This is a genomic window from Paraburkholderia sp. UCT31, assembly GCF_014397655.1.
Taxonomy (GTDB): domain Bacteria; phylum Pseudomonadota; class Gammaproteobacteria; order Burkholderiales; family Burkholderiaceae; genus Paraburkholderia; species Paraburkholderia tuberum.
Map to the genome: position 1 here is coordinate 1 of NZ_VZQP01000001.1, position 55837 is coordinate 55837.

The following is a 55837-nucleotide window of genomic DNA, read 5'->3' on the forward strand; positions in this document are numbered from 1 at the left end:
AAGAGACAGGCGGTGGGGGCGGCGCCGGTGCCGGTTGGTGCTTCCGGCGGCGCGGCGGCTTCGCTGGCTGCGGCTTCCGGCTCTGCGGCCGGAGCCGCATCGGTTTCAGCGCAGCAGCAGGTGGCGAAGCGCTGAATTCCTAAGCCTGTTGGCAAGCGCTTCATCGACCTCATCAACGACGCTTGGCATTCTCGGCGCGACGGGGATGCCGCATAACCTGTATCTGCACTCGTCGATCGTCCGGACCCGCGCGGTGAAGCGCGATCCGGCCAGCATCCGCTCGGCGATCGGCATGTCACGCATCGACACGATCGCATCGCTCGTGATCGCGGCGCTGATCAACATGGCGATCCTGATTCTCGCGGCCGCCGCATTTTACGCGACGGGCCACGACCAGGTCACGCAGATCGAGGACGCCTACCGGCTGCTAGCGCCGATCGTCGGCACCGGCTTCGCCGCCTTCCTGTTCGCGATCACGCTGCTCGCGTCGGGACAAAGCTCGACGTTTACCGGCACGGTGGCGGGGCAGGTCATCATGGAAGGCTTCCTGAAAATGAAGATTCCGTGCTGGCAGCGGCGCTTCATCACGCGAGCGCTCGCGCTGTATCCGCTGATCCGCATGACGAGCGACCGCTCGCTGATGGGCGAATTCGCCAACACGCTGCCGACGCACCTGCTCGTGTGGACGCTGTTTGTTGCGATCAGTGCGGCGAATCTGTGGCTCGTTGCCCAGACGGTGGGGCTGGCCGGTTGATCTGAACGACCGGTATTCGGCACGCCGGTCTGCCCGGCGCGAAGGCGAAAAAAATCCGCGCAGTTCAATCACTGCGCGGAATCATGTGAGCTTCGGTTTGAATCGGGTCGAGCGCGTCCCGCGACGGCGAACCGATCGGTCAAGCGGCCTGCGCAACCTGCGCCGCGTCGAGCGCTTCCCGGCGCGCGGCTGCTGCCTTCTTCGTCTTGCCGGCCCGCGACGGCGGCTGGCAGGCGCCGCACACGACGTTGTGCTGCAGGTCGTGCTTGTGCGCGACGAACTTGCCGGTACAGCGGCAGCATCTGGTCAACTGCAGGATGTCGGCGTCGAAGAAACGCACGAGCGTCCACGCGCGCGTCAGATCGAGCACCGGCTCGGTTTCGCTGTGCTGACAGTGTTCGAGATACAGCCGATAGCCCTTGGTCAGCGCATCCAGATGCGAGCAGCGCGCTTCGTTCTTGAGGAACAGGTACGTGTTGTAGAACAGCGACGCGTGAATGTTCGCGAGCCACGTCATGTACCAGTCCGCCGAGAACGGCAGCATGCCCTTGGGCGGCGATACGCCCTTGACCTCGCGATACAGGCGGATCATACGGTCGCGCGACAGCGTCAACTCGCTCTCGAGCACCTGCATGCGGGCGCCGAGTTCGATCAGTGCGATCGCGCGAAATACTTCCTGTGCATCTTCGGTCAGGCTTCGCTTGAGCATTGCAGTCACCTCGATCAGGCAAATTGCTCGGCGGGCTGGCCTGCAAGCAGGATCGCCGTGTGGGTCGGTGCAACTGCGGTGTGCTTCGTCGTTTGCGTCAACGCCGACAGCATCGCGTGGTCGTTGAAGCGGAAGAAGCACAAAAGCTGGTCGGAAGCGGCCAGCTTGACGATTTGCGCGAGCGACAGCCCGGCAAGCAAGTCAGCCAGTTCCGACGACAGTCCCAGCCGGAACATTCCGACCGGCTTGTCCTCGCGCAACATGCGTTGCGCGAGCATGATGTAAGACAAGTTGATCTCGCGGATTGAATCCAGCGTCTCGCTGCTACGGTCCATTTTGTCTGTTTCCGAAGCCCCGAATTACTATGTCGGCTTTGCGCCGTTATGTCTTTTCTGCCTCGCCGGCAACGCGGCCTCCGGCTACATGTTGCTACTTGCTACAGACAGCGAACATTTGATACAAGACGTTACATTTCGTAACAGCTCGGGACGAATTGTATGAAGGCTAAAACCAGAAATCAATCCTTTCTCAAAAAAATATCTCAAAAAACTACATCATTTTTCGGTAAGTTTTTCACGCCATTGTAATGAATGATGCCAAGTGAATTTATAGCCTTTCGACACTGGCCTCTATTCCATGAAAACCCTTGCTGGATGGGCATCCTACGCGACTGTCCGAGACGTGCGTGCGCACCGCGCGGCGATCGGTAAATTTGTTTTGGATTAGAAAGCAACAGAAAGCGATGGAATTGACGGTAATAAATACTCGTGCTGGGTGGCGCGTGAGGGGCGGATGGAGCCTGTAACCGTATGAAGCGTCCCCCGTTACAAACTACGCAAACGAGGGCCGGATTTGTAACGGCTCGATGAGGATGGGCAGCCGGTCTGGCGCACGCGTGCGACCCCGAGACCGAACCGCGGTGGCAGACGCGTACCGATCACGTTGCGGACGGAGGCTGCGAGAAGCCAGTGCCGTGCAGGCTGCCTGACATGATATCGGTGCAATAGGACGGCATTACAACGTTGACGAGGCGCCGGGAATGGCCGCAAGGAGGCGTTGTCAATGATTCCCGGGGGCGCTACGCGAGGAATCGCGCCATCAGATCCTCGTCATGAAACACCCCGTCGACGTTCAAGGCGCCGACTTCGCACCCATATTTGCGAAAGCCGAGCGATTCATACAGCATGCGCGCCGCGTCGTTGCGGCTACCCACGGTCAGCTGCACCTGTCGCAAACCGTCGACGCGCGCCGCGCGCGTCAGCAACTCGCCGAGCAGCGCGCGCCCGACCCCACGACCAGCCGCTTCCTGTGCGACATACATGCCGACCACGTTCGCCTTGTGCCGCTCCTTGAGGGCTTTATTACGCAGCAGACCGACGACGCCGATCAGCGGAGCGTCGGCCGACGCATACGCGCCAAGCAGAAACGTGCCTTCCGTCTCCGAGCCCTGCAGTGTCGCGTCATGCTGCCCGGCGCCTTTCGCCAGCGCTTCGTCGTGGCTTTGTCCGAACGAAGCGGGGTGCGCCTTCAGCCCGCGCAGACGAAGCTGGAAATAGGCGTCCCGGTCGGCGGGTCCGAGTTGGCGGATCAGCAGGGTGTCGACGTTGACGGACATTTCACTTATTCGTGGTGAGTGGAGTGGAGGTACGCGAGCGGCTAGCCGCGCTGGTGTTCGGCAAATTCGCGCAGCGCCGACGCGGTTTGCTGATCCGCCGGAAAGAACGCCTCGATGGCGAGTTCCGACAGCGTAACGTCCACGGGCGTGCCGAACACCGTGGTGGTGCTGAAAAACGACAGCACGCCAAGCGGCGTACGCAGCCGCAATGGCACGGCGATCTGGTTGAGGACTGCATCGTCCAGCGTCGAGGCGTCTGCATCCGGCGGCGCGGGGTAGCCGGCCAGTTCGTCGCGTAGTGCGCTCAGCGTGTCGTCGCCGCTGACGTCGATCTGCCGTTGCAGGCGGCCCAGCACATGCTCGCGCCACGCATGCCAGTTGACGATCGACGCCGCAATGCCTTGCGGATGCAGACTCAGGCGCAGTGCGTTGACCGGTGGCTTCAACAGTTCGGGACTCGCGCCGCTCAACAACGGCGCAATCGCATTGTTGGTCGCGACGATGGTCCAGTGCCGGTCGATCGCGAGGGCCGGGTAGGGCTCATGTCCTTTGAGCACCAGTTCGACGGCTTCGCGTGCGGCGGCGAGCTGCGGGTCGGAGAGGGGACGTTCGCGAAACAGCGGCGCGTAACCGGCCGCGACGAGCAGAGCATTGCGCGCGCGCAACGGCACGTCGAGGCGCTCGGCGAGATGCATGACCATTTCCCGGCTTGGTAGCGCGCGCCCCGATTCGACAAAGCTCAGATGGCGGGTCGAAATGTCAGCCTCCGTGGCGAGCAGCAACTGACTCATGCGCCGCCGCTGCCGCCATTCGCGGAGAAGTTCGCCGACCGCCCGAGTGCCGATCGGCGCGGATGATGGAGCCGCTTGTGCAATAGAGAGTGTGTTCATGCCACCGATCATAGTCAAAGCGTGCAAGCAATCGATTACCTGAGAGGTAATGCCCCGCCAATTTCAGTCAACGAGACGCGTGCCCGGCTCAGGCGGCAGCCAGGCGCAACGGCACGGCGGTGAATTTGACGCCGATCGCACTCGCCAGTTTGAGGACCGTGTCCATGCGTGGCTTGGAGCCGGGCGCGAGTGTCTTGTAGAGGCTTTCGCGGCCCAGGCCCGCTGCCGCGGCGATCTTCGTGATGCCACGTGCCTTGGCGATATCCGCGATGGCGGCGAGCAGCAGATCGGAGTCGCCTTCGTCGAGGGCGGCGTTCAGATAGGCCGCGACCATTTCGTCGTTGTCGAGGTACTTCGATGCATCGAAGCGTGCCGTTTTGATCTTGCTCATGACCGTTCCTTTCTGATGGTTGTCCACATTGCTCCGGCATGCCTGATATCCGCCTGCTGCGTGGACTTGTTACCCCCGCAGAGCAGCAGATACATCATGCGTTCCTCGCGCGCGTAGTAGACCCGGTAACCCGGCCCGCAATCGATGCGCATCTCGAACACGCCGTTTTCCAGCAACTTCGCGTCACCGAAAAGCCCGCGTTCCGCGCGGCGGATCCGCACGAGAATTTGCGCCTTCGCCTTGAGGTCGGTGAGGCCGTGAAGCCAACGGTCGAACTCTTCGGTGCAGTTGATCGTGTACACGCGCGGTGTTTCGATCTGCGGATGATTGTATCTCCGGGGATACGGTCGTGCAAGCGAGAAAAGCGTCTCGATAAAGCGGTCCAAGCGGTCCTCCTGGTCATTGCATTGCCCGCCTCGAGATGTCGTCGGTGGGCTTCGATGAGTCACTTGAGGTTAGCGGTGCGAAGGTTTTTTGACGACTCGGCCGAATGACCTATTTGGCGAGAAAAACAGTGAAAAGCGCTGCGTGACAGCGAAGGCTGCATCCGCTTGATTACCTCTCACGTAATCGACGCAATGCACGCGAGCCGTCAATCTTCATTCCGAGCCCGCCGCATGCGATGCGTATGCCGCGCGAAGTGCTCCGTCCTGTCAATCGAGGAGTTTGAGATGAATGCGCATACCGATTTGATCGACCGTTATTTCGATACCTGGAACGAGACCGATGGCGCGCGTCGTCGCGAGTTGATCGCGGCAACGTGGAGCGCCGATGCCGACTATCGCGACCCGCTGCTGGCGGGCGCGGGCCACGATGGCATCGACGCCATGATCCGCGCGGTGCATGAGCGATTTCCGCATCACACGTTTCGCCGTACGACCGACGTCGACGGCTTCGCGAATCGCCTGCGCTTCTCGTGGGCACTGACGACCCCCGCGGGCGAGGCGATCGTGAAGGGCTCGGACTTCGGCGTGGTGGACGCGCATGGGCGTCTGCAAGCGGTCACCGGTTTTCTCGACGAAACCCCCGGCGCCGCCTGAGGCGTCTTTCACGGAGACGGTCATGCATGAGCCCGCCGCTGCCAAGCCCGCACAAGTCCATCTCGCGTTGCTGCGCGTCGCGGCCGCGCTCGATGCGTTATCGAGTGCGATCGCCGGTTTCGCGCTGCTCGGCGGCGCGCGGGCGTTCATGTTCATCGCACTGCTCGGTTGGCGCGAGCCGGTGCTCGGCGGCGCGGGGCTCGTGCTGCTCGCTCTGGTCGGATGGCTGCGCTGGCAATGCGGTGTGTGCGCAGCGCCGCAAGACGTCCGGCGCGCTTGCTACAATCGATCGTCGTGCGGATGAAGCGTGACACCCCCGCAGCATGTTCCCAACCGAACGACCTGGAGACCCCGTGCTGAAAGATCTGGACCCGCTACTGAACGCCGATATCCTGCACGCGCTGCGCTCGATGGGCCACGGCGACGAACTCGTGATCTGCGACGCCAACTTCCCGGCCGACGCCGTCGCGCGCGATACCGTGCTCGGCAAGCCGCTGCGTCTCGACGGCGTCAGTTCGCCGCGCGCGATCCGCGCGGTGTTGTCGGTGCTGCCGCTCGACACCTTTATCGAGCATCCCGCGTCGCGCATGGAAGTGGTTGGCGAGCCGCACACGATTCCCGCGGTGCAGCGCGAAGCGCAAGCCGAGGTCAACGCGGGCGAGGGGCGCGAGGTGCCCTTCGTGTCGATCGAGCGGTTCGCGTTTTACGAGCGTGCGCGCCAGGCATACTGTGTGATCGCGACGGGCGAGGAGCGCGGCTACGGCTGCTTCGTATTCACGAAGGGCGTGTTGCTCGCGCCGGACGCGCCACGCGTATAGTCGCTACCACCTTTCTCGATTCATCACGACAAACCCATGAGCTTCCAGCTAGCCAGTCTCGATCATCTCGTTCTGAACGTCGCCGACGTCGAAGTGAGCGCGGCGTGGTACGCGCGGATGCTCGGCATGCGACGCACCGAGTTCGCGTCGCGCACCGGCACGCGCGTGGCGATGAACTACGGTAATCAGAAGATCAATCTGCGTCCCGCGTCGGCCGATACCGTCGCCTGGTTCACGTCGCGCGAGGCGGTGCCGGGCACGGCGGACCTGTGCTTCGTGACCACCGCAAGCCCGGACGACGTCAAGGCGCATTGGCTCGCGCAAGGCGTCGCTATCGAGGCGGGGCCGGTGGAGCGCGACGGCGCGCGCGGCAAGATGACCTCGGTGTATTGCCGCGACCCCGACGGCAACCTGATCGAGGTCGCCACGTATCCGTCAGCTTGAGCGGGCTTGGAAATCGCGGCCATTGCTCATATGCTCAGGGGCGAGGCGGGGAACTGAGCCCGTCCATTCGGGTCTGCTGCTTATTCATTACAGGAGTCCCCCCCATGTCGCGTCCCGTCGATTTCGGCATCATTTTCATCGCCCGTCTTGCGCTTTCCGTGCTGTTCCTGTGGAGCGGGGTGATGAAACTGCTGGGCTATGCGGGCTTCGTCGGCTACCTGCATTCGAAAGGTGTGCCGTTCGTGCAGATCGCCGCGCCGATCGCAACCGCGGTCGAGGTGCTCGGCGGCCTGCTGCTCGTGGTCGGCTTCAAGGTACGGCCGCTCGCGCTGGTCATGGCGGCGTATACGGTCGCGACGGCGGTGCTCGGCCACGACTTCTGGAATATCACCGACCCGGCCTTGCAGCACGACATGGTGATTCATTTCTGGAAGAACATCGGAATCGCGGGCGGTTTCCTGCTGCTGTTCGTTACCGGCGCGGGGCGTCTGAGCATCGACAACGCGCGCGCGCCGCGCGGCGGACTCGGCGGCCTGTAAAGCGGGCTGTCAAGCGCGAGCGCGCGCAGTCGGCGCGGCCCGCATCCTGCTACACAGCAGGATTTCCAATCCGCGCCAATCATGGGAGCAGATGATGATTCAGAACTTCGAGCAAATGATCGGCGGCAAGCTCACGCAACTGTGCGCGAGTCTCGGCGAAGGGCCGACGCCGCATCGTGTGATCATCAGCCTCGCCGAGTCGGCGAAGACGCTGGTGGTTCTGGATGCGTCCGGATTCATCGGCACGCTGAAGGCGGACATCGAGGACCCGGAAAAGCTGGTCGCGGATGCGATCGCCAAAGCGCGCAACGAAGGCCTGATCGAGCGCGCAATCGCTACCGGCACGATTCAGGAGACGTCGCTGTAGGCGCCTGCATTACACACCGCTTACTTGCTCGCGGCGCTCGCGCCGCGCGCAGACGATGCCGCCGCGTGCGGCTCCGGATGCACGAAACACGCGAGCACGAGACCCAGCACCAGCAGTCCCACCGAAATAGCCGTCGCCGCTTGCATCCCCGGCACGATCTGCGTCGCGGCCGCACCGCCCGCGAGCGCGCCGAAGGCCGCCACACCCACCGCGCCGCCGGCCTGGCGCGCCGTGTTCAATACCGCCGACGCCGTGCCCGCGCGTCGCGCTTCGGTCGATGCGAGCACCGCCGTGGTCATCGCCGGCACTGCGAGTCCCATGCCCGACGGAATCAGCAAAAACGGCAGCAGCAGGCCAATCAGCGGCGTCTCGGCGTCGACGAGACGCAGCAGGCCATAGCCGAGACCAGCCGTGATCGCGCCGAGGATCATCGGCACGCGCACTCCCAGGCGGCCGATCACCCAGCCGCTCGCGACGTTCGAGATCAGGAAGCCGCCCGTCAGCGGCAGGAACGCGAGGCCCGCCTGCAACGGCGTGTAGCCGCGCACGCGCTGCAGGTAAAGGCTCAGCACGAACACCATGCCGTAATACGTCAGATTCACGCAGATGCCGAACAGCACCGCCGCGCTGAACGTGCGCGTGCCGAACAGCGACAGCGGCAGCATCGGGCGCGCGATGCGCGCTTCGACGAACACGAACGCACCCGCCGCCAGCAGCGCCAGCACGAAGCCGCCGGCGACCAGCGGATGCGCGAGCCCGAGCGGCCGCCATTCGATCACCGCGGCGACGAACGCGGTTAGCGCGACGATCGCGAGACACTGGCCGCCGAGATCGATGCCGCGTGGCGTCGCGCCGGTGTTGCCGCGAGCGGCGGCCGGCACGCCGGGTTGCGAGGTTTGCGGACGCGGAATCCACAGCAGTGTCGCGAGCAGGCCGGCCGCGCAGATCGGTAGATTGACGAGAAAGATGCTGCGCCAGCCGAACGCGGCGATCAGCAGGCCGCCAGCCACCGGCCCGGCCGCGATCGAAATCGCGCCGGAGGCGGTCCACAGGCCGACCGCGCGTGCCCGCAGCTTCGGTTCGTGGCCGAACGACTGGTTGAGCAGCGCGAGCGAATTCGGCAGCATCGCGGCCGCGCCGATGCCCTGCACCGCGCGCGCGGCGATCAGCATCGGGGCGTCGAGCGCTAGCCCGCAGGCCAGCGACGCGAGCGCGAACAGCACGATTCCGCACGCATACATGCGCCGCGCGCCGAAGCGGTCGCCGAGCGCGCCGGCCGACAGCATCAGCACCGCAAACGCGAGCGTGTACGCATCGACGACCCATTGCAGGCCCGCGACGTTCGCGTGCAGGTCCGCGCCGATTCGTGGCAACGCGATGTTGACGATGGTCACGTCGAGTTGCGTGACTACGAAGCCGACGCTGACGGTCGCGAGAACGCGACCGAGGGCGGGCGAAAAGGAGGGAGTGGATGAGTTCATGACTGCATCGTAAGCCCGATGCAGCGCGCCACGTTTCGGCGTGGCGTGAAGTATGGATGTCGCCGGATCAACGCCCCCGCGGCGCATCCTTGATGAACAGCGTGGTCAGCGCGCCCAGCACGCAGATCGCCGCGACGTACAGCGGCGCGGCCAGCGGGTTCGACTTCATCATCAGCGATACGGCGATCGGCGTCAGACCGCCGAACACCGCATACGCGACGTTGTACGAGAACGAGATACCCGAGAAGCGCACCACCGGCGGGAATCCGCGGACCATCACGAGCGGAATCGCGCCGATCACGCCGACGAAAAGTCCGGCCAGTGCATACAGCGGCACGAGCAGGGACGTATCGACGGCCAACTGGCGAAACATCACGTAGTACGTGATCGCAAGCGCAATGCCGCCGACGAAAATCGTGCGACCCGCGCCAATGCGTCCGGCGATCGAACCCGCCACCACGCAGCCGATCGTCAGGCACAGCGTCGCGACACAGTTCGCGAGCAGCGCGGTGGCCGGCTCGATGTGAAATTGCTTTTGCAGCAGCGTCGGCGTCATCAGGATCACGACGACGATCGCCGCCGACAGCATCCAGGTGAGCAGCATCGACACGATCACCGCGCGGCCGTGATCGCGCAGTACGGCCTTCAGCGGCACTTCCGCGGCGATCGCCTTGCGTTGCTTCAGTTCGGCGAACACCGGCGTCTCGTGCAGCCAGCGGCGCAGATAGACCGAGAACATACCGAACACGCCGCCGATGAGGAACGGAACACGCCACGCATATTCGGAAATATCGGCCGGCGTGAAATGGCGATTGACCGCCGACGCAATCAGCGAGCCGAGCAGAATGCCCGCCGTGAGGCCGGCCGTCAGCGTGCCGCACGCATAGCCGACGTGCCGCCCGGGCACATGCTCCGAGACGAACACCCATGCGCCCGGGACTTCGCCGCCGACCGCCGCGCCCTGCATTACGCGGAACAGCAATAGCAGCACCGGCGCGAGCACGCCGATGCTCGCGTAGGTGGGCATCAGGCCCATCAGCAGCGTCGGCACCGACATCAGCAGCACGCTCAGCGTGAACATACGCTTGCGGCCGAACAGGTCGCCGAAGTGCGCCATGATGATGCCGCCGAGCGGCCGCGCCAGATAACCGGCCGCGAAAATGCCGAAGGTCTGCACCTGACGCAGCCAGTCCGGCATCGCCGCCGGGAAAAACAGCTGGCCGATCGCCGGCGCGAAGAAAACGAAGATGATGAAGTCGTAGAACTCGAGCGCTCCGCCGAGCGCGGCGAGACCGAGTGTCTTGTAATCGCTGTGCCCAAGCGGGCGGGGGGTGACAGCCTGCGCTCCACCCAGATTTGTCGCTTGCATTGCCATGTCTTTTGATGAATTGTGAGCCACGCGGGAGACGCGTGGACATACGGCGGTTGTCGGGCGAGAAGTGTGGCAGGCGCTGGGTAGAGCACGGGACACGGGCGCGCTGTCCGGATAGGGCGGGCGCGCTGACGACGGAGGCCGGCGCGGATTTTACAGGATGAAAGCGGAAGTCCTGCGGAAGCGCCCAGTTGGGCGAAGAAAGCGGCGGAAAATCGGAATGCTCCGAAGGGAGGGACCGGGGTGCGGCTCGGAGAATGGCCTGCATGTTCCTTGTCGAGAGTCCATCCCATGCGCGTTGCAGTCCTTCAGCGTGACCCGGTCATGCGTCAGTCCATTGAATCAAGTCTGGTGAGAGCCGGCCATTTCTGCGCGGCCTATGACGACGGCGTTGCGATGTCGAGGTCGCTCGTGCGCTCCACGATGGATCTGCTGGTGCTCGACTGGCAGGATATGCGGCCCGCCGGCGCGGACCTGTTGCACTCGGTGCGCCGCGTGGCAGGCGAGCACGTGCCGATCATGTTCGTGTCGAACGACGGCTCGGAGGAAAGCATGGTGCGCGCGCTCGCCGGCGGTGCCGACGATTACCTCGCGTTGCCGCTGCGGGACGCCGAGTTTCGCGCGCGAGTCGCGGCGCTTCTGCGGCGCGCGTATCCGGAGCGTTTCAGCGCCGCGACCTGTTTCGAGATCGGCCCCTATTGCTTCGACACGATCCGCCGGGCGGTCACGCTGCGCGGCGAGCCGGTGCCGCTGTCGCCCACCCAGTACCGGATCGCGGCGCTGTTCTTTTCCAACGTCGATCGCGTGATGTCGCGCGACCATATCTTCGCGGCGGTGTGGGGCCGCGAACTGCGCGAGTTCACGCGGACCATCGACAGTCACGTGTCACGGCTGCGTGTGCTGCTCGCGATCGAGCCGCACAATGGTTTCCGGCTGCAGCCGGTATACAGAAGCGGCTACCGGTTGCTGCGGCTTCACGACCATGTGCTCAGGGAGTGAAGATTGGCAGTTGGCGCGCACGGCATGAGGTCGCCACGGCCAGGTATATGCTGAAATCCGCGTTGCAGCCCGTCGCGCTCGCCAGCGGTGTTCATTCTCCTTACGTGTCCGTATCGGTTAGCCGGGTTGCCGCGTTTGCGCCGATGGTCATCGACGCCGATACCGAATAGCGGGACGTTTCGCGCGCTGCGCGCGCGGCGGCTCACGCATCGCGCCGCTATGCCGAAATCGTCTCAATCCGCGCGTACGCGCACCAAGACCCACCGGCCCGCGATTCCTACCATGGGCGACATGAAAACCCTCAACATTATCGACTCGCACACCGGCGGTGAGCCCACCCGCCTCGTGGTGTCGGGTGGCCCGGATCTGGGCGGCGGCACGCTCGCGCAACGGCTCGAGGTTTTCCGCACCCGCTTCGACGACTGGCGCGCCGGCATCGTCACCGAACCGCGGGGCTCGGACGTGGTGGTCGGCGCGTTGCTCTGCGAGCCCGACGATCCGACTTGCGCGGCCGGCGTGATCTTCTTCAACAACGTCGGCTATCTCGGCATGTGCGGGCACGGCACCATTGGGCTCGTCGTGTCGCTCGCGCACATGGGGCGCATCGGGCCGGGACGACACCGCATCGAAACGCCGGTCGGCATGGTGGAGGCGACGCTGAACGAAGACGGCGGCGTCGCGGTGCGCAACGTGCCCGCGTATCGCCACCGTAAGGCGGTGCAGGTCGACGTGCCAGGCTATGGCGCACTGACCGGCGACATCGGCTGGGGCGGCAACTGGTTTTTCCTCGTCGCCGAGCATGGGCACGTGCTCGAAGCCGCGAACATCGCGAGCCTGACGGCTTTCAGCTCGGCGATTCGCGACGCGCTGATCGCACAGAACATCACCGGCGCGAACGGCGCGCTGATCGACCATATCGAGCTGTTCGGACCGGGCTCGCGCGAGGGCCTCGACAGCCGCAGCTTCGTGCTGTGTCCCGGCAATGCGTACGACCGCTCGCCGTGTGGCACCGGCACGAGCGCGAAGGTCGCGTGTCTCGCGGCCGACGGCAAGCTCGCCGAAGGCGCGGTGTGGTGCCAGGAGAGCATCATCGGCAGCGTGTTCGAGGCGAGCTATCGCACGGCGGGCGACGGCGTCCACGTGATTCCGACCATCACCGGTCACGCGCACATCATGGCCGAAGGGTGTCTGTGTTTCGACGAGCGCGATCCGTTCGCGTGGGGTATCCGGACCGCATGAGACCGGACGCGCTGATTATCGGAGCGGGTATCGTCGGTGCCGCGTGCGCGGCGGAACTGGCCGCGCTCGGCATGCGCGTCGACGTGCTCGATGCGCAGCGCATCGGCGGCGGCGCGACGGCGGCCGGCATGGGCCATATCGTCGTGATGAACGACTCGCCCGCCGAATTCGCGCTGAGCCGCTATTCGCGCGAGCTATGGCTCGAACTCGCGCCGCAGCTGCGCGCGCGCGACGCGTTCGCGCGCTGCGGCACGCTGTGGGTCGCAGCCGACGACGAAGAACGGCAAGCCGCCCGCGCAATGCAGGCGGCGTTTGAGAGCCAAGGCGTCGCCGCGCAATTGCTGGACTCGGCCGAACTGCGCGCCTGCGAACCGGCGCTCGCACCATCGATGGCGGGTGGCTTGCGCATCGAGCACGACAGCATCGTGTATGCGCCGACCGCCGCCGAATGGCTGCTCACGCAGTCGCCGCATGCGGCGAATATCAGCGTGCGACCTGGAGCGCCGGTCGCGTCGCTCGGTGCGGGTGGCGTGACCCTGGCGTGCGGCGAGCGCACCAGCGCGGCGCACGTGGTCGTCGCGAACGGCCTCGGGGCGGCGCAATTGTTGCCGCGGCTGCCGTTGCAGCCGAAGAAAGGCCATCTGCTGATCACCGACCGCTACCCGGGGCTGATCCGTCATCAACTGCTCGAACTTGGCTATATCAAGAGCGCGCATCACGCGACCGGCACGTCGGTCGCGTTCAACGTACAGCCGCGTCCGACCGGGCAACTGCTGATCGGCTCGTCGCGCCAGTTCGAAACAACCGATCCGGCCGTCGAGATGCCGGTGCTCGCCCGGATGCTGCAACGCGCCGCGCAGTATCTGCCGGGGTTGCCGGCGCTCAGCGGCATCCGCGCGTGGACGGGGTTTCGCGCGGCGTCGCCGGACGGCCTGCCGCTGATCGGACCGGCCGGCGAGTTCGCGCCCGACGTCGGCTCTGGCTCCGCATCCCGCCTATGGCTCGCGGTCGGCCACGAAGGGCTTGGCGTGACGACCTCGCTCGCGAGCGCGAAACTACTCGCGGCGCAGATCGCGGGCCATGCCGCGCCGATTCCGTGCGAACCTTATCTACCGGTGCGTTTTGCAGAGCAGGCGGCCCATGACCGACACTGACGCGGCCCGCATCCGTTTGAGCGTCGACGGCCGCAGCATCGAAGTGAAACCAGGCACGACCATCGCCGCGGCGCTCGCGATCGCGGGTGTGTGCGGCTCGCGGCTGTCGGTCAAGGGCGAGCCGCGCGAAGCCTTGTGCGGGATGGGCGTGTGCCAGGAGTGCCGCGTCACGATCGACGGTCGCGCGCACGCGCTCGCGTGCCAGACGCTATGCCGCGACGGCCAGCGCGTGCAGACACGAAACGGGACAGTACACGCATGACGCAGCACTTCGACATCGTGGTGATCGGCGGTGGTCCGGCCGGGCTCAATGCCGCGCGAGCGGCGGCGCAGGCGGGCGCGACGGTCGCGCAGATCGATGACAATCCGCGCGCCGGCGGCCAGGTCTGGCGCCAGGGGTCCGCCTATCCGCCTCAAGCAGCGTTGCATGCGTTGCTCGCGGCGTTGCAATCGCAGCAAAACTTCACTTACTGGCCATCGACGCGCGTGATCGCGCCGCTCGGCGCGCAAGGCTTGCTGCTCGAATCCGCCGAACACGGCGGCGTGTCGATCACCTATGACAGACTGATTCTTGCGACCGGCGCGCGTGAGCGTCTTCTGCCGTTTCCTGGCTGGACCTTGCCCGGTGTGACCGGCGCGGGCGCATTGCAGGCGCTGATCAAAGGCGGCATGCCGGTGCGCGACGAACGAATCGTGATCGCCGGCAGCGGCCCGCTGCTGATGGCCGCGCTCGCCACCGCGCGAGAGGCCGGCGCGCGCGTGATCGCGGTGGTCGAGCAGGCATCGGCGGCCGAGGTCGCGCGTTTCGGCGTGTCGCTGCTGCGCGAGCCCGCGAAGCTGCGTCAGGCGATCAGCCTCACGCGCGGCTTCGCGGGACTGCGCTACTGGACCGGCAGCATCGTGAGCGAAGCCCGTGGCGCGCAGCGCGTGCAACAGGTGACGATCCGGCGCGGTGAACGCGAGGTGACGCTCGATTGCGACCGCGTCGCGTGCGGCTACGGACTGCTGCCGAACGTCACGCTTGCCCAGGCGCTCGGCTGCGCGATCAACGACGCGGGCGAAATCGTCATCGACGACGGACAGCGCACCTCGCTCGAACGCGTTTATGCAGCGGGCGAGTGCACGGGCGTCGGCGGCGCTGAGCTCGCTGGCGCGGAAGGCGAGATCGCCGGTCTCGTGGCGAGCGGCGCGGCGAACACGCAACGCGCCGTGCTGGCGGCGCTGGTCGCGCAACGCGCTCGCTGGCGGGGCTTTGGCGCGCGCGTCGCGGCGTCGTTCGCATTGGGCGAGGCCGCGCGCACGCCGCCCGCCGACGCGACGCTGTTGTGCCGTTGCGAGGACGTGAGCGTCGGCGAGGTGCGCCGCTGCGCCGACTGGCGTGACGCGAAACTGCAGACGCGCTGCGGTATGGGCCCTTGCCAGGGGCGCATCTGCGGGGCGGCCGCGAGCCTGTACTTCGGCTGGCCGACCGCCGCGGCGCGTCCGCCGTTCAGTCCGGCGCAAATCGGCACGCTGATGAGCGCCGCCGAACCGCCGACTGCGGCGCCATGACGGCTCCGCGCTTACCCTCGGTAGATATTGGCGGGCGACGCGCGGCTCTATAATCGACCGCAATCAACCGCACGAGCGGGCTGCCCGGCCGCACCGGCGCAGCGATCCGCGAACGCAACCTAACGCAATCAATCAGGCACGCACCCACGGAACCGCACGATGAACACGCTGGCTCATCCGCTCGAACCCGACGATACGACGCTGCCCGGCATGCTGTCGCATTTCAGGTTGCTCGAGCCGGTATTCGATGCAATGCCGGACGTCGTGTTCTTCGTCAAGGACGCCGACGCGCGGTATGCGCTCGTCAATCGCACGCTCGCTTCGCGTTGCGGCTTCAAGGAAAAGGCCGCGCTGCTCGGCAAGACCGCGGAAGACGTGTTTCCGCGCCGCTTCGGGCGCATCTATACCGCGCAGGACAAGGCGATCATCGGCGTCGGCAACCAGATGCTCGATCAGCTCGAACTGCATCTGTATCCGGGCCGTCAACCGGGCTGGTGCCTGACCTGCAAACAGCCGTTGCGCGATGCGACCGGCAAGGTGGTCGGCCTCGCCGGCATCTCCCGCGATCTGAAAGCCGACGAAAGCAGCCATCCGGCCTACAGCCGGCTTGCCGCCGTCGTGCAGTCGATCCAGCAGAATTACGTGCAGCCGCTGAACCTGAAGCAGCTTGCGGCGATGGCGGACATGTCGGTCGCGCAGTTGGAGCGGTACTTTCACAAGGTGTTTCATCTGACGCCGCGCCAGGTGCTCCTGAAAACGCGACTCGATGCAGCGACCGCGCTGCTGGTGTCGCACGACAAGGTCACCGACGTCGCCGCGCGTTGCGGCTACACCGATCACAGCGCGTTCACACGGCAATTCAAGGCGACCGTCGGCGTCACACCGACCGAATACCGGATGTTGCTGCACGGTACGCTGCGCGGCTGAACGGCGTCGCACGTGTCATGGCGGGTCGCGCGCATCACTACTACGTGTACGTCGTCGCGCTCGACGACAAGGTGTGGAACGAGGCGCGCTTTCGTCGCGCGAATCCCGGTTACCGTTTCGACAAGCCGTGCGTGTACGTCGGCATGACGGGGCTCGACCCGGACTTGCGCTTCGATCGGCACAAGGCGGGCATTCAGGCGAATCGCTATGTGCGCGACTACGGCCTGCGTCTGATGCCCGAACTGTACGACGTGTTCAACCCGATGCCTTACCGCGGCGCGCAGGACATGGAAGTGGAATTGGCGATCGGGCTGCGCGAGGCGGGGTATGGGGTATGGCAGGCTTGAAAGGCTTGACGCGGCCGAATTCCATTGTGACGAGCGTGCTCAATGTGCTCGCCGCCATGCGATGACGCTTGCCGGCACTACCAATGCGATGGCGACGATATATCCCGAAACGATCAGCACAAAGTTGCCCCAAGCCTCGACATCGTAGGCGTCGGGCTCCCAAAGCGATTCGTGGCGCTTTTTAATGAGATCGAGAGACGCGTTACGAATTGGATGTTTCCTGGTTTCTAAGGCATCTGGCTTATCGGATTATTCGAGCCGATATGGGTGCACAGTTTCTATGTGGTTTGCCAGCGATCATCTTGATCTTTCGTGCTTGCTTAAAACGCTTTAGACATTACAGCATGTTCTGTCAGAATCATCCGTCGCCCATAGCCAGATGGTGAATCGACCTGTTAGCGTGAAGATCCGATAGTAATAAGAGGATTTTTTGCATGTCACAGGCGAATGAATCAGACGGCGTCCGCATTGTACTGAGCGCCCCGCAACTGGCAGCTGTACTGGCCCGTCAGTCAATTAGTCCGACTGAGATGCTTGCCAACCGACTATGGGGCGGTTGGCAGGTTCTCGGCGGTGTACTGGAAATGCTCGGCGCGGGTGCATTATGCGTGCTGCCAGAGCCGACGATGGCAAGCAAGGTCGGTTGCGTCGTGTTTGGCGTGCATGGCTCGGACACGGCGGTGGCGGGTCTGCGACAGGTCTGGACTGCGCAGGATACCAGCACGCTCACCCAACGCGGTGCCGCAAAGCTTGCCGAGGCGATGAAAGCCAGTCCTGACATGGCGAACAATATCGGTCTGTCGCTTGAGATGATCGTGCCCTTCGGCTTCGCTGGCTCAATCAAAGCAGCACGCGCGGCGAGCGTTACGATGGGCCGGATCGATCTGGAAATGCACGAGGCGAAAGCGCTCCATCCAAGGATTGGTGGGCATACACTCGAAAAGCATGTGGGGCGCACTGAAGTGCAGTTGCGCGAGCGACTAGTACGTGAACCAAAGCGGCAAACGGTTTCGTCGTTTAGGAATTTGCAGTGTGCGCAATGGGCAATTTCAGAGGTTATGCGGTACGACGCGTCTCGCATCAAAATATGGGCGCAGTCTGCATCTCGGAACAAGCCACTCGAATTGGAAAAAGATGTGGGGAGGAAGGTCGGTTACGGAATATCCAGAAAAACAGGTGTTTTGACAGAAATGAGTATCGTGCACGTGGTTCTGAAATATTAAACCTACAACGGCATGCCATACTACGTTCTGACGGCGTATCTATACTGAGGTCGGATAAATGCGACATTCTGAGTATCCTGAACTGAGCCAACTATTTGGTGTTTATCTGAATCAGGATTTCGATATATGGGGTGATACCATTCCTGCTATTGTTGCATGCTACAAAAGAGATAGTCCGGTGGCTGACCATAAATCAATGCTTGCTGAAATAGACAGGTTTGAGAAAAGGCACCCACATGATCTCGATGTTGCATTCGAACAGATGTATGGGCACGAGTTCGCTCCAGAGCCGTGGGGTCACACGACCGCCTCATTTCTTCAGGAGTTGAAGCGACTCCTAAGCGAGTAGTCCCCGATCGCACCATCTGACGGCGCGTCTACAACCTATGTGCGGGACTACGGCTTACGGCTGATGCCCGAACTGAACTATACGAAGTGTTCAACCCGATGCCTTACCGCGGTGCGCAGGAGATGGAAGTGAAGTTGGCGATCTCCGAAAAGGAAACAGCCCGATCAGCGTAAGCCGATCGGGCTGTTTTGGTCGGGCTGACCATCTCATTAAAGCCGCGTCAACGCAAAGCGCTGACGCGGCCTCGGATGACCGGGTCGCGAGCCGATCTGCTTACTTCACCCCAAGCCCTCGCAACACCGCATTACCCTCGGACGTCAGACGGATATGCGGCGTGCCCGCATCGTTCGAAACGGTCTCGACGAGACCTGCTTCGTAAAGCTGCGGAATTTCGGGTTTTGCGGATGCATCGATCGGCGCGTGCAGCAGCAGCAGCAGCGTCGCGAGCTCGTGATGGCTCAACAGACGGCGCAGGATAGTAGGCCGTTTGGCCGGTGTTTCGTTGGTGTTGATTTCGGGCTGATTCATGGAGCGCACCTCGTGCGGGGACATGTCCGGGGATCTTGCGGACGAAGTCTTAAACGATTCTTAAGACTGCATTGTCCTGTAACACCGTGACATGAACGTTGCAATGGATCAGATTCCGGCGCCCGCAACTTCGCCTTTATGCGCCACAAAGCCTTATGGCGCGCAGGTTTTGCTTGCCGATTCGATCCACAGGTTGCTTACATGACGCTTGCCCGCATAGAAACGGTAAGTTGTCGCGCCGTTGTCGCTGCGTACCTTGACGACGTTCGAGTCGCCGAAGTCGAGCATCTGACCCTGCGGGATCCCGGTCGACTTGAACGCGGCGTTGTGATGATTGGCCATCTGCGTCAGACAGGCGACCACGTCGTCGACGGAACGCTGTGTCGTCGTGTCCGTGACGGGTTCGCCGGAATCCGGGTCTTTCTGGAAATACGCGCAAGCGCTGAGCAGTAGCGAAAGGGACAGGACTGCAGCGAACTTCTTCATATCTCTCCTGGCGTTGATTCGGCGATTCGGCTGAGCAGGCGCCATTATATCGAGACGGCGAGCCTGCCCCGATCGGGGACGCAGGTCGCGTGCCTGAAAAGACGAAATCCGTATCGACGCGGCGACTTCCAATGACGAAGCCGCCGTCGTGCCTCCGGTGTCCGCCCGTTACTTGCGCCGCTGCGCCTGCGCCGCGAGCCGCACCGCTGCATTGGCCGCGCCGTAGCCGTCATAGCCGCCGCGCCGCTCGACGATCTCGAGGAAGAAGCGCTGGTCCAGTTGCTCCGTATAAGCGTGGAAAAACTCGCCGCCGCGTTCGTCGCGGTCGTACAGGATATTGTTCGCGCGCATCGCTTCGAGCAGCGTGTCGGACAGCGCGTAGCGGGCCGCGAGGTCGTCGTAGTAATTGCGCGGAATGCGCAGGATCGGCACGCCGTCGGCGACGAACTCGGGGAGAGCGCTGAAGATGTCGCCGGTACTGAACGCGACGTGGTTCAGTCCGGAGCCGTGATACGTGTGCAGCGCCTCGGCCACCGCCGTATGGCGATCCACCGATGCATTCAGCGCGATCCGCACCGAGCCGTCGGGGCTGCGCAGCGCGCGGCTGCGCACGAGGCCGTACGGATCGGGAACGAGCACCCCCGGCTCGGCCAGGAAGCCGAACGCGGTGCGCAGAAACAGCACCCACGTATCGAGCGCATTCGCCGGCACCGACAGACACACGTGATCGATGCGCTCGAGCGGTCCCACCTCGGTCGGGCCGTTGACGTCGGTCAGCACGAAATCGGCCTCGAACAGCGTGGGCTGATCGGGCGTTTCGTCGACGAAATAGTTGAGACTGCCGTCCGGCGCCTGCACGGCCGGCAGCACGCGCTCGTTCGGCCCGATCTGGCCGGAGAACGGCGCGTAGCCAAAGCCGGCCGCGCGCTCGAATGCGTGGCTCGCGTCATCGACACGAAACGCCGATGCGCACAGCGACAAACCATGCTGCTGAAAAAACGCGTTCGCGAACGAATCGGGCTCGGCGTTCAGCACGATCGAGGCCGCGCCGTGCTGATACAGCGTGACGTCCTTCGAGCGATGCTGGCCGGCCTGGCGAAAGCGCAGCTTGCCGAGCCAGTCGGCGAGCTGCGTGCGCGTGGTGTGATCGACCGCGAATTCGAGGAACTGATAGCCGACGTGCGCGGGCGCGGCGGGCGAGCGGTACAGGCCGCCTGTCGTTTTGCGCGGCTGCTGTTGCTCTTCGAGCAGCGCGCGAGTTTGCTCTTCGAGGAACAGCAACGAGCGATGGCCATCGGCGGCCGTGATCGTGGTGGGGGCGGCGCGAAAGCCGTCGTTGAAGATTTCCAGCGAAAGCGGGCCCTTGTAGCCAGCTTTGACGACCTGCGCGGTGAAGTTCGCGAGATCGAAGTCGCCCTGGCCGGGGAAGCAGCGGTAGTGGCGGCTCCATTCGAGCACGTCCATCGCAAGCTTCGGCGCGTCCGCGATCTGCACGAACGCGATGCGCTCGCCAGGAATGTCGGCGATCGCGTCGGGCGTGTCGTTCAGCGACAGCGTATGAAAGCTGTCGAGCACGAGCCCGAGATTCGGATGATTCACGGCGTCGACAAGCTTCCACGCGTGGCGATAGGTCTTTACGTGCCTGCCCCAGGCGAGCGCTTCGTAACCGGCGACCACGCCAGCCGCTTCGGCCGCGCGGGCGAGCGCGCCCAACTGGTCGATCATCAGCGAGTCGTCGCAGATCGTGTCCGGCGACACGTTGCTGCACACGAGGATGCGGTCCGTGCCTAGCTCGTGCATTACGTCGAACTTGCGCTTCGCGCGGTCGAGATTACGCTCGAGCCGTTCGGGACTGACACCCTCGAAATCGCGAAACGGCTGGAACAGCATGATCTTCAGGCCGAGGTCGTCGGCGATGCGGCGCACGTCGGCGGGCGAGCCGTCGAAATACAGCAGGTCGTTCTCGAAGATTTCGACACCTTCGAAACCCGCCGCGCGGATCGCGCTCAGCTTCTCGACGAGGGTGCCGCTAATCGACACGGTGGCAATCGAACGTTGCATGAACGGCTCCTGCAAAAACGGACAAACGAGGGGGAAACTCAGAGAAAAACCGCGGCGGCGCGCCTGGAGGCGCGGCCTGCCGGGCTTGCTGCAATGCGCAAAAATGAGCGAGTTCGTTACGCACTGAAGCAAGACGCAGGCCGGAATACTCCACACTACCCGGGAGTTTCGATAGTCTATACAAACTAACTAGATGGTACAAATTCGTAGAAACCCCGAATGACGACGACGGCCGATGCGCGCACACTTCGCCATGCGTCGAAGAACCGCCGCGGGTGCCGCGGTTCGAGTCGCGCCTTATTTTGCGGGAGTCGTTGTCATGAGCTTTGCCTCCGTACTGGTCCTGAACGGACCGAACCTCAATCTGCTCGGCACGCGCGAGCCGGCCATCTATGGCGCGCAAACGCTCGACGACGTCGCGAAGCTGTGCCGCGACGCGGGCGAGCGCCTCGACCTCGCGATCGACTTCTGCCAGTCGAACGCCGAGCATCAGCTGATCGACTGGCTGCACGCGGCGCGCACCAAGGTCGACGGCATCGTGATCAATCCGGCCGCTTACACCCATACGTCGGTCGCGATCGCCGACGCATTGAGCGCGATCGAAAAGCCTGTCATCGAGGTGCATATCTCGAACGTGCATCGGCGCGAAGCGTTCCGGCATCACTCGTACGTGTCGGCGGTGGCGGACGCGATCATCGTCGGCTGTGGCACGCAGGGCTATGTGCTCGCGCTGGAACGGATGGCGACGATTCTTAAGAATAGGGCGGCGAAATGAACACTCAAGCGAACACCCGGGGAAATTCCCGGACCGACGCGCAGATCGCCGCGTTGGCCAATGCGCAGGCGAGCTTGCGGGCCACTCCCCACTCCTTTCTGGTCGGCCTGATCGGCTCGGGCATCAGCGGTTCGCTCACGCCCGCGATGCACGAGGAAGAGGGCAGCAAGCTCGGACTGCACTATGTCTATCGACGCATCGATCTCGATGCGCAGAAGCTCGACACCGCCGCGCTGCCGGAGCTGCTGACGGCGGCCGAACGGATGGGTTACAACGGCCTGAACATCACGTATCCGTGCAAGCAGGCGGTGATTCCGCTGCTCGACGAACTGTCGGACGACGCCCGCGCGCTCGGCGCGGTCAACACCGTGCTGTTCAAGGACGGCAAGCGCATCGGTCACAACACCGACTGGTCCGGCTTCGCGCGTGCGTTCCAGCGCGGCTTGCCGGACGTGTCGCTGGAACGCGTCGTGCAGCTTGGCGCCGGCGGCGCCGGCGCGGCGGTCGCGCATGCGGCGCTGAACATGGGCGCGCAGTCGCTGACGCTGTTCGACGTCGATGCCGCCCGCGCGCAGTCGCTCGCCGACGAGTTGCAGGCGCGTTTCCCGAAAGCCAAGGTCAGCGCGGGCACGTCGCTCGAAGAATCGCTCGGCGCCGCGCAAGGGCTGATTCACGCTACCCCGACCGGTATGGCTAAAATGCCGGGCCTGCCGCTGCCGGCCGAATTGCTGCACCGCGACCTGTGGGTCGCCGACATCGTCTATTTCCCGATTCGCACCGCGCTGCTGCAGGCGGCCGAGGCGCTTGGCTGCCGCACGCTGAGTGGCGGCGGCATGGCGGTCTACCAGGCGGTCGACGCCATGCGTATTTTCACGGGCCTCGAGCCGGACGCCGAGCGCGTCTACACCCACTTTCAATCGTTGTTGCAACGCTAACCGGCCGCGTAGAGACCGGCACCCAAGCTGATCGAGGAGACAAGCACGCCATGACGCAATCGTTCCAATCCAGCTCCGCGGGCTCGCCCGCGCAGAACAAGGCGGCGAGCCCCGCGCGCCGTTCGAAAGCCCGTTACAAGATCCTCGCGCTGCTCGCGGTCGGCACGATGATCAACTATCTCGACCGCACCGTGCTCGGCATCGCGGCACCGCAGCTGACGAAGGAGCTTGGCATCAACGCCGCGCTGATGGGCCTGCTGTTCTCCGTGTTTTCGTGGAGCTACGTGGCCTCGCAGATTCCGGGCGGTCTGTTTCTCGACCGCTTCGGCAGCAAGCTCACATACTTCCTGTCGATGACGTTCTGGTCGCTCTGCACGCTCGCGCAAGGGCTCGTGGGGAGCATCGGCGGGCTGTTCGCCTTCCGTCTCGGCCTTGGCGTTTCGGAGGCGCCATGCTTTCCGACCAATAGCCGCGTGGTCGCCACGTGGTTTCCGCAAAGCGAGCGCGCGATGGCGACCGGCACCTACACGGTCGGCGAATATATCGGCCTCGCGTTTTTCAGCCCGTTCCTGTTCATGCTGATGGGCGCATTCGGCTGGCGCTCGCTGTTCCTCGTGGTCGGCGGCGTCGGTATCGCGTTCGGCGTGGTGTGGTGGCTGCTGTATCGCGAGCCGCGCGATCATCCGTCGGCGAATCAGGAAGAGCTCGACTATATCGAGGCGGGCGGCGGTCTCACGCAACGCAACAAGGATGTAGCGGGTGCGGCCGCGGGTACACCTGATGCGGCGGCATCGAAGAAGAGCGGCTTCCAATGGGGCACGATCGGCCAGCTGCTCAAGCATCGCCAGTTGACCGGCATCTGCCTCGGCCAGTTCGCGGGCAATTCGACGCTGGTGTTCTTCCTCACGTGGTTCCCGACGTATCTCGCCACCGAACGTCATATGGCCTGGCTGAAGATCGGCTTCTTCGCGATCATGCCGTTCATCGCGGCTTCGATCGGCGTGATGTTCGGCGGCATATTCTCCGACTGGCTGCTGCGCCGTGGCAAATCGCCGAACGTCGCGCGCAAGCTGCCGATCATCGCGGGTCTGCTGCTCGCGTCGACGATCATTCTCGCCAACTATGTCGAGAGCAACGTCGTGGTGATCGCGATTCTGTCGGTGGCGTTCTTCGCGCAGGGCATGGCCGCGCTCGGCTGGACGCTGGTGTCGGATATCGCGCCCGAGGGCTTGCTCGGCGTGACCGGCGGCATCTTCAACTTCGCCGCGAACCTGGCGGGTATCGTGACGCCGCTCGTGGTGGGCCTGATCGTCGCGGCGACCGGTTCGTTCGTGGGCGCGCTGGTGTTTATCGGTGTCATCGCGTTGATCGGCGCGCTGTCGTATATCTTCGTCGTCGGCGATATCAAGCGGATCGTGCTGGTGGATTGAGTCTTCCCGCTGAACGCGCTGCGTTTCTCGAAGCGACAAAAAACGGGATGTGGCTTTCACCACATCCCGTTTCCATTTCAGCCGGTCGCCGCGCAACCGGCGTCAATCGTCCTTCTTCACGAACCGCAAGATCGCATCGACGATCATCGCCCGATGCCGCGCCCGCAGCCGCGGATGCGACGGATCGCGCCCAAACGCGGTGCCGAACGTATGCCGGTTGCCCACGCGATGGAAACACAGCGAGCTGATCATCAGATGCAGATCGATCGGATCGATGTCGCTGCGGAACTGACCCGCCGCGATGCCGCGCGCGAGCAGATCCTCGATCGTGTGAATCACGGTGACGTTGCGTCCTTTGAACGTCTTGACCTGCTCGACGTACTTCGCGCCGTGAATGTTTTCGATCGTCACGAGGCGCACGAAATCGCGCTGGCGGTCGTGGTAGTCGAACGTGAATTCGACCAGCGCGCGCATGCCTTCGACCGGATCGAGTTCGCTGATGTGCAGGTCCTGTTCGAGCGCGCGAATGTCTCCATACACCTTTTCCAGCACCGCCTGGTACAACCCTTCCTTGCTGCCGAAGTAGTAGTACAGCATGCGCTTGGTGGTGTTCGTGCGTTCCGCGATCGCGTCGACGCGGGCACCCGTCAGCCCCATCGCGGAGAACTCCTGGGTCGCGACGTCGAGGATGTTGCGCTTAGTCTGCTCGGGATCGTATTTGCGTGGGGCGTCCACACGCGGGGCGTCGGTACGCCTGGCGCCGGTACGTCGCGCGTCGGCGTGCGGCGTGCCAGACACGATGCCGTTGGTATCAGGCTCGGCGGCCTTGCTTCCCTTTTTCATTGTGGTTTCGAGCGGCAGTGACGGCGCATTCTAGCATGGCGAAACGGGCCTCTGGCGTGGGTCCCGGGCATCGACGAAGGCATCTCGAAGGAGCTTGCGTGGCGCTTACGCGACCGGGCGCGTGGGCCGGCGGCGCGCGGCGAGTGCGTCGCGTGTTTGCATCGCGGTGTACGTGAGCTGCGCGGCCGCGAGGCCGAGCGCGCCGTACGTGCGCGCGAGGCCGAAGGTCGCGAACGCGTCGGGCACCGGCCGTTCACCGGAGATAGCCGCGGCCAGCAGTTCGCCCGACACCGTGGTCGGCGCCATGCCGTGTCCGCCGAAACCGACCGCGTACCAGACGCCGTCCGTGCTTTGGCCGATCTGCGGCATCTTGTGTCGCGCGTAGCTCATCAGGCCGCCCCATGCGTGCTCGATGCGCACGTCGCGCAGCTGCGGATAGACCTTCAGCAGGTCCTGTCGCAACAGACGCGCGATCGCCTCGGGCTCGCGGTCGCGCACGGAGATGCGGCCGCCCCACAGGATGCGCGTGTCGGGCAACGGGCGGTAGTAGTCGAACGCGAAGCGGGTGTCATAGATCGCGGCGCGTGTGGCGATTGCGTCGTGCAAGCGTTCGCCGAGCGGCTCCGTTGCCATCACGTAGGTGGCGATAGGCAGCACTGCGCGCTCGACGCGCGCGTACACGTTGCGTGCATAGCCGCCGCCCGCCATCACGACGTGACGCGCGTCGAGCGCACCTTGCGGCGTCTCGACGACGAAGCCCGCGCCGTCGCGCCGCAAGCTGACGGCCGGCGAGCGCTCGTGGATCGTCACGCCCGCTTGCGCGGCCGCCGCGGCGACGCCGACAACGTATTTGAGCGGATGAAAATGGAACGCGTTGCGCTCGAACAGGCCGCCGTGATAGCGGCTCGTTTTCAGTTGCGCGGCGAGTTGGTTGGCAGCGATCGGTTCCCAGTCGATGCCGAACGAATCGCGCATCAGACGCCGTTGGGCTTCGAGACGCGCAGGTTCGTCGAACCAGTTCGCGAGGATCACGCCGGCATCGGTCGCGTCGCAATCGATCCGATAGCGCGCAATTCGCTTGCGCATCAGCTCGACCGCGTCGGTGGTCAGCGCATAGAGTTCGCGCGCGCGAGTCGGCCCGAGCGTCTTCAGCAGGTCGGCGCAATCGAGGCTGTAGCCGCCGAACACGAAGCCGCCGTTGCGTCCCGATGCGCCGAAGCCGACCTGCTGCGCCTCGAGCACGACGACGTCTTCGACGCCGCGTTCGGCGAGTCCCAGCGCGGTGGAGAGTCCCGCAAGTCCGCCGCCGACGATGCAGACGTGCGCGCTGCGTCGGCCGTTGAGCGGCGCGCAGGCGGAGGAGCGGGTGACGGTGGCTTCGTAGAAACTTTGCATGAGGCGCGAGCTTGTGGACACGCCCTAGGTTAGCGGCAATCGCGTGTGCCCGTCCAGCCCGCGTGAGCCCGCACGTCGACAGGCGCCCCGCCGCGCTTCGTTCTGCGTTATCGACCCCAGCGCAACACCAGCGGATCGAGCCGGCGTGCGATCTTCAACAGTCCTTCGCGCGTCGCCGGATGCATCTGCGGCAGCGGGTGACGCACCGCGTCCGAACCGATCACGCCGCCTTCTTTCATCAGCGCCTTGCACGATGCGAGGCCGCCCTGGCGATTCTCGTAGTTGATCAGCGGCAGCCACTGCTGATAGTGCGCGGCGGCGGCCTCGGTATCACCGGCCGCATAGGCATCGACGATCAGGCGGATGCCATCGGCATAACCGCCGCCCGTCATCGAGCCGGTCGCGCCCGCATCGAGGTCGGCCATCAGCGTGATTGCTTCCTCGCCGTCCCACGGACCGACGATCGCGTCGCCGCCCAGTTCGATCAGCTCGCGCAGCTTGTTCGCGGCCTGCGGCGTTTCGATCTTGAAGTACGACACGTTGTCGATCTCGCGCGCCATGCGAGCGAGGAACGGCGCGGACAACGGCGTGCCGCTGACCGGCGCGTCCTGGATCATGATCGGAATCTGGATGGCATCGGACACCGTACGATAGAACTCGTAGATGCCGCGCTCGCCGATGCGGATCGTCGCGCCGTGATACGGCGGCATGACCATCACCATCGCGGCGCCCGCGGCCTGCGCTGCGCGGCTGCGCTCCGCGCACTGGTACGAGCTGAAGTGCGTGGTCGTGACGATCACCGGCACGCGGCCCGCGACATGTTCGAGCGCGAGATGCATCAGTGTGTTGCGCTCGTCGTCGGACAGCGCGAACTGCTCGGAGAAGTTCGCGAGAATGCACAGGCCGTTCGAGCCGGCGTCGATCATGAAATCGAGGCAGCGCTTCTGACCTTCGAGGTCGAGACGCCCGGCGTCGTCGAAGATCGTCGGCACGACGGGGAAGACGCCGCGCAGGGCGGGAGAGTGTGACGCTTGGCTCATGGCGATGTGGTCCGTACGGGGATGGAAGGATTGCGCTCGAGCCCGCGAACGGGCGGCGCAACTGGATGAATGTCTCCTTCGGCGACTATACGGCGCTGGGCCTCGCGGGTATATTGAATTGTTTCCATATCGTGATCGCTTTTGCGACTCACCCCACCGATGAAAGACACGCTCAGCGTCCTGCTGTCGAAGCTGCGCATGAAGCAACTGCATCTGCTGATCGCGCTCGACGATCACAAATCGCTGCACAAAGCGGCCGGCGTGATGTCGATGACGCAATCGGCGGCGAGCAAGGCGCTGCAGGAGCTCGAATCGATGCTCGACGCGCCGCTTTTCGAGCGCTCGAAAAGCGGCATGATCCCGAACCAGCTCGGTCATTGCGTGATCCGATATGCGCGCGTCGTGACGTCGGACCTCACCGCGCTCTGCCAGGACGTCGCCGAAATTCGTTCGGGGCGCGGCGGGCGGCTCGCGCTCGGCGCGATCATGGGCGCGATTCCCGACTGCGTGGTGCCCGCGCTGAATCAATTGCATGCGGCGCAACCGGGTCTGGCGATCGAAGTGGTCGAGGACACCAGCGCACGAATGCTCGCGCAGCTCGACGACGGGCGGCTCGATCTGGTGGTCGGCCGAGCGGCGGTCGCGGCCGATCCGTCGAAGTATCAGTATCGTCCGCTCGGCGACGAGCCGTTGGCGGTGGTGGTCGGTTATCAGCATGCGCCGTTGCCGCGCCGCGAGATGATGTTGCGCGATCTCGCCGGGCATCGCTGGGTCATGTATCCGTCACACATGCCGCTGCATGCGCTGCTCGAACGCGAGATGGATCTCGCCGGCCTCGACATGCCCGACAATCCGATTTCGACGGCTTCCACATTCGTGACAGTTGCACTGCTGCAAAGCAGCGCCGAACTCGTTTCGCTGCTGCCGAGTGCAATTGCTGGGCCGTTCGTGCGGCACAAGATGCTGCGCGTCGTGCCGGTCAGGCTCAAATCGCCATCGCAGACGTTCGGCATCGTCACGCGCAAAGGCGGCGTGCTGTCGCCGCCGGCGGAACGGTTTATCGCGCTGTTGCGTGCACAGACGAAAGCGCGAATTTAGGCGCGGCGCAAACAGGCTGCTCAGCTGTCCGCCCGGTTGTCGGTAAGAATGCCAGCCAAAAAGCGACTTTCTTTCGGCAAGGGCCGCCAGAAACGGCAAAACCGCCCGAACAGGCGGTTTGTTATTCGTGTGAAAAGAGCTTCAATATCTCATGCCGGTTCGCGTTTTGTCATCCGACGCCAGCAGGTGTTGTAGCCGCGACACTGTCGCATCAATCCGAACCGATGAGGGTTTCTCGTTCCGAGCTACACTGGTTTGAATGAACTGAGCCAGGCTCGACGCCCTGGCCATCGCTCGGGGAGAGCAGCCATGAATCGGCCACCGCTTCGGTTTCCGCTTCGCGTGACCAGCACCGTGCCCGTGCGGAGTTGGCGTTGGCTCAAATGGGGGCTTGGCGCGTTTTTGCTGCTCGCGGTGGCGCTGATTGCGCGGCTCGTGCAGATCGAGATCGAGACCTCGCGACTGCAGGCGCGGTACCTTTCCGAGCTGACCCGCGACGTCGCTTTTTCGGTCACCGACGGTCCCAGTCATTCCATCCGCTTTCCGCAAGCCGACAAGGGCCCGTACGACGCGCGCCTCGGCTACGCGCTGTTGCCGGCTATCCAGCAGCGTCTGTTGCAACATGGCTTCGAAATCAGCTCGCAGGCGCGCGATTCAGAACGCATGCTTTCGCTAGCCGATGACGGCCTGTTCCTGCCTTACGACGAAAAAGACACGGCCGGCCTGCAATTGTTCGACGGCACCGGCGTGCCGCTATACAGCGCTCAGTTTCCCGGTCGCGTGTACGACAGCTTCGACGCGATTCCGCCGCTCGTGGTGAACTCGCTGCTGTTCATCGAAGATCGCTATCTGCTCGATCCGGATCAGCCGAACCGCAATCCGGCGATCGACTGGGGGCGCTTCAGCCGCGCGCTCGTCGACCAGGGCGCGCGCGTGTTCGATCGTCATCAGCAGACGCCCGGCGGCAGCACGCTCGCGACGCAGATCGAGAAATTCCGTCACTCGGCGGGCGGCCGCACCGCGACGCCGCCGGAAAAGCTGCGGCAAATCGCGTCGGCGTCGGTGCGCGCTTATCTGAACGGACCGCAAACGCTGCCCGCGCGCGAACAGATCGTGGTCCATTATCTGAACTCGGTGCCGCTTGCCGCGCAGCCCGGCGTCGGCGAAATCAACGGTATCGGCGATGGGCTCGCCGCCTGGTATGGGCGCGATTTCCGCGAGACCAACCGGCTGCTGAAGGCGCCGTCGACCGATGCAAATCTGCCCGACCAGGGTCTGGCGTTTCGCGAAGTGCTGTCGCTGATGATCGCGCAGCGCGCGCCGTCGTTTTTTCTGCAGCGCGGCTATCCCGAGCTCGAACGGCTGACCGACAGCTACATGCGGCTGCTCGCGAGTGGCGGCGTGATCACCGAGCAGCTGCGCGACGCGGCGCTGGCGGCGCACGTCGAACTGCATCGCGCGCCGCGCAGCACACCGGATCTCGGTTCGTTCGTGTCGCGCAAGGCCGTCACGTCGATGCGCTCGCATCTGCTCGCCGCGCTCGGCGTGCGTAGTTTCTATGAACTGGACCGCCTCGATGTGCAGGCGACAGGCACGCTCAACAATGACGTGCAACAAGCCGTTGCCGAGCGCCTCGCCGCCGCCGCGACGAAAGACGGCGCGAAGGCCGCGGGTCTCGTCGGCTACGAAATGTTGCGCGGGTCCGACGATCCGTCGCATATCGCCTACAGCTTCACGCTGTTCGAGCGGCAAGGCGACGCGAACCTCGTGCGCGTGCAGACCGATAGCGTGAACCAGCCGTTCGACATCAATTCCGGCGCGCGCCTGAACCTCGGCTCGACCGCGAAACTGCGCACCGTCATCACGTATCTGCAGATCGTCACCGATTTGCACACACGGTACGCATCGCTGAGCAATGCCGAGCTGAAGGCGATCACGCCCGATCCGAACGATCGGCTGACGCGCTGGGCGATCGACTATCTGCTGCACACGCGCGACCATTCGCTGCAGCCTATGCTCGACGCCGCCGTCGAGCGTAAATACTCGGCGAGCCCGGGCGAAACGTTCTTTACGGGCGGCGGCGCGCAGACCTTCACGAACTTCGAGTCCGACGACAACAGCCGCATCCTGACCGTGCATCGCGCGTTCCAGCATTCGGTGAACCTCGTGTTCGTGCGGCTGATGCGCGATATCGTGCACTATGAAATGGTGCAGACCACCGGGCCGTCGTCGCAATGGCTCGGCGATCCGGCGACCCGCAAGATGTACCTGACACGTTTCGCCGATCAGGAAAGCCGCGTGTACATGAAGCGTTTCTACACCAAGTACCACGGCAAGACGCCTGATCAGCAGATCACGCTATTGCTGCTCGGGGTGCGCAAGTCGCCCCCGAAAGTGGCGACCGCGTTGCGCAGCGTCGCACCGGATCAATCGAACGCGTGGTTCAACAAGATGATGTATGCGGCGCTGAAGAACACGCCGGCGGCTTCGATGCTTGACGACGAAGATCTCGCGAATCTGTACGACAAGTACGGCATCAACCGCTTTAACCTGAACGACCGCGGCTATATTTCGAGTGTGCATCCGCTCGAACTATGGACGCTGAACTACCTGCGCTCGCATCCGGATGCGACGCTTGCGCAGATCGAAGCCGCGAGCCAGGACGTGCGTCTGTCGACTTACTCGTGGCTCTTCAAAACGCGCTATCACGTGACCCAGGATCACCGCATCAAGCGCATGGTCGAGCTGCGCGCCTACGACGCGATCGGCAAATCGTGGCAGGCGCTCGGCTATCCGTTCGCGACGCTGACGCCGTCGTATGCGGCGGCGATCGGCGCGTCGGGCGACCGTCCGGCGGCGCTCGCGCAACTGATCGGCGTGATCACGAACGGCGGCAACAAGGTGCCGACCGAAACGCTGACGCAAATCGACTTCGCGAAGGACACGCCGTACGAAACGCATTTCAGCCGCGCGGTGGTCGCGCCGCAGCAGCAGGTGTCGCCGGAGATTGCCGGGGAGGTGCGGATGCTGTTGCGCGACGTCGTGACGGGTGGCACCGCGAGGCGTCTCGCGCAAGGCATGACGTTCCCGGACGGCGAAACGCTCGAAGTCTATGGCAAGACCGGCACCGGCGATCAGCGCTTGAACGTGTACGCGAAGGGCGCGCGGTTGATCGAGTCGCGCAAGGTGAATCGCAGCGCGACCTTCGTGTTCGCGCTCGGCGACCGCTTCTACGGCACGTTGACCGCGTGGGTGCACGAGCCGTATGCCGCGCGTTACGACTTCACGAGTGCGCTGGCGGTGCAGTTGCTGAAGTCGATGGCACCGGCGTTGCAGCCGCTGCTCGACAAGCCGGTTCAGCAAACCGTGACCGCGGCGCCGGCGGGATCGACGCCTGCGGCGACGAAAGTTGCCGCGCAGTGAATCGCTCACCGCTCGTCATAACCTGCCTCCGACGCCGCCGGCTTCAGGAACAGCTCATGCACCGGCGCGAAATGCGCATATAGCGGCAGAATCGCACCGCCCATCGCGCGGGCATCGGCGCCGATCGCGCCTTCGAGCAATTGCGGCCGCACCATCCCTTCCCATTCGAAACGATCGAGCACGCGCTCGGTGCGGCGAATGATCTCGCGCAGCAATAGCCGGTCGAACTCGCCGTCGATCACGACGGCTTCGAGATCGAGCAACGCGGCCGCATTGGTTAGCGCATTCGCGATCGCCGGGCACGCGCTGTCGAGCCATCGCTCGGTATGCCGCCACAACTCGGGCGACAACGCGCGATGATCATGCGCCGCGGCCGCCGGCGCGCCCGCATCGCTGAACAGTCGTTCGAGCACGAAGCCCGATGCCGCGTGCAGCAACTGCCGCGCGGGTTTGCGTGCGCCGCCTTCGCGCAGCGGGATCGAACCGACCGCGCCCGCGTTGTCGTGCGGACCGCCATGCAGACGTCCGTCGATCACGAGACCCCCGCCGATGAAGGTGCCGACGAACAGATACAGGAAGTTGTGGATGCCGCGGCCCTGGCCCATCACGAGTTCGGCCGCGCAGGCGGCCGTGGTGTCTTTGGCGAACTCGACGGGCAGGCCGGTTATCGTCGCGATGCGCGCGCGCAGATCGATGTCGTTCCAGGCGTCGAGCGCGTCGGACGGCGCGCCGAGAAAGTCGCGCCAGCCGCCGAGCCACAACGGCGCCGCGACACCGACGCCGACCACCTTGCCCGCCTTCGCGCCGAGCGTCTGGTTCACGCGCGCGAGTTTGTTTTCGAGCGCGGGGAACAGCGCGCGCGGATCGGGATACGCATACTCGAATACGTCGCGGCATACGATGCGCCCGGCGAAGTCCATCGCGAGCACGTCGAGACTGCGGCGTCCGACCTTGATACCGATCGTGTACGCGCCGTCCGCGCACAACGCGATCGGCACCGACGGCTGGCCGATCTTGCCGCGCACGCGCGCGTGCTTTTCGAGCAGGCCGTCGGCGATCAACCGGTCGACGATCATCGACACCGTCTGCATCGAAAGACGCGTGAGGCGGCCGACCTCGGCCTTCGGCAGTGGTCCATGCAAGCGGATCGTTTGCAGCACGATGCGCTCGTTGAATTGCCGCATGCCGACCTGATTCGAACCGACCGTGCGTTTGACCGGCGAACGCCTGCTGGTGCTGGGGGTGTCCATTGTCGTGTACCGGCCTCGTGGCTCAGCGGATTGGGCGGCGCGTCATGCGATCGCCTTCACGTCGGCTTCCTTCGCCCCGGTCATGATCGCGACCGCTTCCGACATGTGCACATCCTTCGTATTGACGAGCGCCGCGCGCCGTCCGAGCCGCTGGATATGGATGCGGTCCGCGATCTCGAACACGTGCGGCATGTTGTGGCTGATCAGAATCACCGGCAGGCCACGCTCGCGCACGCGCCGGATCAGTTCGAGCACCATGTTGCCTTCCTTCACGCCGAGCGCGGCGGTGGGCTCGTCCAGAATCACCACGTGGCGCGCGAATGCCGCGCTGCGTGCAACGGCGACGCCCTGGCGCTGGCCGCCGGACAGCGTTTCGACCGCCTGGCGCATCGAGCGGATGCCGATTTGGAGATCCTTCATGGCGGCGGTCGCTTCGTCGAGCATGCGGCGCTTGTCGATCATCTTGAACAGCGAGCCGCGCCAGCCGGGCTTCAGCAACTCGCGGGCGAGAAACAGGTTTTCGGCGATGCTCATCGCCGGCGCGACGGCGAGTTCCTGGTACACGGTCTCGATGCCTTGTGCTCGCGCATCGAGCGGACTGCGGAACTTGACCGGTTTGCCGTCGAGCAGAATCTCGCCTTCGTCGGGCACCGTGGCGCCCGAGAGCGCCTTGATCAGCGACGATTTGCCCGCGCCGTTGTCGCCGATCACCGCGAGGATCTCGCCGGGCAGCACTTCGAAATCGCAACCGTCGAGCGCGGTCACGTTGCCGTAACGTTTGACGAGCCCGCGTGCCTGCAGAACCGGCATCGCAGCGGACATGGAAGAGGAGGTGGAGGTCGACATGACAAGGCTCCTGTGCGGGATCAACGGCCGCGGTGCGAGAGTTTATCGGCGGCGACCGCGAGAATCACGAGGATGCCGGTGATCAATACCTGGTACACCGAGGAAACACCGATCAGCGTCAGGCCGTTACGGAATACGCCGACAATCAGCGCTCCAAGCAAGGTGCCGACGATCGAGCCGCGTCCACCGAACAGACTCGTGCCGCCGAGCACGACCGCGGTGATGCTGTCGAGGTTCTCGGTTTGCCCGGCCTGCGGATCGCCGACACCGGTGCGCGCTACCGACAGCAGCGCGGCGATGCCGTAGATCGCGCCGGCAAGCGTGTAGACGGTCAGCAGAATCCGCTGCGACGACAGGCCCATCAGTCGCGCGGCCTCGGCGTTGTTGCCGAGCGCGTACAGATGCCGGCCGGGCACCGTGTCGCGCAGCACGAACCACGTGGCCAGATACATCAGCAGCGTCAGCACGGTGCCGTACGTGACTTCCGCCGGTCCGAGCCTGAACGTGCTGCCGAGGAACATGATCGCATCGGGCAGGTTCGACACGCTTTCCGCGTTCGAGTAGATCTGCGTGAGCGCAAACGCGATGTTCAGCGTACCCAGGGTGACGATGAACGCCGGCAACTTGATGCGCGTGATCAACAGACCGTTCAGTAAGCCGAACAAGGTGCTGGCGCCGATGCCGCACAGAATCGCGAGGATCGGCGGCACGCCGAGCACGACCGCGAACTTCGTCATGATGATCGAGCCGAAGGCCATTACCATGCCGCAGGACAGATCGATGCCACCGGTCAGCACGATCAGTGTCTGGCCGATCGCGATGACCGCGACGACCATCGTCTGTTGCAGGATCAGCGACAGGTTCTGGAACGATAGAAAGCGGCTGCTCTGCGAGACAAAGAATGCGCAGGCCAGCACCAGCGCGATCAGCGGTCCGATTTCGGACAGCGACGGCAGGTGCTCGGTGAAAGACGGGCGCGGCCGGCCGGCGGGCGCGGAAGGGGTCGACATGATGGCAGTCCTCGGTACATGAGCGTGACGTGAAGGTCACGCGGCAAATCAATTGGCGGCCCGGTACGACGCGCAACGGGCCGCTGTGCAATGCGCGTTACTTGTTGCCCCAGCAGTTGTCGAGGCCGAACGTCGTGTCTTTGCTGTCGATGCCGGACATCGGCTTGTCGGTGATCAGCGTGACGCCGGTGTCGTGATAACCGGAGACCTTCTTGCCGGTTTTCGCGTAGTCGACGCCGGCGGTGACGCCGAGCGCGGCCATCTTCAGCGGATACTGCTGCGAGGTCGCCGCGATCGCGCCGGCCTTCACGTTGCGCACGCCTTCGCAACCGCCGTCGATCGACACGATCATCACGCCCTTGTCCTTACCCGCCGCCTTCAGCGCGCGATACGCGCCGGCTGCGGCCGGTTCGTTGATCGTGTAGACCACGTTGATGTCGGGCGCTTTCTGCAGGCAGTTTTCCATCGCCGTCTGGCCTTTCGCCTGATCGCCGCGCGTGTCCTGGCTGCAGACGATCGACGGATCGCCTTCCTTGATGCCGAAGCCTTCGAGGAAGCCGTTGTGGCGCAGCACGCCGACCGACACGCCCGGCGCGAGATCGAGCGTGGCGATCTTCGCGGGCTTGCCGTTCAGCGCGGCCTTCGCATATTTGCCGATCAGCACGCCGGCCTTGAAGTTGTCGGTGGCGAACAGGGCGTCGGTTGCGTCCTGCGGATCGGTCGGCGTATCGAGGGCGATGACCATCACACCGGCCGCGCGTGCCTTCTTGATGCTCGGCACGATCGCCTTGGTGTCGCTCGGCGTGATCAGGATTGCTTTCGCGCCGGCCGTCATCATGTTTTCGATCGCGGTGACCTGACTCGCGTTGTCGCCGTCGAACTTGCCGGCGGCCGTGATCAGTTTCGCGCCGTCTTTCGAAGCGGCCGCGTCCGCGCCCTGGCGCATCTTGACGAAGAACGGGTTCGTATCGGTCTTCGTGATCAGACCGATGACGGGCTGGTCGGCGGCCTGACTCGCGCTTGCGCACCACAGCGCCGCTGCCGCGGCGCACATCGACGCGATTGTCCTGGCGACAGGACGCCTGTGGGAATTCAGATTCATGAGACGCTCCTCCGGTTATTGGCAACGACGTATGGGACTGCAGATAGATCGAAACTGCGAAGCTGCGGGCTTGACGTTTGACGATGACGCTTCGATGCAATGTGGTCCGAAGGAAATCGCCTAAATCACTTTGGTTGATTTAGTACAGCAGGCGGGCGATCGCTCGTCAAGGAAATGTGAACCCGGAAAATCGCTGTGCAGCGAACCGCGTGCAGGCTGAAAGCCTTGTGTGGTAACGCTTTGGCGCCGTGCTGCAGTGCGAAGCGGCGCTTCTGGGCTTGGGGAAAGTCCTGGCCCGGGTCGGACATTTGTGGGCGAACGTCGCGTTCGCGACGGTTTCCGCGGTATTGGCCTGCATTGCGTTGGCGGTCGGTGCGCGCCGGCCTCGTCACGCGAGTTGACGCGCGGCAAGCTGGCCGAGCCTGGTCCAACTGCTACGAACTGCAACCTTGCGGCGCGGCTGTAACCGCCACATCAACGCGAACGCGGTGCGGCCGTCGATGCGCGCACGACCAGATTCGGCTGGGACGAAATCCGCATCGGCACGGGCGCCGGCATGTCCCGCGCGGCGCGTCCCGGCTGTCCGTACGAAGTCTCGATCAACTCGCGCAGCAGTTCCACTGCAAGTCCGGCGACCTCGACCGTCGGCACCGCCACCGTCGTCAGTGCGGGGCGCGACTCGCGCGCGAGCTGGATGTCGGTGATGCCGATCACGGACAGATCGTCCGGCACGCGCAGGCCGAGATCCGCGGCCGCGTGCATCGCGCCGAGCGCAGGCAAATCATTGGTCGCGAAGATCGCGCTGAGTTGCGGATCGGCTTCGAGCAGCGCGCGGGCCGCCAGGTAGCCGCCGTGGATCGTGTCGGCCGCGTGTCGCACGCGATTTCTCGTCACACCGGCCGCGCGCAACGCGTCGACGAAACCTTCGAAGCGCGCCGCGTGAATGCCCGACGCCTTGCTGCCGACGATCGCACCAAAGCGCCGATGCCCGAGCTCGAGCAGATGCTCGCCGGCCAGTTGGCCGGCCAGCCGGAAATCGACCGCGACGCACGGCAGCCCGGGCGGCTCGGTGGGCCGCTCCCACATGCACAGCACGACCGGCGTGCCGCGCGCTTCGGTCTCGTGCAGATCGGCGAAATCGAGGTTCGCGTTGGTCACGAGCACGCCTTCGGACAAGGTGCCGGCGATCTGGTCGAGGTACGCGCGGCCGCTTAGCGGATCGTCGTTGGTATTGCAGATGATCACGAAGTGGCCGCTCGTACGCGCAGCACGTTCGACCGCGAGCGCGAACTCCGGATAGAACGGATTCGCGATGCTCGACACCATCAGCGCGAGCGTCGGCGCGCGGCCCTCGGCGAGCGCGCGTGCGGCGAGATGCGGGCGATAGCCGAGCGCCGCGACTGCCTCGAGCACGCGTTGCCGGGTCGTTTCGCCAACGCGGCCGCGCTTGCGCAGCACGTTGGACACCGTCGCTGGCGTGACGCCGGCATGACGCGCGACTTCGCTGAGTGTGGGCATGATGTGGCCAGTATTTGGGATGGCTGTCCGACATTTGCGTCGCGGCGCGAGGCGCGGCAACATCTCATCGAACCAACGTACAAAACGATATCGGAGACAGACCAACGATCGCCTTGCGATCGATTTTTCGGTCATGCTGATTAAGCGCTTAATCTCCGACTTCGCGCCGATTAAATCACGGAGTCGATGCAATGGCGAGCATTTCGTTACGAGGCGTGCAGAAGGCGTATGGCGACGGTGCACCGGTGATTCGCAACGTCGATCTGGACATCGGCGAAAACGAGTTCTGCGTGTTTCTCGGCCCGTCGGGTTGCGGCAAGTCAACGCTGTTGCGCATGATCGCCGGACTCGAGGATGTGACCGACGGCGACCTGTCGATCGGCGGGAAGATCGTCAACGACGTGCCGGCCGCGCAGCGTGGCGTAGCGATGGTGTTCCAGAGCTACGCGCTGTTTCCGCACATGAGCGTGTTCGAGAACATGGCGTTCGGCCTGAAACTCGCGAAGACCCCGAAGGATGAAATCGAGCGCAAGGTGCGTGAAGCCGCGCGCATCCTGCAACTCGAGGCACTGCTCGAGCGCAAGCCGAAGGCGCTGTCGGGCGGGCAGCGGCAGCGCGTCGCGATCGGCCGCGCGATCGTTCGCGAGCCCGGCGTGTTTCTGTTCGACGAACCGCTGTCCAATCTCGATGCAACCTTGCGCGGACAAACGCGCGTCGAAATCGCGCGTCTGCATAAGCAGTTTGCGAAGGCGAGCGTGGTCTACGTGACGCACGATCAGATCGAAGCGATGACGCTCGCCGACAAGATCGTGCTGCTGCATTCGGGCAAGGACACCGAGCGCTACGGCAGCATCGCGCAAATCGGCGCGCCGCTCGAGCTGTATCACCGCCCGAAAAGCCGCTTCGTGGCCGGCTTTATCGGCTCGCCGCGAATGAATTTCCTGCCGGGCAAGGTGGCGTCACTCGATGCGCAGGGCGTGTTCGTCACGCTCGATCACACCGGCGAGAACGTGCGTGTGCCGGTAAGCAGCGCCGGATTGCAGCCAGCGCAGCCGGTCACGTTCGGCGTGCGTCCCGAGCATCTCCAGTTCGTCGATGCATCGGCCACGACCAATGCGGCCGCGTCGCAAGACGGCGTGCTCGCGCGCACCGTATCGCTCGTCGAGCAGCTTGGCGAACACAGCTACGTGCACCTCGATCAACCCGGCGGCGCCGTTCTGATCGCCAAGGCGCCCGGCAACACGCGCCTCGCTCCAGGCGATCGCGCGAGCCTGCGGGTGTCGCGCACGGCCTGTCATCTGTTTACCGAGGACGGTTTCGCGGCCGCGTCGCTCGAATCCGTCGAACACTACGCTTGAAAAACACTGGGGACATAGGGATGCGTCTTGGAGTCTGTTATTACCCGGAGCACTGGCCCGAGTCGATGTGGGACGACGACGCGCGCCGGATGAAAGCGCTTGGCATCGAGCAGGTGCGGATTGCGGAATTCGCCTGGAGCCGGATCGAGCCGACTCCCGGCGAATACGACTGGGACTGGCTCGATCGTGCCGTCGACGTGCTCGGCGCGGCTGGCCTGAAGGTCGTCATGTGTACGCCGACCGCGACGCCGCCGAAGTGGCTGATCGATCGTCATCCGGAGATCCTGCCGATCGGCGCCGATGGACGTCCGCGCGCGTTCGGCTCGCGGCGTCATTACGACTTCTCGTCGCCCGCGTATTTCGAGGCGTCGCGTCGTATTTGCACGGCGGTGGCCGAGCGTTACGGCAAGCACCCGGCGGTCGCTTTCTGGCAGACCGATAACGAGTTTGGCTGTCATCACACGGTGGTCAGCTATTCGCCGGCCGCGGTCGCGCGCTTTCGCGAGTGGCTGAAGGCGCGTTATCGAACGATCCAGGCGTTGAACGAGACGTGGGGCACAGTGTTCTGGAGCATGGAGTACCGCGGCTTCGACGAAATCGACGCGCCGGTCGGCACCGTGACCGAGGCGCATCCTTCGCATCGTCTCGACTACCGGCGCTTCGCATCCGACGAAGTGGCGCGCTACAACCGCATGCAGGTCGAGATCATTCGCGCGCATTCGCCGGGGCGGCCCGTCGCGCACAACTTCATGCAGCTCTTCACCGAGTTCGATCACTACAAGGTCGCGGCCGATCTCGACGTCGCAACGTGGGACAGCTATCCGCTCGGCGCGCTCGAAGAGCAGTGGTTCGCGCCGGACATCAAGGCGCGCTGGTTGCGCACTGGTCATCCGGACTTCGCGTCGTTCAATCACGACGTCTATCGCGGCATGTCGAAGCTGCCGTTCTGGGTGATGGAGCAGCAGCCGGGTCCGGTGAACTGGGCGCAATGGAATCCGGCGCCGCTGCCGGGCATGGTGCGGCTGTGGAGCTGGGAAGCGTTCGCCCACGGCGCGGGCTGCGTGTCGTATTTCCGCTGGCGTCAGGCGCCGTTCGCGCAGGAGCAGATGCATGCGGGGCTCAATACGCCCGATAACCGGCTCGACGTCGGCGGCAATGAAGCATCGCGGGTGGCGTCCGAAATTCACGCGGTGCTCGTCGCGAACGCCGATGCCAATGCGTCGATCCGCTCGAAAGTCGCGCTCGTCTACGACTATGAAGCGAAGTGGTTGTTCGAGATTCATCCGCAGGGCGCGGACTTTCACTATCCGCGGTTCGCGTTCGAGTACTACTCGGCTTTGCGCGCGCTTGGACTCGACGTCGATGTCGTGCCGGCCGATGCATCGTTCGATGGTTATAGCCTCGTCGTCGTGCCGCCGCTGCCGGTCGTGCCCGACGATTTCGCCGAACGTCTCGCGCGCTCGGGCGCGCAGGTCGTGCTCGGTCCACGCACCGGATCGAAGACGCGCGAGCTGCGGATTCCGGCGAATCTGCCGCCGGGCGCATTGACGTCGGTGCTGCCGCTGCGCGTGTGGCGCGTCGAATCGATGCGGCCGAACGTGACCGAAGCGGTGGTGCTGGAACAGCAGGGCGGTGCCGCCGAGGGCTTCGCGCGACATTGGCGCGATTTCATCGACAGCGATGCATCATCTTCATTCGACGTGCGCGCGCGTTTCGCGGACGATCATCCGGCGTACGTGCGAAGCGGCGCGTATCACTACTTCGCGAGCCTGTTCGACGACGCCTTGACCGTGCGCCTGTTCGCGCGCATCGCGCAGGAAGCGGGCCTCGAAACGCAGGCACTCGGCGACAGCGTGCGCATCAGCCGTCGCGGCGGACTGACGTATGTGTTCAACTATGGCGATCGAACCCACGCGCTCGACGACATTTCCGACGACGCATTCGTGATCGGCTCCCGGGAGGTGGCGCCGCAAGGGGTAGCGGTCTACCGCTCGCAATAGAAGTCCGGCCTTGGCAATTCCACGCAGTCATTCGATATAGAAGCGACAACGACGTAAAAACCATGGAATGAAGGAGACAGTCAGGATGAAACTGAAACCACGCAAGATTCTGTTGGCGCTCGCGCTGGCCGCGGTTGCCGCGGGGACCTCGGTCGTCGTCGGCACCGCGCAGGCGGCCACGCTCGCGCTGAACATCGCGTACAAGGGCGCGAGCCAGCGCGCGGTTTGGCAGCAGGTGGTCGACGAGTTCAAGAAGGCGCATCCCGGGATCGACGTGAAGGTATCGTTCATCGATGAGGAAGCCTACAAGGTTCAGTTGCCGGGTTGGCTTTCGACTGTCGCGCCCGATATCGTCAACTGGCACGACGGCGAGCGTATGGCGTATTACGCGCAGCGTGGCCTGTTCGAGGATCTGACCGGCGACTGGCAGAAGAACGGCTGGAACGACATGTATGCGTCGACGAAGGAAGCATCGTCGTACAAGGGCAAGCAGTATGCCGCGCCGACCGTGTACTACTCGTGGGGGATGTTCTATCGCAAGGACCTGTTCGAGAAGGCCGGCATCAAGGGCGAGCCGAAAACGTGGGACGAGTTTCTCGACGCCGCGAAAAAGCTGAAGGCCGCCGGCATTACGCCGATCGCGGTGGCGGGCCGCGATGCCTGGACGCTGGCCGGCTGGTTCGATTATCTCGATCTGCGCCTGAACGGCAATGCGTTTCACCAGAAGCTGATGGCCGGCGAAATTCCGTACACCGATCCGCGCGTGAAGAAGGTCTATACGACGTGGAAGCAACTGATCGACGACGGCTACTTCATCAACAATTCACTGTCCTACGATCTCGACGCGGTGCAGCCGTTCCTGTTCCAGGGCAAGGCTGCCATGATGCTGATGGGGACGTTCATCGCGGCGGGTTTCCCGGACAACGTGAAGCCGCAAATGGGGTACTTCCAGTTCCCGATCATCGACTCCAAGGTGCCGACCGCCGAGGATGGACCGGTCGAATCGCTGCATATTCCGTCGAAAGCGAAGAACAAGTCCGATGCGCACACGTTCCTTGCGTTCGTCGAGACGCCTCAGATCGGTGCGCAACTCGCAAAGGGACTCGGCTCGTTGTCGGCGAACAGCAAATCGCCGGAGCCTGAAGATCCGATTTCGAAGATCGGCTTCCAGATCCTGTCGAACACGAAGGGCGGCATTGCGCAGTTCTACGATCGCGACATGACGAAGGAAATGGCCGACGAAGGGATGAAGGGGATGCAGCAGTTCGTCTCCGATCCGTCGAAACTGGACGACATCCTCGCGCAGCTCGAGCAGACGCGTCAGCGTATCTACAAGAAGTGAGCGGCGGCGGCCGCAAGGCCGCTGTCCGATGCATCGGATTGGATCGGGAGATTGATCGTGTCGCATTCCGTCAGCCGTCATAGCGTCGACGGTCCTGTTGAACCCGGCGGCCCGGGCTTGCCGGCGTCGAGCGGTGCGCTGGGCGGCGCGTCGGTCGCGTCGCGCCGGCGCGGTCCCACGCCGACCGCGCGGCGGCAGCGGCGCGCCGCGTTCCTGTTTCTCGCGCCGGCCTGCTTCATGGTGGCCGTGTACGTGGTGTGGCCGATCCTCTCGACGATCCGCCTTAGCTTCTTCAACTGGGATGGGATGACCGAGCCGACCTTCATCGGCCTCGCGAACTACATCGAGCTGGTCCATACGCCCACGTTCTATACGGCGCTCAAGAACAACCTGATCTGGCTCGTGCTGTTTTTGCTCGCACCGCCGATGGGCCTCGCCGTCGCGCTGTATCTGAATCAGGCGGTGGCGGGCATCCGCATCGTCAAGTCGCTGTTTTTCGCGCCATTCGTGTTGTCGGGGGTCGTGGTCGGACTGATCTTTTCATGGTTCTACGATCCGACCTTTGGCCTGCTCGCAATGATGCTCGGCCACGGCGTGCCGGTGCTCGGCGATCCGCGCTATGCGACGCTCGGCATCGTGTTCGCGGCGCTGTGGCCGCAAACCGCGTACTGCATGATTCTTTATCTGACCGGCTTGACCACGTTGAACGCCGAGCAGATCGAAGCTGCGCGAATGGAAGGCGCGCAGGGTTGGTCGATGCTCTGGCATGTCATCCTGCCGCAGTTGCGGCCTACGACGTTCATGGCGATCGTCGTGACGATCATCGGCGCGCTGCGCAGCTTCGATCTGATTTCGGTGATGACGGGCGGCGGTCCGTTCGAAAGCTCGACGGTGCTCGCCTATTTCATGTACGACCAGGCGATCAAGTACTACCGCATCGGCTATTCGGCGGCGATCGCGGTGGTGCTGTTCGGCATCATGCTCGTGTACATCGTCTATCACCTGCGGCGAATGCTGCGCGCCGAGCAATGAGGAGCCGCTGATGTTTCCGATTCCGATCGACAAATGGAAGCCGGCCACGCGCCGCGCATACAAACTGACGTTGCCGATTGCACTCGTGATCTGGCTGTTGCCGATGATCGCGGTGCTGGTCACGTCCGTGCGTTCGACCGAAGAACTGAGCGAGGGCAACTACTGGGGATGGCCGAAGCACTTCGCGATGTTCGATAACTATCGCGAGGCATTGACGACGTCGCCGATGCTGCATTACTTCTGGAATAGCGTGCTGATTACGGTTCCTTCCGTAGTGGGTTCGATCGCACTCGCGGCGATGGCGGGCTTTGCCTTGGCGATCTATCGCTTTCGCGGCAATTCGACGTTGTTCGCGACGTTCGTCGCGGGCAACTTCGTGCCGATCCAGGTGCTGATGATTCCGGTGCGGGATCTGTCGTTGCAACTCGGTCTGTTCAATACCGTGAGCGCGCTGATTCTGTTTCATGTGTCGTTCCAGACCGGCTTTTGCGCGCTGTTTCTGCGCAACTTCATCAAGCAGTTGCCGTTCGAGCTGGTCGAGGCGGCGCGCATCGAAGGGGCGAACGAGTGGACCGTGTTCTTCAGGATCGTGCTGCCGCTGATTCGTCCCGCGCTCGCGGCGTTGGCGATCCTCGTGTTCACGTTCGTGTGGAACGATTATTTCTGGGCCTTGTGTCTGACGCAAGGCGACGACGCCGCGCCGATCACGGTCGGCGTGGCCGCGCTGAAAGGGCAGTGGACGACCGCGTGGAATCTCGTTTCGGCGGGATCGATTCTGGCGGCGCTGCCATCGGTCATGATGTTCTTTGCGATGCAGAAGCATTTCGTCGCGGGTCTGACGTTTGGCGCGACGAAGGGGTGATGCTGTTCACGCGTGGCGCTGCCGCGTAGAGAAGGGTTGCCCGCGGAAGCGGGCTTTTTTTCGGCGTGGCGAACTGCTGCTCGCACGCTGACTTCTCGATCAACGCTTTTCAGCTGACGCCGGGTTGACCCGCTGCATAACGGCATTCAACGCCGCGCGCGCACTATCGAGAGGCCGCTTGCCTTCGCCGACTTGGCTCGCGAAGTCCAACTTCTGCTACCGGTATGGCTGCTACCCGTATCAACCATCGAACGAGGCCTTCCTGCCTGAAAACAGGAAGGAAGGCGCCTGCCGCTATCAGGCCGGATCGGCGTACTTCAGCGTCCACGTCAGCGTACGGCTGGCGCCGCCCGTCAACGTGCCCGAGTTCAGCGTATCAGTGCGCGTGATCGAGCCCTTGGCGAACGTCAACACGGTGTGCACCTGCAGATCGAGATCCGTCGTGTACAACGCGTTCCTGGCCGCTTGCCTGAACTTCGCGGTGTCGAACGTGACGACCACCTGACCATTGGTTTTCCTGCACGTTCAGATTTTTGTAGTACGTGACCGGGATATAGGTTTTGCGGTTGTACGTGACCTGCGGAATCATCAGCGCATAGCCGAGGTCAATACGTGCCGTACGCGAGATTGTCCGAGAACGGCGCCGGATAGTACGGCGTGTACGAGTTGTAGTCGGGCGCCGGGCTCAGGTTCAGGTTGATCACGCGCTTGCCGTCGCGCACCGTGATCAGCGCGGCGCTATACGGATGCGCGGTATCGCTTGGCTGTTGTACCAGGTCAGCGTGTAGTGCGGGAACGCGTCGAGGTAAGACTGCATGTCGAAGTATTCACTCGTCGTGGAGCCGACGCATTGCTTTCGCCTCCATGCCGACTTCCTTCGCTTTTCTTTGATCTGTCGAGGCCAGGGGCGATGCGAAAAATTACCAGGAATACCAGACCAGGTACCAGATGCGCGTGCCGATCCGTCGTGGCCACCAATTCGCCCGCTCGCCGCCCATCGGATAAGATACGGCCCGCCATGCATTTTTTAGAACGGAAGGAGTGGTTTCAATGATCGAGCCGAGCAACGTTTTCAAGGAAAATCTCGCCAGAATGCCGGCGATCGACGGCATCGCACGCATCGATCTGGTCAACGGCAGCGGTACCGTGGTCACTAGCATCGAGAACAAACCTGGCAAGCAGGGCTCGCTCGCGGTGTACAACTACCTGCGCGGCGCGTTCGGCACGCTCGACGCGAAGGCGGCCGAACACGGCCTCGCGCTGTTTGCCGAGCATACGGCCGACGCGCGCAACCGTCCGGGCGCGCATCCGAACGTCGATCACCTGCTGGCGATTGCCGCTGGCGGCGAGGCATTGCGCATCGATGTTGTTCCGGCAGCTTGAGGCCGCTCAAAGTCTTTTCCGCGCCGGCAAGGTAGAGGTTTTCCTGCCGCTGCCGCGAATTCCAACGCCGCGGCGACGGGATTTGCGGCCCACCTGCGCTAATTGCTCGGTAAAAACCCTTGTTTTTCCCGAAGCCCCCGGATTGGCTTCAGATTCGGCTTCTGTTCGGTGAATTGAAACGCGGGGGGCGGCGCACACTGGGTTCGTCCCGTCGCGTATATCGCGCTTTTCCGTCAGGAGCCCCGGATGTCTTCCCGTCACAACAAACCCCGCCGGTTCGACGCCGACCTGCCGGAACTCACCACCTCGGAACGGGATCAGCCGACGCCGGGTCCGGACGACCGCGCGATGCGCGAACTGCAACGCGGTTCCGAAGCCATCGTGCGGCTCGCCACGCAGGCACACGCGGCCGTCGCCCGGAGCGACGAAGCCGGCGCGCAAGCCGCGCGCCAATCGCTCGAAACGCAGCTGACGTTCACGACCGCCCTGATCGATGAACTGCTGTTCGGTGCGCCCGAGCGGTCCACGCTGCATTGACAGCCTACGCAGCAGCATCACCGTATTAACCCGCAGTTCCGGAAACTGACATGAGCGCTTTGACCGTCATTCTTTGCATCTGGGCCATGGTCGCGTTTTGCGCGGTCCTGTTCATCCGCGGCGCGAGTCCGCGCGTCGAGCGTGAGGCGGAGCAGCCGCGTGCTCGTCCGTCGCGCTATTCGATCGCAGAGTGACGCGCACGACCAACGACGCGGAACCAACGGGGTAAGATGAGGAGCGCCGGCGCCACTGCCGGCCGGCACCGACGATGTTCCCCACGGAGGTTCCCGTATGGACACACATTCGATTCTCGGCATGCTGCACGCCGAAGAGGCTTTGCTGGTCTCCATCGTGCGGTCGCTGCCCGACGATATCAGGCGCAGGATCGCCAACGACTTTCACGAGCAGGCGCAACTCGCCGAAAGCTCGCATCTGAATCCCACCACGAACCGCGAAACGAGCGACGCGTTCAAGGCCCATGTCCGACGGCTGTCGAACATGCTTGCTTCGTTGTCGTAACCCGGTCGCGCAACGGCGACCCCGACGTCTCGCTCCTGAGCAAGGACTCGACGCGGGCCGTTGCCCGCGTGCCGATACCGGCGTCGGCACCCGCACCGGTCGTGCCCGCTGCGCAAGCTCCCGCGTACACCGTGAGGGAAGCGCCGGTCGAGCGTACATTCGCGGCGGCCGCGCAGAGCATCGGCGTCGATGCGGGCACCACAGCCATTCTGTCGCGCGCGTTTCACGACGAGCTCGATCTGTCGCGCGATCTGCAACCTGGCGACCGCGTGCGCGCCGTATTCGACACCGGTAGCGACAACAGCAAAGACGCATCGCGCGAACCGCTCGCGGTGCGCATCATGCGAGGCTCGACCGCGCACGACGTGTTCCTTCAGAAAAATCTTCACGGCCAACCGGTCTACTACTCGAAAGACGGCGTCAGCCGAGGGCCTGCGTTCGAGCGCTATCCGCTCGACTTCACGCGCGTGTCGTCGGCTTTCTCGTTGCGCCGCTTCGATCCGGTGCTGCGTCGTTGGCAAAGTCATGACGGTGTCGACCTTGCCGCGCCGGTTGGCACACCCGTGCGTGCCACCGCGCGCGGCGTAATCCGCTTTATCGGCCGTCAGACCGGTTATGGCAACGTGGTCGTCATTCAGAACCCGGCACCGTTTTCTACGACGTTCGCGCATCTGTCGCGCTTCGCGAAAGGACTGCGCTCCGGCAGCCGCGTAATGCGCGATCAGGTGATCGGCTATGTCGGCAAGACCGGTTGGGCAACCGGACCGCATCTGCATTTCGAGGTCCACGTGAACGATGTGCCGCAGGATCCGCTCAAGGTCGACCTGCCGCGGAAGAGGTCGCTTGCCGGCGATGAATTACGGCAGTTCGAGTCGCGTGTCGCGCAATTGACCGCGCTGCTGTAAGCCGCTTGCCGTCTCAACTTTGCGACACGCCGGTCCGCATGATTCAGGCGCGCTTTCGTCGCATGACGTGTCGGCATGTTGACTGGTACGGGTCGCAAACCTTGATCCGTCAATGCGCGTTCGGGTATTCCCGCGCGCGTCGAACGACGTGTACGAGCCAGCACGAAGGCGTCGGGGCATTCCCGCGGCGTCTCATTTCCGATGCATTGCGTGCGATCAGGCCCGCTTCGAAGTGCCCCGGCAGGCATTTCTCCATACGTAGCAAGCCTTCATTCCAGCATGGCATAGCCATTGCAATGACGAATGCACAAGAACTACACATGTTGCAGCCGGGATTTCACGCAGTGAACAAATGCCGACGGCAGCAAAAATCTTCGCGATTCGCGCTCGGGGAGCGTGGCGCAACTTGCGAGGTGGGGCGGGGCCAATTGCAAACGGATGTCGACAAACAACGACGACGCGAGCGGACGTTACGGCTGCATCTAACGTCCGCTCGCGATCGTGACGGCGTGAAGCGATGACCCCGCCATTTTTTTTTGTGCTCGCGGGTGAAGCCGAATTCGCGGCGGGCCCCGCTAAAGGGCGCTTGCGCGCGGGCCGGCGGGCTGCGAAGATCATGCTAACGACCGCCGCATCAGGGAATTCCATGTTAGCGTCGAGCCCGTTTCCCGCATTGCTGCACCACGCGAGCCTGTGGCTGCAAGCCTACGCGCTCGTGCTGGTCATGATGGGCGTCGGTGCGTTGCTCGAGCGTCGCTGGCCGGCCGCATTGCTGCAATCGCGCGCGGGGCAGCGTCTGAACATGGCGTATGCGGGTCTGTATCTGGCGTTGGCGGAAGCCACGAAGCCGCTGACGGCGGCCGCGAGCGTCGCGATCGTCAATGCACTCGGCGGCGGGATGGTGGTGCTGGTGTCGCGCGGGTGGGGCGCGCTCGCTTCGTTCGTGATCGTGCTGCTGACGATCGATTTCCTCGAATACGCGTTTCATCGCTTGCAGCACACATGGCCCATCCTGTGGAAGCTGCATTCGCTGCACCATAGCGCGGTGGATTTCAACGTGACGATCACGTTGCGGCATCATTGGATAGAAGTGCTGCTCAAGGGCTGCCTGCTTTATCCGCTCGTCGGCGTACTGTTCAAGGTCGAGCCGTGGATCGTCGGTGCGACCTCGATCGTGTTCATGTTCGGCAACTATTTCGCGCATCTGAATCTGCGCATGGACCTTGGCCGCTACGTCACGTGGGTCAACAATCCGCAGTATCACCGGCTGCATCACTCGATTCGCGCCGAGCATCTCAATCACAACTTCACGCAGCTATTGCCGATGTGGGATCACGTGTTCGGCACGCGTTGGGTGCCCGCGAAACACGAGTGGCCCGCCACCGGTCTCGACGATGGTACGCAGCCGAGCTCGCTGCTCGGCGCGTTCAGCTGGCCATTGGGTCAGCATGCGGCACGCGATGCGTTACCCGTTCGCAAGCCGCTTGCCGTGCTCGACAAGAAAGCGAAATAACGCTGGCTACGCGGGTTGCGCGGCGCGCACCGCCTTGCCGCCCAGCAGCGACACGATCAGCGTGGCCATCACGAGCACGCCCAGCGCCGCGCGCAGGCCGAGCACGCCGGCACCGAAACCAATCAGCGGCGGCCCGACCAGAAGCCCGCATAGCCGAACGTGGCCGCCATCGACACGCCGATCGCCGGCGTCGCGCTCGAGCGACCCGCCGCGCTGAAAATCACCGGAACGATATTCGCGAGACCGATGCCGACCATCGCGAAGCCGACGCACGCGCTCAGCACCGTCGGCAGGCTCAGCACGAGCGCGAGTCCGGCGAGCGCGATCAGACCGCCGAGCGCGACGACCTTGCTCGAACCGAAGCGCCGCACCGATGCGTCGCCGGCGATCCGGCAGGCCGCCATCGAAAACGCGAACGCGGAGTAGCCGATCGCGGCGACGCTCGCTTCCTGGTTCAATGTGGAGCGCAGGTACACCGCGCTCCAGTCGGCCACCGCGCCTTCGACGAGCATGCACATGAACGCGAGCAGCGCCAGTTTCATCACGCTGCTGTCGGGCCATGCGAAGCCGCTCGACGCGGCGGCCGCGCGCGGACCGATATCGCGCAACGCAAACGACGCGGCGAAAATGATCAGGGCCGCGATGAACAGATCGGGCGCGAACAGCCCGCCCATGACGCCGACGCAGCGCGATGCCGAGCGAGGTGTCGCTGAGCGCCAGGCTTTCCTTGATGCGCGGCACCTCGACCGCCCATGCGCCGATGCCGAAACCGTTGGCGAGAAAGACGGCGAGCGTCGCGATGCGTTCCCTGACGAGTGAGCTCATGGGCGTGCCGCCATCACGTTATCGCAGACGGCCTGGAGGCTCGCGACACGCGCGTGCGGCACGTCCGCTTCGACGAACAGATAATCGACGGCCGAAACAGGCGCTACCGCGAACGGCGCCGCTGTCATGAGCTTTTCCGAAGTCAGTGCGATGGCGATCTGGCTGCTCGCTTTGACCATCGCGCGTTTCAGTTCGGCGTCCTCTGCGTCGAATACGGCGACGCCTTCGTCGGGGTCGAAGGCGCAGGCGCCGAGAAAACAGAGGTCCGCGCGGATCTGCTGGATCTGCAGCAGCGCGGTCGCGCCGAGCGAGCCCGCCGCGCCGCCGGCGATGCGGCCGCCGATCAGGATCACGTCGATACCGGGGCGGTTCAGCAGCCGCGCGCAGGCCTCGGGCGAATTCGTGACGACGCTCAGGCCGGCGTTGTCGGGCAGCGCCGCCGCGATCGCGACGTTCGTCGTGCCTGCGTCGAGCAGCACGATCTGCTTCGGACGAACGATCGATACGGCCGCCGCGGCAAGGCGTGCCTTGCGATCGACGGCCTCATGCATGCGCAGCGCCGCGGGTTTGTCGGCGGGCGACATCAGTAGCGCACCGCCGTACACGCGCTTGCAGTGCCCCTGATCCGCGAGATCGCGCAGATGACGGCGCACGGTGTGCTCGGAGATCTGCAGCTCGGCGGCCAGCTCGGCCGCGAGCACGCGACCAAGCGTGCGCAATCGCTCCAGAATCAGTGCTTCGCGCTGCTCGGGCAGTAGCCCGTTGATTGCATCTTCCCGGGTTCGCTGCATGGATCTCGTCTCCGTTTCGGCGTGAATCGATCATAATCGAGCAAAATATATCGTAAACGCTCGTGAGGCACAAGCGGTGCGCCCCGGCTCGTCTTGATCTCACGCGACGCCGTTCGGTTCGGGTGGTGAGTCACGGCCGAAAACCAGCCGGTCGAGCAGCCACACCGCGACGAGCGTTGCGCCCATCAGCGGGAAAACGACGCCGAGAAGCGCGAGGCCGGTTTTCCAGCCACGCATCGGCGGCGCGGCGCGCTCGCGCGACGGCGCGCCGAGCGAGCGTTGCGGCCGACGTTTCCACCACATCACGAAGCCGGTCACAGCGAGCGCGCCAAGGCCGAGCGAAATGGCCGCGCACAGTATCTGATTCGCGACGCCGAAGTAGCGACCCATATGCAGCGAGGTGCCGTACGACACGGCCTTCGCGATCGCGCCGTAATCGCCGTAGCGAATGTCCTTCAGGATCGCGCCGCTGTATTGGTCGACGTACAGCGTGCGTTCGTCTTTGGGATTCGCGGGGAACCAGGAGAGCGTGTAGACGCCGGCTGCGGAGTTCGGCAGCACGATGCGGTAGCCGTCCGCGATACCGAGCGACGCGGCGAGCGCGACGATATGGCCGAGCGACAGAGGCTGCGCCGCGTCGGTGGCCGCGGAAGAGGGCACGCTCGCGTTGCCCGCGGCCCACGGCGTCAGCGGCAACGGCAGGTCGTCCATGACCATGCCGGGCATCGAGTCCATGTCGGCGCGCGTGGCATGCGCGAGCGTGGCGCTCGCGTGGTTCGGGTGGTCCGAGGGCGTTCCCGGCACGATGGAGCGCAACGGCAAACCGCCCCACGCGCCCGGCGGAGCGCCAAGCTTCGTCGCGGTCGCGAACGCCTTGAACTGCTTGCCCCACGAGCCGGTCCACGGCAGCCCCGTCAATACGAACGCAAGTGCGCCAAGGGCGAGCCAGATGCCGATCACCGCGTGAAGACTTTTCCATAGCGGACGTCCTTTCAGCGCCAGGCGCGGCAGCAGCACAGCGCGCGTGGTCGTTTTGCCGCGCGGCCACCATAGTGCGACGCCGGTGCCGATCATCACGAGCGTCCAGCATGCGGCCAGTTCCATCAGCAGTTCGCCGGGCTTGCCGAGCAGCAGCTTGCGATGAAGCATGCGATCCACCTGCATCAAGCGATGCTCGACGCTCAGCGTGCCCAGCACCTCGCCGCTATACGGATTCAGATAGACGCTCTGCTGCGTGCCGTCCGCGAGACGAAATACGAATTCCGCGCTGCGTTGCGGATCGCGCGTGATCACGGCGGTCGTCGCGATCGAGCCGGGCGGCATCGCCGCGCGCGCTTTCGCGAGCAGCGCGTTGTCGGCCAGCCTCGGCACGGCTCGTGGTGCGACGACCAGTTGCTGTCGATAAAGCATCGGCTCGATCTGCGGCTGGAAGCAATACAGCGTGCCGGTGATGGCGAGCACGAGTAGAAAAGGCATCACGAAGAGGCCCGCGTAAAAGTGCCAGCGCCACAGGGTTCGATAGCCTGGATGTGTCGGGCCGCTCGCGGCGGCGGTTGTACCGTTCTGCGCGCGCACGCGTTCGGCGGTTCGAGTCGTGGACATGAAATCCTCGTCGGGCAAATGGGTCGATGGTTCGTGTGCGACAAGCGGTTTGCCGCGTCTTGCGTCAGGCCTAGATATGCAGCTTCGCTTCGACATAAAACGTGCGGCCCGGATACGGGTGGTAGACGAAGTAGCGTGCGTCGAACAGGTTGTCGACGCCGATGCCGAGTTCGCTGAGCTTCGTCGGCTTGAACGTGAACTTCGCGTCGGCGACCGTGTAGGTGCTGGTGCCGCCGAACACGTTGGGGTTCGTGTCGGTATTCGTCAGCGTGTTGTATTGACGACCCGAGTAACGCGCAGCGAGCGTCAGCGCCGCGCGCGCGTCGAAGTGATACGTCGCGGCAAGATTCGCGCGCCACAGCGGAATGCGGTAGAAGTACTTGCCGACCGAGGCCGGATTCCGTGCGTTCTCGAGGATCTTCGACTGCGTGTACGCGACGCTCGCGAGCAGATCGAGCCCGCGCACGAACACGTCCTCGCCCGAATAGCTTGCTTCGACGCCGCGCGAGCGAACCTTGCCGATGTTCTGGAAGTTCGTCACGTTCGGAATCACGGTGGTGTCGGTCTGACTGAAGATCGTGTTCTTCACGTCGTCCTGAAACAGCGAGAAGCGGAACACGCCATTCCAATGCGCCCATTCGGCGCTCAGCTCTTTCGACAGATCGTCTTCGGGCTGCAAATATGGATTGTTGTTGACGATCGCGGAGCCGTTGATTTGCCCCTGGAACAGTTCGCTCGCGGTCGGAAAGCGATACGCGCGAGCGATCGACGCGCGCAAAGTCAGCTCGTCGCTGACATCGAACGATAACGACGCCTTCGGCGAAAGGTGGCGCTGGCTGGCATCGCTGTACGCGATCGTCGCGCCGGGCAGCGACTGTGCGCCATCGTAGGCTTGCCAGTCTTCATAGCGCGCGCCGTAGACGAGCTTCCAGCGCGGCAGAAAGCGCCACGCGTCCTGCGCATAAAGAGCTTGCGTCTGCGTCTTGCCGGTGAACGCGTTGGCGAACGAGGTCGCGTCGCCGTCGCGCCAGTTCAGCGTGTTGTAGGTCTGGTTGTCGACGAAGTAGTTGTCGAAGTGGTAGCCGACGCTCAGTGCGTGATTGGCCAGTCCTGGCTGGTTCGTCGCGGGCGTATAGGTGCCGCGCAGGTCCAGCGTCTTCCAGCCGGTGCCGTCGTTGAACAGCACGGTGCCGGGGCCATTGCCCGGGCCGCCGGCATTCGCGGTGCGTGCGACGCCATTGCCGATGTCGTAATACGAGGCGATCGCCTCGCCGTTCCAGCCGGTCGCGTTGCGCGTTTTCAGCGACACGCCGTAGAGCCAGTTCTCGCTGTGCCCGACACCCGGCGCAAACGCGGCCGCCGGAATCGTGTAGTGGTAACCGTTGATCGATACGTTGCCGCTGTACACAGGGTTGCCGGCCGCGTCGCGCAGAAACGTCGATGTTTCGCTGTTGTACGTCTGGTGCCAGTAGCCGAGCGTGAAGCCGCCCTGCAGCGTCGGCGTGAAGTCGTACTGCATCTTCAGCTTGAACTGGTCCTGCACCGTGTGCTCGATGCCTTCGCCGTTCACACCGAGCACGGCCGTCGGCGCATTGGTCTGGTTGTTGTAGAAATAGGCGCCGGTGACGGGCGTGTCGCCGGCCTTGGCGGGCGTGGTCGATTTAGCGAGTGTTGCGAATTGCAGCGGCTGACTCGTGTTCTCGAGATGATTGACGCCGAGCCGGTACGAGAACTTGCCGATGCTATCGCCGATCGACGCGCTCGCTTCGCTGCCGTTGAAGCTCTGGTTCACGCCGAACAGGCTGAAGTGCTGCGTGAATGCCTTCACGTCGGCGTTGGCCTCGAACTGCTTTGGCATGCGCGTGCTGATCAGCACGGTCGCGCCGAGCGAATTGCCCGGATACAGCGCGGAAAACGGCCCGTAGATTACGTCGACCTGCTGGATTTCGTCGGGATACACCATCGACCAGCGCGGCGGAAACGAATAGCTATTGCCAAGCAGGTTGCTCAGCAGCAAACCGTCCGCATAGACGAGGCCGCGCGCGCTCTGCGTATTGCCGGTGCCGCGCACCGCGATGATCGAATTCAGATCGCCGATAAAGCGCTTGCGTACCGCCAGGTTCGGCATGTACTTGAGCACGTCCTCGGTGTTGACGACGTTCCAGTTCGCGAACTGATCGCGCGTCACGGTTTCGACGGAGGCGGGCAGGTTCGGGTCGACGGCGCGCGGTGCGGCGCTCGCGCTTGCGCTCGCACTGACGCTGACGGCGGGCAGCGTCGCGTCGGTGTTTGCGTCGGCGGCATGCGTGGGTGTTGCGACGAAAGCCGGCACGAAGGCAGGCATGAGCGCGGGCCAAAGAACGGAACGACGAACCGCGCGATGAGCGGAAAAGACAGCGTCACGGCGGACGCAATAAGAGAGCCTTCGCAGCGCGAAGTTGAACATGAGCGTTTCCTCGATGCATTGAACAGGCGATCGCAGGCCTCGTCGATGTAGGCGACGAAGGCGCGATCAGAACCGGTAGCGATCAGGAAACGGCAGGTGGGGCGCGCGGACGTCCCGACGGGAAGGCGCCAAGCGGGGTGAAGTGGGTGGACAGCGTGGGCGGCGCGGTGCCGGCCAGCGGCAGCGCGGCCGGCGGCTCGACGGCGGCGAGCGTCGGCATCGCGACGTGATGTTCGAGCAGATGACAGTAGCCGCAGGCGCCGAATGCATCGTCGTGGCCCAGATGCACGGGCGCGGGGCTGGTTTGAGCGACGACGCTCGCATCGCTCACATTGCTTGCACCAGCCGGGTGAAGCGCCGAACATAGCGCGGCAATCGGCTCGTGGGCGCGGCCCGATTCGAGCAACTGACTCACGAGCGGCGCGAACACGACGAGCCACATGGCGACGAGGCCAAGCCATGCGGTCAGGTGGTTGCGCGAGTGTCGAGTCATGATCGTCGAAGAAAAGACGGGCGCGATTCTAGCATCACCGCGCGATCCTTTCATTCGCAATGACGGCCTGAGCTTCGTGAGCTTGCAGAAGGGGCAGGGCGAGGACGAAGCGCGCAATGCGCCGGTACACGCTGCGCCTGTTCCGGCGCGCGCCGGGCGAGGACTGGGCGAGCTCGGTCGAGCGCGTGCGGCAGGCGTGCGTCGAGCGATTCGGCGGCGCGCTATGACGCCTCTGTGAGCTGCATGTGATACAGGCCCCACGGCGACAATTCGAAGCGGT

At 64.1% G+C, this 55837-nt stretch carries 57 protein-coding genes and 2 pseudogenes (1 of these 59 cut by a window edge); 33 read left to right on the forward strand and 26 right to left on the reverse strand.

Annotated elements, in window-relative coordinates; translation table 11 throughout:
* Window positions 1–37: 37 nt before the first annotated feature.
* Complete coding sequence (locus tag F6X40_RS00005; protein ID WP_316251776.1) at window positions 38–754, forward strand: divalent metal cation transporter; 717 nt, start codon at window positions 38–40, stop codon at window positions 752–754.
* Between the two features lie 139 nt (window positions 755–893).
* Here the strand turns inward: F6X40_RS00005 and flhC are convergent, their stop codons facing one another.
* The 6 genes from flhC to F6X40_RS00035 form a co-directional block, all read right to left on the reverse strand.
* Window positions 894–1463 (reverse strand): flagellar transcriptional regulator FlhC, encoded by a 570-nt coding sequence (gene flhC, locus F6X40_RS00010; RefSeq protein WP_018423439.1) that lies wholly within the window; start codon window positions 1461–1463, stop codon window positions 894–896.
* Between the two features lie 14 nt (window positions 1464–1477).
* Window positions 1478–1798 (reverse strand): flagellar transcriptional regulator FlhD, encoded by a 321-nt coding sequence (gene flhD, locus F6X40_RS00015; RefSeq protein WP_184007179.1) that lies wholly within the window; start codon window positions 1796–1798, stop codon window positions 1478–1480.
* Window positions 1799–2541: 743 nt separating this feature from the next.
* The gene (locus F6X40_RS00020; protein ID WP_187626408.1) at window positions 2542–3078 is read right to left on the reverse strand and encodes a GNAT family N-acetyltransferase; all 537 of its coding nucleotides are present in this window, start codon (window positions 3076–3078) and stop codon (window positions 2542–2544) included.
* A gap of 41 nt (window positions 3079–3119) precedes the next feature.
* Window positions 3120–3968: a helix-turn-helix domain-containing protein gene (locus F6X40_RS00025; RefSeq protein WP_187626409.1), complete on the reverse strand. Its 849-nt coding sequence runs from the start codon at window positions 3966–3968 to the stop codon at window positions 3120–3122.
* 88 nt (window positions 3969–4056) lie between these two features.
* Window positions 4057–4359 (reverse strand): addiction module antidote protein, encoded by a 303-nt coding sequence (locus F6X40_RS00030; protein WP_018423436.1) that lies wholly within the window; start codon window positions 4357–4359, stop codon window positions 4057–4059.
* Window positions 4356–4745 (reverse strand): type II toxin-antitoxin system RelE/ParE family toxin, encoded by a 390-nt coding sequence (locus F6X40_RS00035; protein WP_221311367.1) that lies wholly within the window; start codon window positions 4743–4745, stop codon window positions 4356–4358. The genes F6X40_RS00030 and F6X40_RS00035 overlap by 4 nt, the downstream gene beginning before the upstream one ends.
* A 285-nt stretch (window positions 4746–5030) precedes the next feature.
* Here F6X40_RS00035 and F6X40_RS00040 point away from each other — a divergent pair, with 285 nt between their 5' ends.
* The 6 genes from F6X40_RS00040 to F6X40_RS00065 all read left to right on the forward strand — a co-directional run bounded on the left by F6X40_RS00040 (window position 5031) and on the right by F6X40_RS00065 (window position 7567).
* Entirely contained in the window at window positions 5031–5399 is a 369-nt protein-coding gene (locus F6X40_RS00040; RefSeq protein WP_176379337.1) for a nuclear transport factor 2 family protein, read from the forward strand.
* 22 nt (window positions 5400–5421) lie between these two features.
* Window positions 5422–5703: a hypothetical protein gene (locus F6X40_RS00045; RefSeq protein WP_187626410.1), complete on the forward strand. Its 282-nt coding sequence runs from the start codon at window positions 5422–5424 to the stop codon at window positions 5701–5703.
* 49 nt (window positions 5704–5752) lie between these two features.
* Entirely contained in the window at window positions 5753–6217 is a 465-nt protein-coding gene (locus tag F6X40_RS00050; protein WP_187626411.1) for an RbsD/FucU family protein, read from the forward strand.
* Between the two features lie 36 nt (window positions 6218–6253).
* The gene (locus F6X40_RS00055) at window positions 6254–6661 is read left to right on the forward strand and encodes a VOC family protein (RefSeq protein ID WP_090806942.1); all 408 of its coding nucleotides are present in this window, start codon (window positions 6254–6256) and stop codon (window positions 6659–6661) included.
* A gap of 104 nt (window positions 6662–6765) precedes the next feature.
* Window positions 6766–7200 carry a DoxX family protein gene (locus F6X40_RS00060; protein ID WP_187626412.1) on the forward strand — a complete coding sequence of 145 codons (435 nt, stop codon included), beginning with the start codon at window positions 6766–6768 and terminating at the stop codon, window positions 7198–7200.
* Window positions 7201–7294: 94 nt separating this feature from the next.
* Window positions 7295–7567 (forward strand): hypothetical protein, encoded by a 273-nt coding sequence (locus F6X40_RS00065; RefSeq protein WP_184063403.1) that lies wholly within the window; start codon window positions 7295–7297, stop codon window positions 7565–7567.
* Window positions 7568–7587: 20 nt separating this feature from the next.
* Here the strand turns inward: F6X40_RS00065 and F6X40_RS00070 are convergent, their stop codons facing one another.
* Window positions 7588–9048: an MFS transporter gene (locus F6X40_RS00070; protein WP_187626413.1), complete on the reverse strand. Its 1461-nt coding sequence runs from the start codon at window positions 9046–9048 to the stop codon at window positions 7588–7590.
* 67 nt (window positions 9049–9115) lie between these two features.
* Entirely contained in the window at window positions 9116–10417 is a 1302-nt protein-coding gene (locus F6X40_RS00075; RefSeq protein WP_187626414.1) for an MFS transporter, read from the reverse strand.
* A gap of 294 nt (window positions 10418–10711) precedes the next feature.
* On the opposite strand from F6X40_RS00075, the gene F6X40_RS00080 reads away from it, so the two are divergent.
* The 9 genes from F6X40_RS00080 (at window position 10712) to F6X40_RS00120 (ending at window position 18209) form a co-directional block, all read left to right on the forward strand.
* Window positions 10712–11419 (forward strand): response regulator transcription factor, encoded by a 708-nt coding sequence (locus tag F6X40_RS00080; RefSeq protein ID WP_187626415.1) that lies wholly within the window; start codon window positions 10712–10714, stop codon window positions 11417–11419.
* A 282-nt stretch (window positions 11420–11701) separates the two neighbouring features.
* Window positions 11702–12658, forward strand: coding sequence for a 4-hydroxyproline epimerase (locus F6X40_RS00085; protein ID WP_187626416.1), 957 nt, complete (start codon window positions 11702–11704; stop codon window positions 12656–12658).
* Window positions 12655–13812, forward strand: a complete 1158-nt coding sequence (locus F6X40_RS00090) for an NAD(P)/FAD-dependent oxidoreductase (protein ID WP_187626417.1) — start codon at window positions 12655–12657, stop codon at window positions 13810–13812. The genes F6X40_RS00085 and F6X40_RS00090 overlap by 4 nt, the downstream gene beginning before the upstream one ends.
* Complete coding sequence (locus tag F6X40_RS00095) at window positions 13799–14074, forward strand: 2Fe-2S iron-sulfur cluster-binding protein (RefSeq protein ID WP_187626418.1); 276 nt, start codon at window positions 13799–13801, stop codon at window positions 14072–14074. The genes F6X40_RS00090 and F6X40_RS00095 overlap by 14 nt, the downstream gene beginning before the upstream one ends.
* The gene (locus F6X40_RS00100; RefSeq protein WP_187626419.1) at window positions 14071–15363 is read left to right on the forward strand and encodes an NAD(P)/FAD-dependent oxidoreductase; all 1293 of its coding nucleotides are present in this window, start codon (window positions 14071–14073) and stop codon (window positions 15361–15363) included. Before F6X40_RS00095 ends, F6X40_RS00100 begins: the two co-directional genes overlap by 4 nt.
* Window positions 15364–15522: 159 nt before the next feature.
* Entirely contained in the window at window positions 15523–16290 is a 768-nt protein-coding gene (locus F6X40_RS00105) for an AraC family transcriptional regulator (protein ID WP_187626420.1), read from the forward strand.
* 17 nt (window positions 16291–16307) lie between these two features.
* The gene (locus tag F6X40_RS00110; RefSeq protein WP_187611238.1) at window positions 16308–16637 is read left to right on the forward strand and encodes a hypothetical protein; all 330 of its coding nucleotides are present in this window, start codon (window positions 16308–16310) and stop codon (window positions 16635–16637) included.
* 434 nt (window positions 16638–17071) lie between these two features.
* Entirely contained in the window at window positions 17072–17860 is a 789-nt protein-coding gene (locus tag F6X40_RS00115; RefSeq protein ID WP_187626421.1) for an RNase A-like domain-containing protein, read from the forward strand.
* A gap of 58 nt (window positions 17861–17918) precedes the next feature.
* Window positions 17919–18209, forward strand: a complete 291-nt coding sequence (locus F6X40_RS00120; RefSeq protein WP_187617327.1) for a contact-dependent growth inhibition system immunity protein — start codon at window positions 17919–17921, stop codon at window positions 18207–18209.
* Window positions 18210–18482: 273 nt separating this feature from the next.
* On the opposite strand, the gene F6X40_RS00125 is transcribed toward F6X40_RS00120, so the two are convergent.
* The 3 genes from F6X40_RS00125 to F6X40_RS00135 all read right to left on the reverse strand — a co-directional run bounded on the left by F6X40_RS00125 (window position 18483) and on the right by F6X40_RS00135 (window position 21284).
* Window positions 18483–18737 (reverse strand): hypothetical protein, encoded by a 255-nt coding sequence (locus tag F6X40_RS00125; RefSeq protein ID WP_090810191.1) that lies wholly within the window; start codon window positions 18735–18737, stop codon window positions 18483–18485.
* A 153-nt stretch (window positions 18738–18890) separates the two neighbouring features.
* Window positions 18891–19223 carry a hypothetical protein gene (locus tag F6X40_RS00130; protein ID WP_090806920.1) on the reverse strand — a complete coding sequence of 111 codons (333 nt, stop codon included), beginning with the start codon at window positions 19221–19223 and terminating at the stop codon, window positions 18891–18893.
* 168 nt (window positions 19224–19391) lie between these two features.
* Entirely contained in the window at window positions 19392–21284 is a 1893-nt protein-coding gene (locus F6X40_RS00135; RefSeq protein ID WP_187626422.1) for a bifunctional sugar phosphate isomerase/epimerase/4-hydroxyphenylpyruvate dioxygenase family protein, read from the reverse strand.
* A 319-nt stretch (window positions 21285–21603) separates the two neighbouring features.
* Here F6X40_RS00135 and aroQ point away from each other — a divergent pair, with 319 nt between their 5' ends.
* From aroQ to F6X40_RS00150, 3 genes are read left to right on the forward strand one after another with little or no spacing between them, the layout of a single operon-like run.
* Window positions 21604–22059: a type II 3-dehydroquinate dehydratase gene (gene aroQ, locus F6X40_RS00140; RefSeq protein WP_184063010.1), complete on the forward strand. Its 456-nt coding sequence runs from the start codon at window positions 21604–21606 to the stop codon at window positions 22057–22059.
* The gene (locus tag F6X40_RS00145; RefSeq protein ID WP_187626423.1) at window positions 22056–22994 is read left to right on the forward strand and encodes a shikimate dehydrogenase; all 939 of its coding nucleotides are present in this window, start codon (window positions 22056–22058) and stop codon (window positions 22992–22994) included. The genes aroQ and F6X40_RS00145 overlap by 4 nt, the downstream gene beginning before the upstream one ends.
* Window positions 22995–23044: 50 nt before the next feature.
* Window positions 23045–24424 (forward strand): MFS transporter, encoded by a 1380-nt coding sequence (locus F6X40_RS00150; protein WP_187626424.1) that lies wholly within the window; start codon window positions 23045–23047, stop codon window positions 24422–24424.
* A 102-nt stretch (window positions 24425–24526) separates the two neighbouring features.
* On the opposite strand, the gene F6X40_RS00155 is transcribed toward F6X40_RS00150, so the two are convergent.
* From F6X40_RS00155 to F6X40_RS00165, 3 genes are all read right to left on the reverse strand, one after another.
* Complete coding sequence (locus F6X40_RS00155; RefSeq protein ID WP_090806910.1) at window positions 24527–25267, reverse strand: TetR/AcrR family transcriptional regulator; 741 nt, start codon at window positions 25265–25267, stop codon at window positions 24527–24529.
* Between the two features lie 105 nt (window positions 25268–25372).
* Window positions 25373–26662, reverse strand: coding sequence for an NAD(P)/FAD-dependent oxidoreductase (locus F6X40_RS00160; RefSeq protein ID WP_187626425.1), 1290 nt, complete (start codon window positions 26660–26662; stop codon window positions 25373–25375).
* Window positions 26663–26769: 107 nt separating this feature from the next.
* Window positions 26770–27702 (reverse strand): dihydrodipicolinate synthase family protein, encoded by a 933-nt coding sequence (locus F6X40_RS00165; protein WP_184025420.1) that lies wholly within the window; start codon window positions 27700–27702, stop codon window positions 26770–26772.
* 159 nt (window positions 27703–27861) lie between these two features.
* On the opposite strand from F6X40_RS00165, the gene F6X40_RS00170 reads away from it, so the two are divergent.
* Both F6X40_RS00170 and F6X40_RS00175 read left to right on the forward strand, forming a co-directional pair.
* Window positions 27862–28800, forward strand: coding sequence for a LysR family transcriptional regulator (locus tag F6X40_RS00170; RefSeq protein WP_187626426.1), 939 nt, complete (start codon window positions 27862–27864; stop codon window positions 28798–28800).
* A 309-nt stretch (window positions 28801–29109) separates the two neighbouring features.
* The gene (locus F6X40_RS00175) at window positions 29110–32223 is read left to right on the forward strand and encodes a transglycosylase domain-containing protein (protein ID WP_187626427.1); all 3114 of its coding nucleotides are present in this window, start codon (window positions 29110–29112) and stop codon (window positions 32221–32223) included.
* A gap of 5 nt (window positions 32224–32228) precedes the next feature.
* Here F6X40_RS00175 and F6X40_RS00180 read toward each other — a convergent pair whose 3' ends face one another.
* The 5 genes from F6X40_RS00180 to F6X40_RS00200 all read right to left on the reverse strand — a co-directional run bounded on the left by F6X40_RS00180 (window position 32229) and on the right by F6X40_RS00200 (window position 37949).
* Window positions 32229–33473 carry an ROK family transcriptional regulator gene (locus F6X40_RS00180; RefSeq protein ID WP_187626428.1) on the reverse strand — a complete coding sequence of 415 codons (1245 nt, stop codon included), beginning with the start codon at window positions 33471–33473 and terminating at the stop codon, window positions 32229–32231.
* A gap of 42 nt (window positions 33474–33515) precedes the next feature.
* Window positions 33516–34319, reverse strand: coding sequence for an ATP-binding cassette domain-containing protein (locus F6X40_RS00185; protein ID WP_184062996.1), 804 nt, complete (start codon window positions 34317–34319; stop codon window positions 33516–33518).
* Between the two features lie 20 nt (window positions 34320–34339).
* On the reverse strand, window positions 34340–35329 hold the full coding sequence (locus tag F6X40_RS00190) for an ABC transporter permease (RefSeq protein WP_184062995.1): 990 nt from the start codon (window positions 35327–35329) through the stop codon (window positions 34340–34342).
* 97 nt (window positions 35330–35426) lie between these two features.
* Window positions 35427–36431, reverse strand: coding sequence for a sugar ABC transporter substrate-binding protein (locus F6X40_RS00195; protein ID WP_187626429.1), 1005 nt, complete (start codon window positions 36429–36431; stop codon window positions 35427–35429).
* Between the two features lie 474 nt (window positions 36432–36905).
* A complete protein-coding gene (locus F6X40_RS00200; RefSeq protein WP_187626430.1) occupies window positions 36906–37949 on the reverse strand; it encodes a LacI family DNA-binding transcriptional regulator in 1044 nt (347 codons plus the stop codon).
* A gap of 191 nt (window positions 37950–38140) precedes the next feature.
* On the opposite strand from F6X40_RS00200, the gene F6X40_RS00205 reads away from it, so the two are divergent.
* The 5 genes from F6X40_RS00205 (at window position 38141) to F6X40_RS00225 (ending at window position 44543) form a co-directional block, all read left to right on the forward strand.
* On the forward strand, window positions 38141–39307 hold the full coding sequence (locus tag F6X40_RS00205; protein WP_187626431.1) for an ABC transporter ATP-binding protein: 1167 nt from the start codon (window positions 38141–38143) through the stop codon (window positions 39305–39307).
* 20 nt (window positions 39308–39327) lie between these two features.
* A complete protein-coding gene (locus tag F6X40_RS00210) occupies window positions 39328–41307 on the forward strand; it encodes a beta-galactosidase (protein WP_187626432.1) in 1980 nt (659 codons plus the stop codon).
* An 85-nt stretch (window positions 41308–41392) separates the two neighbouring features.
* Complete coding sequence (locus tag F6X40_RS00215) at window positions 41393–42649, forward strand: ABC transporter substrate-binding protein (RefSeq protein WP_184062986.1); 1257 nt, start codon at window positions 41393–41395, stop codon at window positions 42647–42649.
* 57 nt (window positions 42650–42706) lie between these two features.
* Entirely contained in the window at window positions 42707–43681 is a 975-nt protein-coding gene (locus F6X40_RS00220; RefSeq protein WP_187626433.1) for a carbohydrate ABC transporter permease, read from the forward strand.
* A 10-nt stretch (window positions 43682–43691) separates the two neighbouring features.
* Window positions 43692–44543, forward strand: a complete 852-nt coding sequence (locus F6X40_RS00225; protein WP_018423397.1) for a carbohydrate ABC transporter permease — start codon at window positions 43692–43694, stop codon at window positions 44541–44543.
* A 306-nt stretch (window positions 44544–44849) separates the two neighbouring features.
* Here F6X40_RS00225 and F6X40_RS00230 read toward each other — a convergent pair.
* Window positions 44850–45354: pseudogene (locus tag F6X40_RS00230) on the reverse strand (hypothetical protein); the annotation flags it as partial.
* A 239-nt stretch (window positions 45355–45593) separates the two neighbouring features.
* On the opposite strand from F6X40_RS00230, the gene F6X40_RS00235 reads away from it, so the two are divergent.
* From F6X40_RS00235 to F6X40_RS43395, 6 genes and pseudogenes are all read left to right on the forward strand, one after another.
* Window positions 45594–45926, forward strand: coding sequence for a DUF2322 family protein (locus F6X40_RS00235; RefSeq protein WP_187626434.1), 333 nt, complete (start codon window positions 45594–45596; stop codon window positions 45924–45926).
* Between the two features lie 246 nt (window positions 45927–46172).
* A complete protein-coding gene (locus F6X40_RS00240; protein WP_187626435.1) occupies window positions 46173–46463 on the forward strand; it encodes a hypothetical protein in 291 nt (96 codons plus the stop codon).
* Between the two features lie 50 nt (window positions 46464–46513).
* Window positions 46514–46657, forward strand: a complete 144-nt coding sequence (locus tag F6X40_RS00245; RefSeq protein WP_167368704.1) for a hypothetical protein — start codon at window positions 46514–46516, stop codon at window positions 46655–46657.
* Window positions 46658–46754: 97 nt separating this feature from the next.
* Window positions 46755–46982, forward strand: coding sequence for a hypothetical protein (locus F6X40_RS00250; protein WP_018423381.1), 228 nt, complete (start codon window positions 46755–46757; stop codon window positions 46980–46982).
* A gap of 101 nt (window positions 46983–47083) precedes the next feature.
* Window positions 47084–47887: a M23 family metallopeptidase gene (locus F6X40_RS00255; protein WP_316251771.1), complete on the forward strand. Its 804-nt coding sequence runs from the start codon at window positions 47084–47086 to the stop codon at window positions 47885–47887.
* Window positions 47888–48785: 898 nt separating this feature from the next.
* A pseudogene (locus F6X40_RS43395) lies at window positions 48786–49223 on the forward strand (sterol desaturase family protein); the annotation flags it as partial.
* A gap of 299 nt (window positions 49224–49522) precedes the next feature.
* Here F6X40_RS43395 and F6X40_RS00265 read toward each other — a convergent pair.
* The gene (locus tag F6X40_RS00265) at window positions 49523–50074 is read right to left on the reverse strand and encodes a hypothetical protein (protein WP_262421307.1); all 552 of its coding nucleotides are present in this window, start codon (window positions 50072–50074) and stop codon (window positions 49523–49525) included.
* Between F6X40_RS00265 and F6X40_RS42040 the strand changes: the two genes are divergently transcribed.
* Window positions 50073–50219, forward strand: coding sequence for a hypothetical protein (locus F6X40_RS42040; RefSeq protein ID WP_262421308.1), 147 nt, complete (start codon window positions 50073–50075; stop codon window positions 50217–50219). The two genes, F6X40_RS00265 and F6X40_RS42040, sit on opposite strands and share 2 nt — an antisense overlap.
* A gap of 2 nt (window positions 50220–50221) precedes the next feature.
* Here F6X40_RS42040 and F6X40_RS00270 read toward each other — a convergent pair whose 3' ends face one another.
* The 5 genes from F6X40_RS00270 to F6X40_RS00290 all read right to left on the reverse strand — a co-directional run.
* The gene (locus F6X40_RS00270) at window positions 50222–51016 is read right to left on the reverse strand and encodes a DeoR/GlpR family DNA-binding transcription regulator (protein ID WP_187626436.1); all 795 of its coding nucleotides are present in this window, start codon (window positions 51014–51016) and stop codon (window positions 50222–50224) included.
* A 99-nt stretch (window positions 51017–51115) separates the two neighbouring features.
* Window positions 51116–52618 (reverse strand): PepSY-associated TM helix domain-containing protein, encoded by a 1503-nt coding sequence (locus tag F6X40_RS00275; protein ID WP_187626437.1) that lies wholly within the window; start codon window positions 52616–52618, stop codon window positions 51116–51118.
* A gap of 70 nt (window positions 52619–52688) precedes the next feature.
* On the reverse strand, window positions 52689–54962 hold the full coding sequence (locus F6X40_RS00280; protein WP_410452309.1) for a TonB-dependent receptor: 2274 nt from the start codon (window positions 54960–54962) through the stop codon (window positions 52689–52691).
* 184 nt (window positions 54963–55146) lie between these two features.
* Window positions 55147–55557 carry a DUF2946 domain-containing protein gene (locus F6X40_RS00285; RefSeq protein ID WP_187626439.1) on the reverse strand — a complete coding sequence of 137 codons (411 nt, stop codon included), beginning with the start codon at window positions 55555–55557 and terminating at the stop codon, window positions 55147–55149.
* Window positions 55558–55778: 221 nt separating this feature from the next.
* Window positions 55779–55837, reverse strand: the 3' portion of a protein-coding gene (locus tag F6X40_RS00290; RefSeq protein ID WP_187626440.1) for a molybdopterin-dependent oxidoreductase. 538 nt of this gene lie beyond the right edge of the window; 59 of the gene's 597 nt are visible here — the last part of the coding sequence; the start codon falls outside the window, past its right edge; the stop codon is at window positions 55779–55781.

Coding starts and splice junctions, on each gene's coding strand:
- flhC (WP_018423439.1), bottom strand. CDS start 1,463: ATGCTCAAGCGAAGCCTGACCGAAGATGCACAGGAAGTATTTCGCGCG.
- flhD (WP_184007179.1), bottom strand. CDS start 1,798: ATGGACCGTAGCAGCGAGACGCTGGATTCAATCCGCGAGATCAACTTG.
- F6X40_RS00020 (WP_187626408.1), bottom strand. CDS start 3,078: ATGTCCGTCAACGTCGACACCCTGCTGATCCGCCAACTCGGACCCGCC.
- F6X40_RS00025 (WP_187626409.1), bottom strand. CDS start 3,968: ATGAACACACTCTCTATTGCACAAGCGGCTCCATCATCCGCGCCGATC.
- F6X40_RS00030 (WP_018423436.1), bottom strand. CDS start 4,359: ATGAGCAAGATCAAAACGGCACGCTTCGATGCATCGAAGTACCTCGAC.
- F6X40_RS00040 (WP_176379337.1), top strand. CDS start 5,031: ATGAATGCGCATACCGATTTGATCGACCGTTATTTCGATACCTGGAAC.
- F6X40_RS00045 (WP_187626410.1), top strand. CDS start 5,422: ATGCATGAGCCCGCCGCTGCCAAGCCCGCACAAGTCCATCTCGCGTTG.
- F6X40_RS00055 (WP_090806942.1), top strand. CDS start 6,254: ATGAGCTTCCAGCTAGCCAGTCTCGATCATCTCGTTCTGAACGTCGCC.
- F6X40_RS00060 (WP_187626412.1), top strand. CDS start 6,766: ATGTCGCGTCCCGTCGATTTCGGCATCATTTTCATCGCCCGTCTTGCG.
- F6X40_RS00065 (WP_184063403.1), top strand. CDS start 7,295: ATGATTCAGAACTTCGAGCAAATGATCGGCGGCAAGCTCACGCAACTG.
- F6X40_RS00070 (WP_187626413.1), bottom strand. CDS start 9,048: ATGAACTCATCCACTCCCTCCTTTTCGCCCGCCCTCGGTCGCGTTCTC.
- F6X40_RS00075 (WP_187626414.1), bottom strand. CDS start 10,417: ATGCAAGCGACAAATCTGGGTGGAGCGCAGGCTGTCACCCCCCGCCCG.
- F6X40_RS00080 (WP_187626415.1), top strand. CDS start 10,712: ATGCGCGTTGCAGTCCTTCAGCGTGACCCGGTCATGCGTCAGTCCATT.
- F6X40_RS00085 (WP_187626416.1), top strand. CDS start 11,702: ATGGGCGACATGAAAACCCTCAACATTATCGACTCGCACACCGGCGGT.
- F6X40_RS00090 (WP_187626417.1), top strand. CDS start 12,655: ATGAGACCGGACGCGCTGATTATCGGAGCGGGTATCGTCGGTGCCGCG.
- F6X40_RS00095 (WP_187626418.1), top strand. CDS start 13,799: ATGACCGACACTGACGCGGCCCGCATCCGTTTGAGCGTCGACGGCCGC.
- F6X40_RS00100 (WP_187626419.1), top strand. CDS start 14,071: ATGACGCAGCACTTCGACATCGTGGTGATCGGCGGTGGTCCGGCCGGG.
- F6X40_RS00105 (WP_187626420.1), top strand. CDS start 15,523: ATGAACACGCTGGCTCATCCGCTCGAACCCGACGATACGACGCTGCCC.
- F6X40_RS00110 (WP_187611238.1), top strand. CDS start 16,308: ATGGCGGGTCGCGCGCATCACTACTACGTGTACGTCGTCGCGCTCGAC.
- F6X40_RS00115 (WP_187626421.1), top strand. CDS start 17,072: ATGTCACAGGCGAATGAATCAGACGGCGTCCGCATTGTACTGAGCGCC.
- F6X40_RS00120 (WP_187617327.1), top strand. CDS start 17,919: ATGCGACATTCTGAGTATCCTGAACTGAGCCAACTATTTGGTGTTTAT.
- F6X40_RS00125 (WP_090810191.1), bottom strand. CDS start 18,737: ATGAATCAGCCCGAAATCAACACCAACGAAACACCGGCCAAACGGCCT.
- F6X40_RS00130 (WP_090806920.1), bottom strand. CDS start 19,223: ATGAAGAAGTTCGCTGCAGTCCTGTCCCTTTCGCTACTGCTCAGCGCT.
- F6X40_RS00135 (WP_187626422.1), bottom strand. CDS start 21,284: ATGCAACGTTCGATTGCCACCGTGTCGATTAGCGGCACCCTCGTCGAG.
- aroQ (WP_184063010.1), top strand. CDS start 21,604: ATGAGCTTTGCCTCCGTACTGGTCCTGAACGGACCGAACCTCAATCTG.
- F6X40_RS00145 (WP_187626423.1), top strand. CDS start 22,056: ATGAACACTCAAGCGAACACCCGGGGAAATTCCCGGACCGACGCGCAG.
- F6X40_RS00150 (WP_187626424.1), top strand. CDS start 23,045: ATGACGCAATCGTTCCAATCCAGCTCCGCGGGCTCGCCCGCGCAGAAC.
- F6X40_RS00155 (WP_090806910.1), bottom strand. CDS start 25,267: ATGAAAAAGGGAAGCAAGGCCGCCGAGCCTGATACCAACGGCATCGTG.
- F6X40_RS00160 (WP_187626425.1), bottom strand. CDS start 26,662: ATGCAAAGTTTCTACGAAGCCACCGTCACCCGCTCCTCCGCCTGCGCG.
- F6X40_RS00165 (WP_184025420.1), bottom strand. CDS start 27,702: ATGAGCCAAGCGTCACACTCTCCCGCCCTGCGCGGCGTCTTCCCCGTC.
- F6X40_RS00170 (WP_187626426.1), top strand. CDS start 27,862: ATGAAAGACACGCTCAGCGTCCTGCTGTCGAAGCTGCGCATGAAGCAA.
- F6X40_RS00175 (WP_187626427.1), top strand. CDS start 29,110: ATGAATCGGCCACCGCTTCGGTTTCCGCTTCGCGTGACCAGCACCGTG.
- F6X40_RS00180 (WP_187626428.1), bottom strand. CDS start 33,473: ATGGACACCCCCAGCACCAGCAGGCGTTCGCCGGTCAAACGCACGGTC.
- F6X40_RS00185 (WP_184062996.1), bottom strand. CDS start 34,319: ATGTCGACCTCCACCTCCTCTTCCATGTCCGCTGCGATGCCGGTTCTG.
- F6X40_RS00190 (WP_184062995.1), bottom strand. CDS start 35,329: ATGTCGACCCCTTCCGCGCCCGCCGGCCGGCCGCGCCCGTCTTTCACC.
- F6X40_RS00195 (WP_187626429.1), bottom strand. CDS start 36,431: ATGAATCTGAATTCCCACAGGCGTCCTGTCGCCAGGACAATCGCGTCG.
- F6X40_RS00200 (WP_187626430.1), bottom strand. CDS start 37,949: ATGCCCACACTCAGCGAAGTCGCGCGTCATGCCGGCGTCACGCCAGCG.
- F6X40_RS00205 (WP_187626431.1), top strand. CDS start 38,141: ATGGCGAGCATTTCGTTACGAGGCGTGCAGAAGGCGTATGGCGACGGT.
- F6X40_RS00210 (WP_187626432.1), top strand. CDS start 39,328: ATGCGTCTTGGAGTCTGTTATTACCCGGAGCACTGGCCCGAGTCGATG.
- F6X40_RS00215 (WP_184062986.1), top strand. CDS start 41,393: ATGAAACTGAAACCACGCAAGATTCTGTTGGCGCTCGCGCTGGCCGCG.
- F6X40_RS00225 (WP_018423397.1), top strand. CDS start 43,692: ATGTTTCCGATTCCGATCGACAAATGGAAGCCGGCCACGCGCCGCGCA.
- F6X40_RS00235 (WP_187626434.1), top strand. CDS start 45,594: ATGATCGAGCCGAGCAACGTTTTCAAGGAAAATCTCGCCAGAATGCCG.
- F6X40_RS00240 (WP_187626435.1), top strand. CDS start 46,173: ATGTCTTCCCGTCACAACAAACCCCGCCGGTTCGACGCCGACCTGCCG.
- F6X40_RS00245 (WP_167368704.1), top strand. CDS start 46,514: ATGAGCGCTTTGACCGTCATTCTTTGCATCTGGGCCATGGTCGCGTTT.
- F6X40_RS00250 (WP_018423381.1), top strand. CDS start 46,755: ATGGACACACATTCGATTCTCGGCATGCTGCACGCCGAAGAGGCTTTG.
- F6X40_RS42040 (WP_262421308.1), top strand. CDS start 50,073: ATGACGCCGACGCAGCGCGATGCCGAGCGAGGTGTCGCTGAGCGCCAG.
- F6X40_RS00265 (WP_262421307.1), bottom strand. CDS start 50,074: ATGGGCGGGCTGTTCGCGCCCGATCTGTTCATCGCGGCCCTGATCATT.
- F6X40_RS00270 (WP_187626436.1), bottom strand. CDS start 51,016: ATGCAGCGAACCCGGGAAGATGCAATCAACGGGCTACTGCCCGAGCAG.
- F6X40_RS00275 (WP_187626437.1), bottom strand. CDS start 52,618: ATGTCCACGACTCGAACCGCCGAACGCGTGCGCGCGCAGAACGGTACA.
- F6X40_RS00280 (WP_410452309.1), bottom strand. CDS start 54,962: ATGCCTGCCTTCGTGCCGGCTTTCGTCGCAACACCCACGCATGCCGCC.
- F6X40_RS00285 (WP_187626439.1), bottom strand. CDS start 55,557: ATGACTCGACACTCGCGCAACCACCTGACCGCATGGCTTGGCCTCGTC.